Source organism: Stenotrophomonas sp. AG209 (assembly GCF_003550055.1).
Lineage (GTDB): Bacteria > Pseudomonadota > Gammaproteobacteria > Xanthomonadales > Xanthomonadaceae > Stenotrophomonas.
The window spans coordinates 110281-166470 of record NZ_QXDB01000003.1; the positions used below are offsets into that span (position 1 = coordinate 110281).

At 67.4% G+C, this 56190-nt stretch carries 50 protein-coding genes and 1 riboswitch (1 of these 51 only partly in view); of the genes, 22 read left to right on the forward strand and 28 right to left on the reverse strand.

Translation table 11 applies throughout. From position 1 onward, the window contains the following. The first annotated feature begins 324 nt into the window (after window positions 1-324). A complete protein-coding gene (locus tag DFO63_RS15635) occupies window positions 325-1278 on the forward strand; it encodes a DUF1028 domain-containing protein (RefSeq protein WP_119007320.1) in 954 nt (317 codons plus the stop codon). A gap of 97 nt (window positions 1279-1375) precedes the next feature. On the opposite strand, the gene DFO63_RS15640 is transcribed toward DFO63_RS15635, so the two are convergent. Beyond that, a complete protein-coding gene (locus tag DFO63_RS15640) occupies window positions 1376-3268 on the reverse strand; it encodes a patatin-like phospholipase family protein (protein ID WP_101764740.1) in 1893 nt (630 codons plus the stop codon). A 188-nt stretch (window positions 3269-3456) separates the two neighbouring features. Here DFO63_RS15640 and DFO63_RS15645 point away from each other — a divergent pair, with 188 nt between their 5' ends. From DFO63_RS15645 to pncA, 4 genes are all read left to right on the forward strand, one after another. Further along, entirely contained in the window at window positions 3457-4512 is a 1056-nt protein-coding gene (locus DFO63_RS15645) for a bifunctional nicotinamide-nucleotide adenylyltransferase/Nudix hydroxylase (protein WP_101764739.1), read from the forward strand. Between the two features lie 63 nt (window positions 4513-4575). After that, window positions 4576-5985, forward strand: a complete 1410-nt coding sequence (locus DFO63_RS15650) for a nicotinate phosphoribosyltransferase (protein ID WP_101764738.1) — start codon at window positions 4576-4578, stop codon at window positions 5983-5985. A 149-nt stretch (window positions 5986-6134) separates the two neighbouring features. Then, window positions 6135-6350: riboswitch (cobalamin riboswitch) on the forward strand. 175 nt (window positions 6351-6525) lie between these two features. Then, window positions 6526-7197: an epoxyqueuosine reductase QueH gene (locus DFO63_RS15655; protein ID WP_042358411.1), complete on the forward strand. Its 672-nt coding sequence runs from the start codon at window positions 6526-6528 to the stop codon at window positions 7195-7197. 55 nt (window positions 7198-7252) lie between these two features. After that, window positions 7253-7879 (forward strand): bifunctional nicotinamidase/pyrazinamidase, encoded by a 627-nt coding sequence (gene pncA / locus DFO63_RS15660; RefSeq protein ID WP_101764736.1) that lies wholly within the window; start codon window positions 7253-7255, stop codon window positions 7877-7879. Between the two features lie 286 nt (window positions 7880-8165). On the opposite strand, the gene purU is transcribed toward pncA, so the two are convergent. Continuing rightward, complete coding sequence (gene purU / locus DFO63_RS15665) at window positions 8166-9017, reverse strand: formyltetrahydrofolate deformylase (RefSeq protein ID WP_101764735.1); 852 nt, start codon at window positions 9015-9017, stop codon at window positions 8166-8168. Between the two features lie 114 nt (window positions 9018-9131). On the opposite strand from purU, the gene DFO63_RS15670 reads away from it, so the two are divergent. Further along, window positions 9132-10043: a LysR family transcriptional regulator gene (locus DFO63_RS15670; protein WP_101764734.1), complete on the forward strand. Its 912-nt coding sequence runs from the start codon at window positions 9132-9134 to the stop codon at window positions 10041-10043. A gap of 26 nt (window positions 10044-10069) precedes the next feature. Here DFO63_RS15670 and DFO63_RS22030 read toward each other — a convergent pair whose 3' ends face one another. The 5 genes from DFO63_RS22030 to DFO63_RS15690 all read right to left on the reverse strand — a co-directional run bounded on the left by DFO63_RS22030 (window position 10070) and on the right by DFO63_RS15690 (window position 14104). Further along, the gene (locus DFO63_RS22030; RefSeq protein WP_147416463.1) at window positions 10070-10825 is read right to left on the reverse strand and encodes a hypothetical protein; all 756 of its coding nucleotides are present in this window, start codon (window positions 10823-10825) and stop codon (window positions 10070-10072) included. A 100-nt stretch (window positions 10826-10925) separates the two neighbouring features. Then, entirely contained in the window at window positions 10926-11426 is a 501-nt protein-coding gene (locus tag DFO63_RS15675; protein ID WP_101764733.1) for a hypothetical protein, read from the reverse strand. A gap of 193 nt (window positions 11427-11619) precedes the next feature. Continuing rightward, entirely contained in the window at window positions 11620-12720 is a 1101-nt protein-coding gene (locus DFO63_RS15680) for an NADH:flavin oxidoreductase/NADH oxidase (RefSeq protein ID WP_101764732.1), read from the reverse strand. 119 nt (window positions 12721-12839) lie between these two features. After that, window positions 12840-13646: an NAD-dependent protein deacetylase gene (locus DFO63_RS15685; protein WP_101764731.1), complete on the reverse strand. Its 807-nt coding sequence runs from the start codon at window positions 13644-13646 to the stop codon at window positions 12840-12842. Between the two features lie 56 nt (window positions 13647-13702). After that, on the reverse strand, window positions 13703-14104 hold the full coding sequence (locus tag DFO63_RS15690; protein ID WP_004153688.1) for an acyl-CoA thioesterase: 402 nt from the start codon (window positions 14102-14104) through the stop codon (window positions 13703-13705). Between the two features lie 90 nt (window positions 14105-14194). Here DFO63_RS15690 and DFO63_RS15695 point away from each other — a divergent pair, with 90 nt between their 5' ends. Then, window positions 14195-14830, forward strand: coding sequence for a LysE family translocator (locus tag DFO63_RS15695; protein ID WP_119007321.1), 636 nt, complete (start codon window positions 14195-14197; stop codon window positions 14828-14830). 94 nt (window positions 14831-14924) lie between these two features. On the opposite strand, the gene DFO63_RS15700 is transcribed toward DFO63_RS15695, so the two are convergent. Beyond that, entirely contained in the window at window positions 14925-15944 is a 1020-nt protein-coding gene (locus tag DFO63_RS15700; RefSeq protein ID WP_008264781.1) for a ribonucleotide-diphosphate reductase subunit beta, read from the reverse strand. A gap of 118 nt (window positions 15945-16062) precedes the next feature. Beyond that, window positions 16063-18465 (reverse strand): ribonucleoside-diphosphate reductase subunit alpha, encoded by a 2403-nt coding sequence (locus DFO63_RS15705; protein WP_075675636.1) that lies wholly within the window; start codon window positions 18463-18465, stop codon window positions 16063-16065. 528 nt (window positions 18466-18993) lie between these two features. Here DFO63_RS15705 and DFO63_RS15710 point away from each other — a divergent pair. Further along, window positions 18994-19830, forward strand: a complete 837-nt coding sequence (locus DFO63_RS15710; RefSeq protein WP_119007322.1) for a DUF2884 family protein — start codon at window positions 18994-18996, stop codon at window positions 19828-19830. 58 nt (window positions 19831-19888) lie between these two features. On the opposite strand, the gene zapE is transcribed toward DFO63_RS15710, so the two are convergent. Then, window positions 19889-20989, reverse strand: coding sequence for a cell division protein ZapE (gene zapE, locus DFO63_RS15715; RefSeq protein WP_119007323.1), 1101 nt, complete (start codon window positions 20987-20989; stop codon window positions 19889-19891). Further along, the gene (locus tag DFO63_RS15720) at window positions 20986-21657 is read right to left on the reverse strand and encodes a CocE/NonD family hydrolase (protein WP_101764724.1); all 672 of its coding nucleotides are present in this window, start codon (window positions 21655-21657) and stop codon (window positions 20986-20988) included. The genes zapE and DFO63_RS15720 overlap by 4 nt, the downstream gene beginning before the upstream one ends. A 43-nt stretch (window positions 21658-21700) precedes the next feature. On the opposite strand from DFO63_RS15720, the gene DFO63_RS15725 reads away from it, so the two are divergent. Further along, window positions 21701-22558: an EamA family transporter gene (locus tag DFO63_RS15725; RefSeq protein WP_101764723.1), complete on the forward strand. Its 858-nt coding sequence runs from the start codon at window positions 21701-21703 to the stop codon at window positions 22556-22558. Window positions 22559-22859: 301 nt separating this feature from the next. Here the strand turns inward: DFO63_RS15725 and DFO63_RS15730 are convergent, their stop codons facing one another. The 3 genes from DFO63_RS15730 to DFO63_RS15740 form a co-directional block, all read right to left on the reverse strand. Next, window positions 22860-24305: an ExeM/NucH family extracellular endonuclease gene (locus tag DFO63_RS15730; protein WP_101764722.1), complete on the reverse strand. Its 1446-nt coding sequence runs from the start codon at window positions 24303-24305 to the stop codon at window positions 22860-22862. A gap of 185 nt (window positions 24306-24490) precedes the next feature. Continuing rightward, window positions 24491-25009 carry a c-type cytochrome gene (locus DFO63_RS15735; protein ID WP_014035592.1) on the reverse strand — a complete coding sequence of 173 codons (519 nt, stop codon included), beginning with the start codon at window positions 25007-25009 and terminating at the stop codon, window positions 24491-24493. A 163-nt stretch (window positions 25010-25172) separates the two neighbouring features. Next, the gene (locus DFO63_RS15740) at window positions 25173-25790 is read right to left on the reverse strand and encodes a TetR/AcrR family transcriptional regulator (RefSeq protein WP_014645572.1); all 618 of its coding nucleotides are present in this window, start codon (window positions 25788-25790) and stop codon (window positions 25173-25175) included. Between the two features lie 159 nt (window positions 25791-25949). On the opposite strand from DFO63_RS15740, the gene DFO63_RS15745 reads away from it, so the two are divergent. The 3 genes from DFO63_RS15745 to DFO63_RS15755 are packed head-to-tail and all read left to right on the forward strand — an operon-like array spanning window position 25950 to window position 30743. Beyond that, window positions 25950-27113 carry an isovaleryl-CoA dehydrogenase gene (locus DFO63_RS15745; protein WP_119007324.1) on the forward strand — a complete coding sequence of 388 codons (1164 nt, stop codon included), beginning with the start codon at window positions 25950-25952 and terminating at the stop codon, window positions 27111-27113. A gap of 10 nt (window positions 27114-27123) precedes the next feature. Beyond that, window positions 27124-28734 carry a carboxyl transferase domain-containing protein gene (locus DFO63_RS15750; protein WP_119007325.1) on the forward strand — a complete coding sequence of 537 codons (1611 nt, stop codon included), beginning with the start codon at window positions 27124-27126 and terminating at the stop codon, window positions 28732-28734. Between the two features lie 26 nt (window positions 28735-28760). Beyond that, the gene (locus DFO63_RS15755) at window positions 28761-30743 is read left to right on the forward strand and encodes an acetyl/propionyl/methylcrotonyl-CoA carboxylase subunit alpha (protein ID WP_101766366.1); all 1983 of its coding nucleotides are present in this window, start codon (window positions 28761-28763) and stop codon (window positions 30741-30743) included. A 19-nt stretch (window positions 30744-30762) separates the two neighbouring features. Here the strand turns inward: DFO63_RS15755 and DFO63_RS15760 are convergent, their stop codons facing one another. Next, a complete protein-coding gene (locus tag DFO63_RS15760) occupies window positions 30763-31929 on the reverse strand; it encodes a putative peptide maturation dehydrogenase (protein ID WP_119007326.1) in 1167 nt (388 codons plus the stop codon). A gap of 138 nt (window positions 31930-32067) precedes the next feature. Between DFO63_RS15760 and DFO63_RS15765 the strand changes: the two genes are divergently transcribed. Next, window positions 32068-32364, forward strand: coding sequence for an NHLP-related RiPP peptide (locus tag DFO63_RS15765; protein ID WP_075675645.1), 297 nt, complete (start codon window positions 32068-32070; stop codon window positions 32362-32364). A gap of 7 nt (window positions 32365-32371) precedes the next feature. On the opposite strand, the gene DFO63_RS15770 is transcribed toward DFO63_RS15765, so the two are convergent. The 4 genes from DFO63_RS15770 to aceB form a co-directional block, all read right to left on the reverse strand. Beyond that, a complete protein-coding gene (locus DFO63_RS15770; protein ID WP_259337439.1) occupies window positions 32372-34864 on the reverse strand; it encodes a putative peptide modification system cyclase in 2493 nt (830 codons plus the stop codon). Between the two features lie 13 nt (window positions 34865-34877). Next, a complete protein-coding gene (locus DFO63_RS15775) occupies window positions 34878-35918 on the reverse strand; it encodes a GGDEF domain-containing protein (protein WP_014035584.1) in 1041 nt (346 codons plus the stop codon). Between the two features lie 417 nt (window positions 35919-36335). After that, the gene (gene aceA / locus DFO63_RS15785) at window positions 36336-37637 is read right to left on the reverse strand and encodes an isocitrate lyase (RefSeq protein WP_069118153.1); all 1302 of its coding nucleotides are present in this window, start codon (window positions 37635-37637) and stop codon (window positions 36336-36338) included. 64 nt (window positions 37638-37701) lie between these two features. Further along, window positions 37702-39324 (reverse strand): malate synthase A, encoded by a 1623-nt coding sequence (gene aceB / locus DFO63_RS15790; RefSeq protein ID WP_119007329.1) that lies wholly within the window; start codon window positions 39322-39324, stop codon window positions 37702-37704. A gap of 110 nt (window positions 39325-39434) precedes the next feature. On the opposite strand from aceB, the gene DFO63_RS15795 reads away from it, so the two are divergent. Beyond that, complete coding sequence (locus tag DFO63_RS15795) at window positions 39435-40403, forward strand: LysR family transcriptional regulator (protein WP_119007330.1); 969 nt, start codon at window positions 39435-39437, stop codon at window positions 40401-40403. Window positions 40404-40747: 344 nt separating this feature from the next. After that, window positions 40748-41656 (forward strand): LysR family transcriptional regulator, encoded by a 909-nt coding sequence (locus DFO63_RS15800; RefSeq protein ID WP_075675649.1) that lies wholly within the window; start codon window positions 40748-40750, stop codon window positions 41654-41656. 93 nt (window positions 41657-41749) lie between these two features. On the opposite strand, the gene DFO63_RS15805 is transcribed toward DFO63_RS15800, so the two are convergent. Both DFO63_RS15805 and lepB read right to left on the reverse strand, forming a co-directional pair. Beyond that, a complete protein-coding gene (locus tag DFO63_RS15805) occupies window positions 41750-43006 on the reverse strand; it encodes an MFS transporter (RefSeq protein ID WP_119007331.1) in 1257 nt (418 codons plus the stop codon). Window positions 43007-43130: 124 nt separating this feature from the next. Continuing rightward, entirely contained in the window at window positions 43131-43757 is a 627-nt protein-coding gene (gene lepB / locus DFO63_RS15810; RefSeq protein ID WP_101764712.1) for a signal peptidase I, read from the reverse strand. A gap of 182 nt (window positions 43758-43939) precedes the next feature. Here lepB and DFO63_RS15815 point away from each other — a divergent pair, with 182 nt between their 5' ends. Both DFO63_RS15815 and DFO63_RS15820 read left to right on the forward strand, forming a co-directional pair. Further along, window positions 43940-44341, forward strand: coding sequence for a hypothetical protein (locus DFO63_RS15815; RefSeq protein WP_119007332.1), 402 nt, complete (start codon window positions 43940-43942; stop codon window positions 44339-44341). 3 nt (window positions 44342-44344) lie between these two features. Further along, the gene (locus DFO63_RS15820; RefSeq protein ID WP_119007333.1) at window positions 44345-44791 is read left to right on the forward strand and encodes a 3-dehydroquinate dehydratase; all 447 of its coding nucleotides are present in this window, start codon (window positions 44345-44347) and stop codon (window positions 44789-44791) included. 317 nt (window positions 44792-45108) lie between these two features. Here DFO63_RS15820 and dcp read toward each other — a convergent pair whose 3' ends face one another. The 3 genes from dcp to arfB all read right to left on the reverse strand — a co-directional run bounded on the left by dcp (window position 45109) and on the right by arfB (window position 48415). Beyond that, window positions 45109-47265, reverse strand: a complete 2157-nt coding sequence (dcp, locus tag DFO63_RS15830; RefSeq protein WP_119007334.1) for a peptidyl-dipeptidase Dcp — start codon at window positions 47263-47265, stop codon at window positions 45109-45111. 111 nt (window positions 47266-47376) lie between these two features. Further along, window positions 47377-47979 carry a lysophospholipid acyltransferase family protein gene (locus tag DFO63_RS15835; protein WP_014035575.1) on the reverse strand — a complete coding sequence of 201 codons (603 nt, stop codon included), beginning with the start codon at window positions 47977-47979 and terminating at the stop codon, window positions 47377-47379. Window positions 47980-47983: 4 nt separating this feature from the next. Beyond that, window positions 47984-48415, reverse strand: coding sequence for an alternative ribosome rescue aminoacyl-tRNA hydrolase ArfB (gene arfB, locus DFO63_RS15840; RefSeq protein WP_005420755.1), 432 nt, complete (start codon window positions 48413-48415; stop codon window positions 47984-47986). 113 nt (window positions 48416-48528) lie between these two features. On the opposite strand from arfB, the gene DFO63_RS15845 reads away from it, so the two are divergent. Then, a complete protein-coding gene (locus DFO63_RS15845) occupies window positions 48529-49077 on the forward strand; it encodes a DUF2059 domain-containing protein (protein ID WP_170871738.1) in 549 nt (182 codons plus the stop codon). Between the two features lie 63 nt (window positions 49078-49140). Here the strand turns inward: DFO63_RS15845 and DFO63_RS15850 are convergent, their stop codons facing one another. Both DFO63_RS15850 and DFO63_RS15855 read right to left on the reverse strand, forming a co-directional pair. Next, window positions 49141-49884 carry a pseudouridine synthase gene (locus tag DFO63_RS15850; RefSeq protein ID WP_101764709.1) on the reverse strand — a complete coding sequence of 248 codons (744 nt, stop codon included), beginning with the start codon at window positions 49882-49884 and terminating at the stop codon, window positions 49141-49143. Window positions 49885-49970: 86 nt separating this feature from the next. Next, on the reverse strand, window positions 49971-50558 hold the full coding sequence (locus DFO63_RS15855; protein WP_119007335.1) for an O-methyltransferase: 588 nt from the start codon (window positions 50556-50558) through the stop codon (window positions 49971-49973). A gap of 165 nt (window positions 50559-50723) precedes the next feature. Here DFO63_RS15855 and DFO63_RS15860 point away from each other — a divergent pair, with 165 nt between their 5' ends. Genes DFO63_RS15860 through DFO63_RS15875 form a run of 4 tightly spaced genes read left to right on the forward strand, consistent with a single transcriptional unit; the run spans window position 50724 to window position 53856 of the window. Continuing rightward, window positions 50724-51335 carry a PIG-L deacetylase family protein gene (locus tag DFO63_RS15860; RefSeq protein ID WP_119007336.1) on the forward strand — a complete coding sequence of 204 codons (612 nt, stop codon included), beginning with the start codon at window positions 50724-50726 and terminating at the stop codon, window positions 51333-51335. Beyond that, window positions 51335-52474, forward strand: coding sequence for a glycosyltransferase family 2 protein (locus DFO63_RS15865; RefSeq protein ID WP_119007337.1), 1140 nt, complete (start codon window positions 51335-51337; stop codon window positions 52472-52474). The genes DFO63_RS15860 and DFO63_RS15865 overlap by 1 nt, the downstream gene beginning before the upstream one ends. A gap of 10 nt (window positions 52475-52484) precedes the next feature. Beyond that, window positions 52485-53066, forward strand: coding sequence for an acetyltransferase (locus DFO63_RS15870; RefSeq protein ID WP_236251697.1), 582 nt, complete (start codon window positions 52485-52487; stop codon window positions 53064-53066). A 4-nt stretch (window positions 53067-53070) separates the two neighbouring features. After that, the gene (locus tag DFO63_RS15875; RefSeq protein WP_119007338.1) at window positions 53071-53856 is read left to right on the forward strand and encodes a YaiO family outer membrane beta-barrel protein; all 786 of its coding nucleotides are present in this window, start codon (window positions 53071-53073) and stop codon (window positions 53854-53856) included. Window positions 53857-53908: 52 nt separating this feature from the next. Here DFO63_RS15875 and ubiB read toward each other — a convergent pair whose 3' ends face one another. After that, window positions 53909-55564 (reverse strand): ubiquinone biosynthesis regulatory protein kinase UbiB, encoded by a 1656-nt coding sequence (gene ubiB / locus DFO63_RS15880; RefSeq protein WP_014035566.1) that lies wholly within the window; start codon window positions 55562-55564, stop codon window positions 53909-53911. Further along, a protein-coding gene (locus tag DFO63_RS15885; RefSeq protein WP_014035565.1) for an SCP2 sterol-binding domain-containing protein crosses the window boundary here: on the reverse strand, window positions 55561-56190 show its 3' portion. Its footprint extends 6 nt past the window's final position; the window shows 630 of its 636 coding nt (coding positions 7-636); its start codon lies off the right edge, out of view; it ends in the stop codon at window positions 55561-55563. The genes ubiB and DFO63_RS15885 overlap by 4 nt, the downstream gene beginning before the upstream one ends.

The following is a 56190-nucleotide window of genomic DNA, read 5'->3' on the forward strand; positions in this document are numbered from 1 at the left end:
GGATCCGGTTGCGGGGGACGCTGCAAGTACGTCCATGTAAGCTCGGTCGCCGCATCCATGCGGCTCACGCCCCCGCAACCGGACCCACCCCGCCTTCGACAGTTTCCCGCTGCTGTTGGTGGGTGCTGACCGTTGGTCGGCACGCTGCTGTTGGTGGGTGTCGACCTTGGTCGACACGGTAGATCCATGCCATGCGTGGATGTTCTTCGATGAAGGTTCGAAATATTCGATTTCGATGGGATTCCATCCACGCATGGCGTGGATCTACTAAACCTTTCGTGCGTAGGCTGCATCCCATTGCAATGCCTGCCCACGGAGTTGGCCATGTTCCTGCTGCGTTCCTGCCTGGTCCTGCTGCTCGCTGCCTGCGCTGCGCCGGCGTGGGCGACGTTCTCCATTGCCGCCTGCAACGAGGCCGGCGACTGCGGGGTGGCGGTGGGCACGCACAACCTGGCGGTCGGGGGCGTGGGTGTGCCGTGGGCACAGGCGAAGGTGGGCGCGGTCGCCAGCCAGTTCGAGACCAACCCGACCTATGGGTCGAAGGGTCTGGAGTTGATGGCCAAAGGCCGCACGCCTGCCCAGGTGCTGAAGCAGCTGCTCGATGAAGACGGCAACTTCGATGGCACCACGCTTGCCGAGCGCCAGGTGGGGCTGGTCAGCGCGCGCGGCGGCAATGCGCAGTACACCGGCGCTACCGCGCAGCAGGCGGATTGGGCAGGTGCGCAGGGCGAAGGCATGCTGAGCGTGCAGGGCAATGGCCTGGCTGGGCCGCAGGTGCTGGCCTCGATGCAGCGCGCCTTCGCCGCAACACACGGTGAATTGGCGGCGCGCCTGCTGGCGGCGCTGGAAGCTGGCCAAGACGCGGGAGGCCAGCGCAGCGGGCAGTGGTCGGCGGCGCTACTGGTGCGCACGCCAGGAGGCGACTGGCAGGACACCGACCTGCGCGTGGACGCCGACCCACGCGCGGTCGCGAGGCTGCGCGAGCTGTACGACATGCGCCTGTCCAACGAGGCGATCATCCAGGCCGAGCAGCGTTGGGAGAACGGCGATGTGGCAGGTGCGCGCACTGCGCTGGCGACCTCGTTGTCACTGGCCCATGGCTGGGACCGCACCTGGGCGCGCGCTGCGCGCCTGGCCATGCGGCAAGGTGATATCGCGCTGGCCCGCGAATACCTGGCCGGCCTGCGTGCGCTCAATCCGGGCTGGGTGAAGCAGGAGCTGGCATTGCCCTTGTATGCGCCATTGCAGGGTGATGCGGTGGTGGCGCCGTGGCGATGAGGCACCGCAGGGGGTCGCATCCGTTTTCCTGCGGAAAACGGATCTGACCCCCATTCGAGATGCATCCATGCATGGCGTGGATCTACCGAGGACCGGCTCAGTAGATCGGCGTCACCTTCATCTGCGGCAACGGGCGCGGTGCACCGTCGGTGAGGTCGGGGCCGAGGTCCTCCCAGGTGCGTCCCTGCTCGACCATCAAGCCCCACAGCTGCTGCGAGGCCAACCGCTTGTCTTCCGAACCCAGCTTGTATGACGGTGGCGTCGGTTCACCGCGGGCAACCATCGCGTATGCCGCGCGATAAGCCAGCACCTGCTGTGCCGGGTCATCGGTGCGCGCCACTTCCAGCGTGTAACGCTGGTAGGCCGAGGCCAGGTTGCGCCAGCGGATCCAGTAGTGGTTCTCGAACGAGAACGAACAGAAGCGCGCACCGGCCAGGCTGCCCTTGTCGGCGATGCGGGTCAGCACCTCCTGCGGCATGTCCAGGTTCATGCCGCCTTCGTCGCCCTGCAGGCTGACGTGCACGATACGGTCGCGGTAGCCCGGCGCACGCGCCTGCAGCAGGTCGCGCCAGTTCTGCATGGTCGCCACCACCGCGAACAGGAAGCGGCCCAGCTCCGCAGCGGCCAACGGCGTGGCGATCGACTGGTAGGTGCGCTGCCAGCCGTGGCGGTTTTCGGTGGGCAGGAACACGGCATGTTCCAGCGCCTGGCGGCCACTGCTGCCGTGGCTCACATCTTCGGCATGCTGCGGGTAGACCAGATTGATGGCGAACGTCGGCCAGCGCGGCAGGGCGGCGTCGAACAGGTGGATCGGGAAGTTGCTGCTGATGCCACCATCGGAGAACCAGCAGATGCGGAACGCGGTGATCACCGGGCCACAGGTCTGGCCGGCACTGGTCAGCCCTTCCATGCTGTCGGCCACGTTGTGCTCCTGGTCGGCCGCAGGCGCGGTCGGTTCACAGCGGCGTTCGCGGCGCGAGGGCTCATGCAGCGGCACCGCGCTGATCAGCAGCGGGAAGCTCAGGCTCATGCGCGTGGCCACCAGCACCGGCAGCTTCGGGCCCTGTGGCAGGTGGTAGTACTGCCGTCCTTCCACCTCCAGCGGCGGGCCGGCCTGCTTCACCAGCCACTGCACCACGCTGGCGGGGAACAGCTGCTCGAACTCCTCGCGCAGGAACCAGAACTGCGCGCCACCCAGCGGCAGCGTGCGCGGCTCGTTGTGCGACACGCAGGTGGTGATCATCTGCAGGCTGATCGCATGCGGGCTGTCCGGCTCACCGGCGTAGCGCGGCGCGTCGTGCAGGTCGGCGAAGGTGAGCGGTGCATCCAGCGGCTTGCCGGACAGCTGCTGCAGGCATTCATGCAGCCACTCGGTCAATGCCGGCGTGCGTGCATCGCGGCCGAGGCCGCTGCACAGGCCCAGCAGGTTGCGCCGCGCCACCCGTGCCACACGCAGCGCGGCACCGGCCACACCCGCACCGTACGCACACAGCAGTGAGGGCAGCAGCGTGGCGGCCACGCCGCTCCAGCCACCGCCCCACCAGCCGAGGCCGAGCAGCAGCGCCAGCGACACCAGCACTTCCAGCGGCGCGATCTCGAATACCGCGACGGCCAGGCACAGCAGTTTGTGCGGCAGGCCGGCATTGCCGGTCAGCACCACCAGCAGCCGGTAGGCCGCGCGCGCGCCCCGTGCCGGCTGGAACAGGCTGTAGATGAAGCCGCGCCGCGACAGCTGCGCCGACACCGCCGACAACCCGCCGTAGCCGGCATCGCCGGGCAGATGTTCGCCCGCCTGCTGGCGGCGATCACCGCATGCCGCCGCGGCCGCCACGGCTGCGGCGATGGCGCCCGCCGAAGTGCCGCCGATGCTCTTGAAGCGATACTCGCGCGCCAGCGCCAATACCGCATTGGGGTACACGATGCCGCTGGTGATGCCGCCTTTCATGACCAGATCGCAGTACTTGTCCGCCACTGTCTTGCCCCCGAGCATGCCGTCCGCCGCGTGGGTGCCAGTATGGCGCAGAGGCTTCTCAGGGCCTGAGAACAGCAGCGCAGTCCCGGCAGGAATCTTCGGTGTTCAGCGGAAGGCATGCCTGCAGGCTTGACCCGCCCCGCCATCGGCGTAGCATCTGCAGCAAGCCAAGGGACAGACCCGCGGCTGCCACAACGACATGAGGGATTCTCATGGAATTCGACTATCTCGTCTTCATCGGGCGATTCGAGCCCTTCCACAACGGCCACGCCGCCGTTGCCCGCCTGGCCCTGAGCCGGGCCCGCAAGCTGATCTTCCTGGTCGGCTCTGCCGATATCCCCCGCAGCCTCCGCAATCCCTGGACCGTGGCCGAACGCGCCGTGATGATCCAGGCTGCCCTCGATGGCCACACCGACCGCCTGCTGATCCGGCCCCTGCGCGACCACCTGTACAACGAAGCGCAGTGGATTGCCAACGTACAACGCCAGGTGGCCGAAGCCCTGCGCAACGATGGCGCCGCTGCCGATGCCAAGGTGGGCCTGATCGGCATGGACAAGGATGCCTCCAGCTACTATCTGCGGGAATTCCCACAATGGCCGCTGGTGGACGTGCAGCACACCGCCACCCTGTCGGCCACCGAGCTGCGGCGCTACCTGTTCGAGGCCGGCGACGTCGACTTCCACGGTGCGCTGCTGATGCTGCGTGGCAATGTGCCGGCGCCGGTGTACGACATGCTCGAAGCGTTCCGCAAAAGCGCGCCTGCCTATGGCCAGCTGGTGGCCGAGTACCGCTTCATCGAACAGTACAAGGCCGCCTGGAAGGATGCGCCGTACGCGCCCACCTTCGTCACCACCGATGCGGTGGTCGTGCATTCGGGCCACGTGCTGCTGGTGCGGCGCCGTTCGGAACCCGGCAAGGGGCTGTGGGCGCTGCCCGGCGGCTTCGTCGGCCAGGAGCAGAGCCTGCTCGACAGCTGCCTGCGCGAACTGCGCGAGGAAACCCGGCTGAAGATTCCGCTACCGGTGTTGAAGGGGTCGTTGAAGGGCCAGCAGGTGTTCGACCACCCCGACCGCAGCCAGCGTGGTCGCACCATCACCCACGGCTTCCACTTCGAGTTTCCGGCCGGTGACCTGCCGCCGGTGCGCGGCGGCGACGATGCCGACAAGGCGCGCTGGATACCGGTGAGTGAAGCACTGGACATGGGCCCGCAGCTGTTCGAAGACCACCTGCACATCCTGGAGTATTTCCTCGGCCGCGGCTGACCGGCCCGGCTTCCCACTGGCGGATAGACCGCCGGTGTCACTCGACGCGAAGGAGCTTCCGTCATGCACTACCTCGATAATCTTCTCCTCAACACCGACAGCTACAAGGCCAGCCATTGGCTGCAGTACCCGCCGGGTACCGATGCCACGTTCTTCTACGTGGAATCACGTGGCGGCCTGCACGATCGCACGGTGTTCTTCGGCCTGCAGGCGATCCTCAAGGACGCCCTGGCACGGCCGGTCACCCACGCCGACATCGACGACGCTGCTGCGGTATTCGCCGCCCATGGCGAACCGTTCAACGAGGCCGGCTGGCGCGATATCGTCGACCGGCTTGGCGGCCACCTGCCGGTGCGCATCCGCGCCGTGCCGGAGGGCAGCGTGGTGCCCACCCACCAGGCACTGATGACCATTGAATCGACCGATCCGGCCGCGTTCTGGGTGCCCTCGTACCTGGAAACGCTGCTGCTGCGCGTGTGGTACCCGGTCACCGTGGCCACCATCAGCTGGCATGCACGGCAGACCATTGCCGCGTTCCTGCAGCAGACCAGCGACGACCCGCAGGGGCAGCTGCCGTTCAAACTGCACGACTTCGGCGCGCGCGGCGTCTCGAGCCTGGAATCGGCCGCGCTGGGCGGTGCCGCGCACCTGGTCAACTTCCTCGGCACCGATACCGTCTCGGCCCTGTGCCTGGCGCGCGCGCACTATCACGCGCCGATGGCCGGCCATTCGATTCCCGCCGCCGAGCACAGCACCATCACCAGCTGGGGCCGCGAGCGCGAGGTGGACGCCTACCGCAACATGCTGCGCCAGTTCGGCAAGCCCGGTGCGATCGTAGCGGTGGTGTCGGACAGCTACGACATCTACCGCGCGATCAGCGAGCACTGGGGCACCACCCTGCGCGATGAAGTGATTGCCTCGGGCGCGACCCTGGTCATCCGCCCCGATTCGGGTGACCCGGTGGAGGTGGTGGCCGAAAGCCTGCGCCGGCTGGATGAAGCCTTCGGCCACACCCTCAACAGCAAGGGCTACCGCGTGCTCAACCACGTGCGGGTGATCCAGGGCGATGGCATCAACCCGGACACGATCCGAGCGATCCTGCAGCGCATCACCGACGACGGCTACGCCGCCGACAACGTGGCCTTCGGCATGGGCGGTGCGCTGCTGCAGCGGCTGGACCGCGATACCCAGAAGTTCGCGCTGAAGTGTTCGGCCGCACGGGTGGACGGCGAGTGGATCGATGTCTACAAGGACCCGATCACCGACGCCGGCAAGACCAGCAAGCGCGGCCGCATGCGCCTGCTGCGGCGCCTGGATGACGGCAGCCTGCACACGGTGGCATTGCCTTCCAGCGGTGACGACACGCTGCCAACCGGCTTCGAGGACGCGATGGTGACCGTGTGGGAGAACGGCCGGTTGCTGCACGACCAGCGGCTGGATGAGATCCGCGCGCGGGCGGCGGCGGGGCATTGAAGGTGCATCCCGACCGGGGTCAGAGCCCGCTGCGTGGCAGCGGGATCCGACCCCTTCCTTCCGCTGGGGTCGGATCCCGTTGCAGCGCAACGGGCTCTGACCCCGATGCCCCTTGACCCTGGCCAGCAACGCGTCCACCGTGGGCACGCCGAAGGTATCCCTGCCGTAGTTGTCATCGCGGCAGGGATTTAAACGGGAATCCGGTGAAGGCGCTTCGCGCGCCCATTCCGGAGCTGCCCCGCAGCGGTGAATGGAAACGAATCCTGCCAACAGCACTGGGCTCACGCCTGGGAAGCGGCGGGTAGTAGGTGGGCTGCGGCCCGTGTCCATCAGCCCGAATACCGGCCCCGGCCGGGGGACACGACCGTCCCCTGACTCGACCTGGAATCTCCGCGGGGAGGTTGCCGGGGCCGCCGTCGTCCTGCGCGTGCAGGCGGTGTGGCCGCGCGCGTCCTGTTCACGGTATCCAGCCAGACCCGTTCACCCACGCGCTGATGCATGGGCCACCGCCGTTGCCGGCGGTCCATGCGGTACCTGACGATGACCGAGCTCCAACGCCCCACCCTGACCCTGCCCGCCGACGGCAAGCGCCTGCTGCTGCATTCGTGCTGCGCGCCCTGTTCCGGCGAAGTGATGGAGGCGATCACCGCCTCCGGGATCGACTACGCGATCTTCTTCTACAACCCCAACATCCATCCGGTGAAGGAATACGAGCTGCGCAAGCAGGAGAACATCCGCTTCGCCGAACAGCACGACATCCCGTTCATCGACTGCGACTACGACACCGACAACTGGTTCAGCCGTGCGCGCGGCATGGAGAACGAGCCCGAGCGCGGCATCCGCTGCACGATGTGCTTCGACATGCGCTTCGAACGCACCGCGCTGTACGCGCACGAGCACGGTTACGACACCATCAGTTCGTCGCTGGGCATCTCGCGCTGGAAGAACATGGCGCAGATCAACGACTGCGGCATTCGCGCCGCGTCGCGCTATGAAGGCCTGCAGTACTGGGACTACAACTGGCGCAAGGGCGGCGGTGCCAGCCGCATGATCGAGATCAGCAAGCGCGAGCAGTTCTACCAGCAGGAATACTGCGGCTGCGTGTACTCGCTGCGCGATGCCAACCGCCACCGCCGCGAGAACGGGCGCGAACGGATCAAGATCGGCCTGCTGTACTACGGGCAGGACGCTGAGGCGCCGCAGGGCGATTGACGTGCAGGCATGGGGCGGCCACGCTGGTCGCCCCTTCTGTTGTACCGGACCTGCCATGACCGCCCTGCCCGCCGATGTCGCCCTGCTGGTGATCGACCTGCAGCCGGACTTCATGCCCGGCGGTGCGCTGGCCTGCGACCAGGGCGATGCGCTGGTGGCACCGATTGCCGACCTGCTGGCACAGCGTCGCTACCGCACCGTGGTGGCGACCCAGGACTGGCACCCGGCCGACCATGCCTCGTTTGCCAGCCAGCACCCTGGCCAGCGCCCGTTTGAGACCATCCTGCTGCATGCACAGCCACAGACCTTGTGGCCCGACCACTGCGTGCAGGGCAGCGCCGGTGCCGCGCTGCACCCGGGCGTGGACTGGACGGTGGCCGACGTGATCCTGCGCAAGGGCACGCGCCAACAGGTGGATTCGTACAGCGCCTTCCGCGAGAACCACGGCCCCGATGGCGAGCGCCCGGCCACCGGCCTGGCCGGCTGGCTGCACGAGCGGCGCATCCGCGAAGTGCACGTGTGCGGCCTGGCCCGTGACTACTGCGTGCTGTGGAGCGCGCAGGACGCGGTGAAGTCCGGCTTCCGGGTGAAGTTCCTGTGGGACCTGACCCGGCCGGTGACCGAAGCCAACGACGCGATGGTGCGCGAAGCGCTGGGCAAGGCGGGGATCGCGATCGCCTGAGGCGTGACCGCCGGGCATGGCCCGGCGCTACCGCGCACGTCGCTTATGCCGCTTGCGCGCTCCTGCCCACGACAACACAATCGATTCATCCAGCCCCCAAACTACGCCCCCTACAGATCGCGGGACGGCCGAACCGGGGGCTTTTCATTGGATGAAATCAGGATTCGGTAGTGCCGGCCACTGGCCGGCAACCTCGGGATCTCTGCAGTTGCCGGCCAGCGGCCGGCACTACCGGATAGCACCCGTGGTAGCGCCGGGCCATGCCCGGCGGACGCGGGATGGGCGATTACCGGAACACCACCGTTCGGTGCCCGTTGAGCAGGATGCGGTGCTCCACATGGCGGCGAACCGCGCGTGCCAGCACCAGCGATTCGGTATCGCTGCCCAGCCGCACCAGCTCGCGCGGTGCCATCGCGTGGTCCACGCGGGCCACGTCCTGTTCGATGATCGGGCCTTCGTCCAGATCCTCGGTAACGTAATGCGCGGTGGCGCCGATGATCTTGACCCCGCGCGCGTGCGCCTGGTGGTACGGCTGCGCGCCCTTGAAGCTGGGCAGGAAGCTGTGGTGGATGTTGATCGCACGGCCGGCCAGCGCGCGGCACAGCGTGGGTGACAGGATCTGCATGTAACGCGCCAGTACCACCAGATCGATGCGCTCGCGCTCGACCAGGTCGATGATCTGTTGTTCCTGCACCGCACGCGTATCGGCGGTCACCGGCAGGTGGTGGAACGGTACCTGGTAGGACGCGGCCAATGGCGCGAAGTCGGCGTGGTTGGACGCCACTGCCGCGATGTCGACCTTCAGCTGCCCGCTGTGGGCACGGAACAGCAGATCGTTGAGGCAGTGCCCCTGCTTGCTGACCAACACCAGAAGGCGTGCGCGACGGCGGCCATCATGCAGCTGCCAGTCCATGCCGAAGCCTTCGGCAAGCGTGGCCATGGCGGCATGCACAGTCTCCAGCGGCAGGCCGGCGTCACGGTCGAAATGCACGCGCAGGAAGAAGCGACCGCTTTCCTCGTCGCCGAACTGCTGGGCGTCGAGGATGTTGCAGCCGCGGTCGAACAGCAGGCCGGACACGCGATAGACGATGCCGGTACGGTCGGGGCAGGACAGGGTGAGGATGGAATCGGGGCGCATCGCCCGAGTGTAGGGCAGCGCCCTGCCCGATGGATCGATGGTCACCGATGCAACCGACCTGCTTGGTTCAGTCCCAAGCGATACTTGGGACTCCCCGTGGCAAGCTGGTCGGTCATGAACCTGTTGCAACTGATCCGCAGCTTCACCCGCACCGCAGAGACCGGCAGCATTGCCGCCGCGGCCCGCATCCTTGGCATCAGCGCCACCGCAGTCGGCCAGAACATCAACCGGCTGGAAGCGCATCTGGGCGTACGGCTGCTGAACCGAAGTACGCGCCAGCTGGCCCTCAGCGAGGCCGGCGCGCTGTACCTGGCGCAGGTGCGCCACATCGAAGCCGACCTGGCGCGTGCGCAGGCGATGGTCACTGCCGGTGACATCGAGCCGGCCGGGCCGCTGCGCATCGCCAGCAGCAGCGCCTTCGGTCGCCACGTGCTTGCCCCCTTGCTGCCTTCACTGCAGAAACGCTATCCGCAACTGCAGCTGGAGCTGCGCCTGACCGACCGCGCCGTGCAGCATGGCCCGGAAGCGGTGGATGCCAGCATCCGCATCGGGGCGCAGCTGGAGGATGGCGTGGTCGCGCGGCAGCTGGCGCGCGTGCCGTTCGTGTTCTGTGCCTCGCCAACCTACCTGAAGGCCCATGGCACGCCGCAGGAACCCTCGGAACTGGGCAGCCATCGCGGGCTGCTGCACCGCTTCCCCACCGATGGCCGGCCGCTGCGCTGGGGCCTGCTGAAGGAGGGCCAGCGCGTGGACGCCGCGCTGCCGCCGAGCATGGTCTGCGATGACATCGATGCGCTGGCGTCGCTGGCGGCGGCCGGTGCCGGCATCACCCGGCTGGCCGCGTTCGTGGCCGAGCCGTACCTGCGCGATGGCCGCCTGACGCCGGTGTTCGGCGCCGACACGGCGTGGCGCCCGGAGCCGATGGAGGTCTATTTCTGCGTCAGCGACCGCCGCGACTTCACCGCCAAGATCCGCGCGCTGTTCGAGCATCTGCAGGCTGGCATCGCGCCGGCCTGGCGGGTGTGACGGGGAAGAGCGGAGGGCCTTCGCGGTCAGAAACTCTCCTTCAGGCTCATCAGGTGAGCACTGGCCTCTGCCCATCCTGTCAGGGTGCGCAGGCGCTGCCCATTCCTGAAAACATGGAATACCGGAGTTTCATGGACATCCAGTTCTTTCCAGCCCGCGGGCCCCGCTTGGAGCAACATGGGATGAGAGGGATTGCTTCTGTTCCACTCGCTGACACCCGGCTGCGGCCATGCAGGAGATCGACGCACGACAAAGCGCACGCTGGATCGAATCCATGTCCATTCTGGTTCGTTCATGATCACGTGCATCGCGCGTCGCGAGGGAGCGCATGCCGGACTGACATAGGCGACCACCTCCAATCCCTCCCTGTACGTCCACCCCCGCCATTCCAGCTTTCCACTCGCAAGAGGGTGGAGAACGCCCTGCTGGCCAGGCGCGTTCCGCTCTATCTCGGGAAGTTCATCTACACGCAATGACGCCATCTCACGCAGCGCATTGGCCTCAGCAAAATGTCGAACCTGCACCAGAACCGCGTGCATTTTCCGGTGCGTTGTCTCTGTGGCAATACCTCTCCGCCCCAGTTCTGCATGAATGCATCGGACCTTGCCAAGCCATTTCTCGTCTCCAACGTACATTGAGATGTAGAAGCTGGCGCGGAACGCGGCCTCAAGATCCAGATTGCTCAAACTGCCGCAACCATCCCCTGATGATCTGGAAGACTCCCATGACGAATAGCCATCCACCAGCTTCTCGACTCGGTCTGAAGCGCCAGCGGCCAACATCTCCCGGTCCATTTCACGCAGTTGAGCGTCTACTGGAGTTGCTGCCCACGTACTTGTGGGCAGCAGCAAACACCAAAGCAGCATGCGACCAATCATGCGATCAGCAACTCGACATGCAGATGCTGCTCATGGAGGTTGAACAGGTCGCACGCCCTGAACAGGCGTAGCCCGGATAATCTTCGAATACCGGGTTTGGATTGGCCGACTGCACGACCACATGATCCGCTTCCGACTCCTGCCGCAATCCCGGGATGTGCACAATTGCGCGCTGTGCCCCGAAGAGTGACAGGAGCCGATAGGCTTCACCTGCACTCAGTTCGGAGACGATGGGCTCGTAGCTGAAGCTGGCCAGTCCCCGATCTCCAAACACCAGCGAATCGACAAACTGCTTGCGCGCAAGGGGTGAAAGCAACATCAGTGGGGATTCGGGAGAGAGCTCGATCATGTGAAGATCAAGCCGCCCCCGCGAGTTCACAGGGGCGTGCATGAGCGAGACATTCTCCGCCCCGGTGACACTCGCCACGTCATCACCTGCGACGGCAGGCATTGATAGAGGCAGTGAGAAAGCCGAGAGCAGAACAACCAGCATCATGGGTTTCATTGCGTTTCTCCATTGGCTGCACAACCGTGTGTGCAGCTCAACGTTGCAATGTCCGCACCCAGCGCAATGAGGTGTCATTCACATAAAGTGGTATCCGCAATCATTCCTAGTTCGTTGCGACAGGCTATGCCGCAACTCGCCGCCGCGTAGATCCCCTGCATCCTGAAGCGTCACAATGCGCTCGCAGATTGCGTCAGCGCGCCTTGAACACGCCGCGCGCATCGCGTGGCTCACAGCGCAGGTACTGGGGCGCAGCGTCCACGCTGTCGCGCAATGCTGCGGCAGCGTGCCACGGCCAACGCGGGTCGTAGAGGATGCCGCGCGCCAGGGCCACGGCATCGGCGTGGCGGTGGCGCAGAATCGACTCGGCCTGTTCCGGTTCGGTGATCATGCCCACCGCGATCACCGGCATGCGCACCTTGGCCTTGATCGCCGCGGCGAACGGCACCTGGTAACCGGGGCCGACGGTGATCTTCTGGCGCTCGTCCAGGCCGCCGCTGGAGACATGCAGGAAATTGCAGCCGCGCGCGTCCAGCACCTGTGCCAGCGCCTCGCTCTGCACCAGGTCCCAGCCACCCTCGACCCAGTCGCTGGCGGAAATGCGCACGCCCACGGCGACCTTGTCGGACACCGCCGCACGCACCGCATCGAACACCTCCACCAGCAGGCGCAAGCGGTTCGGCAGCGAGCCACCGTAGCCGTCGGTGCGGCGGTTGCTCAGCGGCGACAGGAACTGGTGCAGCAGGTAACCGTGCGCGGCATGCAGCTCGATCAGCTCGAAGCCCAGGCGCTCGGCACGCACCGCACTGGCGGCGAAGGCGGCGATGACCTCGGCAATGCCGGCCTCGTCCAGTTCCTGCGGTGCCGGGTCTGCCGCATGGAACGGCAGCGGCGACGGCGCCACGGTGGCCCAGCCACGCGCATCGTCGGCCGGCAGCTGGCCACCGCCGTCCCACGGACGGTTCACCGAGGCCTTGCGGCCGGCATGGCCCAGCTGGATGCCCAGCGGCATCGGCGACCAGCGGCGGACGCTGGTCAGCACCTGCGCCAGCGCGGCCTCGGTACCGTCGTCCCACAGGCCCAGGTCGGCCCAGCTGATGCGGCCGCGCGGTTCGACCGCGGTGGCTTCCAGGATCAGCAGGCCGGCGCCGGACTGCGCCAGGTTGCCCAGGTGCATGGCGTGCCAGTCGCTGGCGCGGCCGTCTTCGGCGGAGTACTGGCACATCGGCGCGATCACGATGCGGTTGGACAGGGTCAGGGGGCCGAACGAGATCGGCGAAAACAGCTGGGTCACGGCGATGCGGGGGACAGGCGGATGGAGGGTGCGTATTGCACCGCTGCGCGGCTCCCGGATCAACCGCCTGGATGGATCGCTGTTTCGTGCGATCTACTTCAGCCGGGCGTGGGCTCGGCTCAACACGAAGCCCATCCAGCCAGCGCTTCAGCGCAATCCCGCTCGTCCTTGAACTGCAGCAGGTCGTCGGCGCGGGTGCGGCCACGGTTCAATGCCGCCACCGGCAACCCTGCCCTGGCCGCGGCCTGCACGAAGCGGAAGCCGGAATAGACCATCAGCGACGAGCCCACCACCAGCACGGCGTCGGCCTGCTGCAGGTGATCGTGCACCGCGGCCACGCGTTCGCGCGGCACGTTTTCGCCGAAGAACACCACATCCGGCTTCAACAGGCCGCCGCAGCAGGCGCAATCGGGCACCACGAACGTGGAGAAATCGGTCTCCAGGTCGGCATCGCCATCGGGGGCGATACCGGCCTCCAGCGCATCCCAGCCGGGATTGGCGTCCAGCAGCCGCTGCTGGAACTCCTCGCGGCCGCTGCGGCGCTCGCAGCCCATGCAGCGCACCCGATCCAGGCGGCCATGCAGGTCGATCACATTGTGGCTGCCGGCACGCTGGTGCAGGCCGTCCACGTTCTGGGTCAGCAGGACCTGCAGCGTGCCGCGGCGTTCCAGCGCGGCCAGCGCCTGGTGGGTGCCGTTGGGCCGGGCCAGGCCGAAGCGTGGCCAGCCGAGCAGGCTGCGCGCCCAGTAGCGCTGGCGGGTGGCCGCCTCGCCCATGAAGGCCTGGTAGGTCACCGGCGGCGTGCGTTTCCACTGGCCGTCGGTATCCCGGTAATCGGGAATGCCCGAGGCGGTGCTGCAACCGGCGCCGGTCAGCACGAACAGGCGCTGGGCGCGGTCGATGAAGTCGGTCAGCAGCGGGGTCATGGCTGCCACATGGGGGCGCGCAAGCGCCCCTGCAAGCGCCGGTTCAGCCGACGGGCTCAGGCCGCCGGCAGCGGCGGCACCGCGATCGGGTGGCCTTCCTCGTCCAGCGCGATCATCACGAAGTGGCCGCGGGTGCACAGCTTGCGCTCGCCGCTGTGCAGGTCTTCGGCGACCAGTTCGACCTCGACCTTCATCGAGCTGCGGCCGACTTCGACGATGCGGCCGATGGTTTCCACCATCTGGCCGATGCGGATCGGCAGCTTGAAGTCGACCTGGTCGCTGCGCGCGGTCACCACGGTGCGGCGCGAATAGCGGGCGGCGGCCAGGAAGGCGGCCTTGTCCATCCATGCCAGCGCCTGGCCACCGAACAGGGTGCCCAGGTGGTTGGTGTGGTTGGGGAAGACGATTTCGGCCATGCGCACTTCGGTGGGCGGCACGGTCTCGGGGATCGGGGTCATGGGGGTGCTTCGGTGTGGGGTCCGGCAATTTTAAGCCAGGCCCCGTGCAGGCGGCGCTACACTGCGCCACGCCCACAGCCTGGACCGCCCATGCCCGCACCTTCCGACCTTCTGGCCTTTGCGCTGGTTTCGCTGGCGATGGTGCTCACGCCCGGGCCGAACATGATCTACGTCATCTCGCGCTCGATCTGCCAAGGGCCGGTCGCGGGGCTGATCTCGCTGGGCGGGGTGGCGCTGGGCTTCGTGTTCTACATGCTGTGTGCGGCGCTGGGCATCACCGCCCTGCTGATGACCGTACCGTTTGCCTACGACGCGCTGCGCATCGGTGGCGCGCTGTACCTGCTGTACCTGGCCTGGCAGGCACTGAAGCCCGGCGGCCGTTCGCCGTTCGCGGTGCGTGACCTGCCGCAGGACAGCCCGCGCAAACTGTTCACGATGGGCTTCCTGACCAATCTGCTGAACCCGAAAGTGGCGGTGATGTACCTGTCACTGCTGCCGCAGTTCCTGCATCCGGACGGCGAAGGCAGCGTGCTGATGCAGTCGATCGTACTGGGTTCCACCCAGATCGCGGTGAGTGTGACCGTGAACGGCATCATCGCGCTGACCGCTGGCAGCATCGCCGGCTTCCTGGCCGCGCGCCCGACCTGGCAGGTGGTGCAGCGCTGGCTGATGGGCACGGTACTGGCCGGGCTGGCGGTGCGCATGGCGGTGGAAGGGCGGCGCTGACACTTTGTAGAGTCGAGCATGGCTCGACGCTACAGAAACGAAAAACCCCGGCGTTGGCCGGGGTTGTTCGTTGCGACAGAGCTGACCGGTTCGATCAGAAGTTCATGTCGAAGGCGACTTCGCCCTGCACGCCGACCTGGTAGGCCGAGACGCGGCGTTCGAAGAAGTTGGTCAGCTCCTGCACGTCCTGCAGTTCCATGAACGGCAGCGGGTTGCGCACGTTGTACTTCTTTTCCATGCCCAGCTTGGCGAAATGCTGGTCGGCGCAGTGCTGCAGGTACTGGCGCATGTCGCGGGTCGAGATGCCGGCCACGCCGCCGGACAGCACGTCCTCGGCGAACTGCACTTCGCATTCAATGGCTTCGGCCAGCATGTCGTAGACCTGCTGCTTCATCTCGTCGTCGAACAGGTCCGGCTCTTCCTCACGCACCACGCGCACCGACTCGAACGCGAACTCCATGTGCGCGCTCTCGTCGCGGAACACCCAGTTGGTGCCCGAAGCCAGGCCCGGCAGCAGGCCGCGCGAACGGAAGTAGTACACGTAGGCGAAGGCGGCGAAGAAGAACAGGCCTTCGATGCATGCAGCGAAGCAGATCTGGTTGAGCAGGAACTGGCGACGCTCGGCGCGGGTCTCGATGCGCTTCAGGTCCTGGATCGAGTCGATCCACTTGAAGCAGAAATCGGCCTTCTTCTTGATCGAGTCGATGTTCTCCACCGCGGCGAACGCTTTGACGCGCTCTTCCGGATCCGGCAGGTAGTTGTCGAGCAAAGTCAGGTAGAACTGCACGTGCAGCGCTTCTTCATACAGCTGGCGCGACAGGTACATGCGCGCTTCCGGCGCGTTCAAGTGCTGGTACAGGTTCAGCACCAGGTTGTTGGACACGATCGAGTCGCCGGTGGCGAAGAACGCGACCAGGCGGTGAATCAGGTGGCGCTCACCCGGCGACATCTTGCTGTGCAGGTCGGTGATGTCGATCTGGAAGTTGATCTCTTCCACCGTCCAGGTGTTCTTGATCGCATTCCGGTACATGTCATAGAACTGCGGGTAGCGCATCGGGCGCAGGGTCAGTTCAAAACCGGGATCGAGCAGCATCTGCTTGGGCTTGTCGGCCATGGGTGTTTCCTTGAATTCCTGGGTGAGACGCCGGGCATGGCCCGGCGCTACCGTGGGTGATGATCGTTGGCCGGGGTTGCCGGCCAGCGGCCGGCACTACCGCGCGGCGGTGCCGCTCTTACTGGCAGGCCTCACAGGCTTCCGGATTTTCCAGCGAGCAGGCGATGGCTTCGTCCGGGCTGAACACCTTGGCCGGGGCCGCAGCGCTGACCGTGGTCTTGGCGATCTTGGTGGCCGGGCGCGAACGCAGGTAGTAGGTGGTCTTGATGCCCTGCTTCCAGGCGTACATGTACATGGAGGACATCGCACCGATGTTCGGGCTTTCCATGAACAGGTTGAGCGAGGCCGACTGGTCGATGAAGGCGCCACGCTCGGCGGCCATGTCGATCAGCGAACGCATCGGCAGTTCCCACGCAGTGCGGTAGACCTCGCGCAGCGTTTCCGGAATCTGTGCCACGCCGGCGATGGAGCCTTCGGCCAGCTTGATGGCATCGCGCATTTCCGGCGTCCACAGGCCCAGCTTCTTCAGCTCGTTGACCAGGTAGCGGTTGACCTGCAGGAAGTCACCGGACAGGGTCTCGCGCTTGAACAGGTTGGACACCTGCGGCTCGACGCACTCGTAGCAGCCGGCGATCGAAGCGATGGTCGCGGTCGGGGCAATCGCGATCATCAGCGAGTTGCGCAGGCCGTGTTCCTTGATGCGGGCACGCAGGGCATCCCAGCGCTCGGCGTCTTCCGGCACCACGTTCCAGGCGTCGAACTGCAGTTCGCCACCGGCGGCGCGGGTGTCGTTGAACGACGGGTGCTTGCCACGTTCCTGGGCCAGCTCGCAGGAGGTTTCCAGCGCGTGGAAGTAGATCGCTTCGGCGATCTTCTTCGACAGGGCGCGGGCTTCGGCGCTGTCGAACGGCAGGCGCTTGCGGAAGAACACGTCCTGCAGGCCCATGCAGCCCAGGCCGACCGGACGCCAGCGCAGGTTGGCACGGCGGGCGGTTTCGATCGGGTAGAAGTTCAGGTCGATGACGCGGTCGAGCTGGCGCACGGCCAGGCGCACGGTCTCGGCCAGCTTCTCGAAGTCGAACTCGTTGTGCTCGTCGAAGTGGTTGCCCAGGTTGATCGAACCCAGGTTGCACACCGCGGTTTCATCGTTGGACGTGACTTCCAGGATTTCCGTGCACAGGTTCGACAGGTGGATCACGTTGCCGGCGCGCAGGGTCTGGTTGCTGGCGCGGTTGCACTTGTCCTTGAAGGTCATCCAGCCGTTGCCGGTCTCGGCCAGCGTACGCATCATGCGGGCATACAGCTTGCGCGCGGAGATGGTGCGGTTGGCCTTGCCCTGGGCTTCGGCCTGCAGGTAGGCCTGCTCGAAGGCTTCGCCGAACAGGTCGGTGAACTCCGGCACGACGCGCGGATCGAACAGCGACCATTCCTGGTCGGCCTCGACGCGCTTCATGAACAGGTCCGGCACCCAGTTGGCCAGGTTCAGGTTGTGCGCACGGCGGGCTTCGTCACCGGTGTTGTCGCGCAGTTCGAGGAAGTCCTCGATGTCGGCGTGCCAGGTTTCCAGGTACACACAGGCCGCGCCCTTGCGCTTGCCGCCCTGGTTCACCGCGGCCACCGACGAATCCATGGTCTTCAGCCACGGCACGATGCCGTTGGAGTGGCCGTTGGTCGACTTGATCAGCGAACCACGCGAACGCACGCGGGTGTAGCTGACGCCGATGCCGCCGGAGAACTTCGACAGCTGGGCAATGTCGCCGTACTTGGAATAGATCGACTCCAGCGAGTCCTGCGGCGAGTCCAGCAGGAAGCACGAGGACAGCTGCTCGTGGGTGGTGCCGGAATTGAACAGGGTCGGGCTGGACGGCAGGTAGTCCAGGTTGCCCATGCGCTTGTACAGCGCCAGGGTCTCGGACACGTCCTCGCTCAGCGCGCTGGCGATGCGCAGGAAGAACTGCTGCGGGGTCTCGATCACCTTGCGGGTGTGCGGGTGGCGCAGCAGGTAACGGTCGTACAGGGTGCGCAGGCCGAAGTAATCGAAGTTCAGGTCCAGCGCGCCGTCGATGGCGTCGTTGAGCTTGCGTGCATTGGTCTGCACGAAGTTCAGCAGGCGGTCGTTGATCAGGCCGACTTCATGGCCACGGCTGACCGACTGCGAGAAGGCGTAGATTTCCTGGCCCGAGACTTCCTTGGCGATGTAGTTGGCCAGCAGGCGCGCAGCCAGGCGGCCGTACTCGGGCTCTTCACCGATCAGCAGGGCGGCGGTGCGGATGGACAGTTCGTCCAGCTCGCGGGTGGTGGCACCGTTGTACAGGCCGGAAATGGTACGGGTGGCCACGCGCATCGGATCGACGGCGTGCAGGCCTTCGGAGGAACGCTGCACCGCACGCACGATCTTGTTCAGGTCCACCAGCTCGGTGGTCCCATTGCGCTTGGTCACACTCATCGCGTTGGCCGTCGGCGGCGACGTCAACAGGAATTCGCTTTCCTTCTCGATGGTGGCGCTGGATTCGGTGCTCACGGCGTGTGTCCTCTTGGCGTGATTGGGGGTGCTCGATGCATCGGGTGACGCAGCCCGGGACATGACAGCCCAGGATGGCAGGACGGCGTCGCAGGGGATGAGACCCTGCGCCTGCCACTGCCGTTGACGATCGCGGATGGGTACCCCGGGCACCCCCTGGAATTGGGGTTGCTGCGACCGACGGCCACAAGATAGTGGGGGTAATGGGGTCCGTCAACGCCAAATGTAGTGAAATTCGGCAATCCCTTGCGCCGCAAGGATCGTGCCATCGGCGCCCGGATCAGACGCTTCAGACCTGCCGGAACGGGCTGCGCAGTCAAGCCCGAAAGCGTCATTGCGGTGGTACAACGCACCGCGGAAACGGAACAATGACAGCTTCACATGACAGTGATGAAACTGGCTAGGGACAACCCTGTGGATAGGTGGTGGGCAGCCGGTGGGAATCCGGTGGACGGGTGACTTCCGGCCGGTGACGCCCGCGCGCTGGCGGCGGATGCTGGCCGCTCGCTCCCGGAAAAGGATGCTCCGATGCACCTGCGGTTGCCCGCGCTGGCCCTGCTGCCTGCCCTGTTCATTGCCCCGGCGCTGGCCGCCGAGGGGCCGGACCTGCGTTCGGACCAGTGCGGCATCCATACCGACTACGACGTGCTGGTGGACAGCGGCGGCATCTGGCTGCGGCATGGTCCACAGGCTCCGCATGAAGTGGTGTTCCACGACGGCGAGCTGAGCCTGGACGGCGCGATGGTGACGGTCAGTGCCGCCGACGCCGCACGCCTGCGGCAGATGGAGGCCGGTGCGCGCCAGCTGATGCCAGCGGTCACCGCACTGGCCCATGAAGTCTCCGGGGTCACCTTCGATGCGCTGGACGCCGCCTTCGAGGCCATCACCGGCAAGTCCCGCAACCGCCAAATGCGTGCGATGCGCGGCGAGATGCAGACCTGGATCGACGCCAGCCTGGGCCGAGGCTACTGGGAACAGGAGAACTTCGGCGATGGCTTCGACGCGCATATCGACCAGATGGCCGAGACGATGGCGGCGTCAATGACCCGCAGCGTGCTGTGGCAGGTGTTCACCGGCCGCGCCGGCGCCATGGAACGCCGTGCCGACCGCCTCGATGCCGAAGTCGACCGCCGCATGGAAGCGCGCAGCCAGCAGCTGGAAGCCAAGGCGATGGCGCTGTGCCCGCTGGTGCAGTCATTGGCAGCGGCCCACGACGCGCTGGAAGTGCGCTACCGGGGCCAGCCATTGCGGCTGCTGGAGCGCGGCGAGAGCATACGGGTGGAACACGGCAACGGCTCTGGCCTGCATGTATCGGCCGGGCCGGATGAGCGGCCGCGTGGCAACACCGTGGCGCCGACACCGTAGACGCCTGCCCTGGTAGTGCCGGCCGCTGGCCGGCAACGCATTCACCTGGAAACCACCCTCACGCCCGGTGCGGGGTACCCAGGTATTCGGCGCTCTGCATCTCGATCAGGCGCGAGGCGGTGCGCTCGAACGCGCCCTGCAGGCGGGTGCCGGTGTACAGCTCGATCGGGGAGGTACTGGCGGTGCAGACCAGGTTGACGTGGCGGTCGTACAGTTCGTCGATCAGGTTGACGAAGCGGCGCGCGGCATCTTCGTTCAGGCGATCGAACGCAGGGATACCGCCCATCAGCACGGTGTTGAACTCGTGCGCGATCTCGATGTAATCCGACGGGCCACGCGGGCCTTCGCACAACGCGGCGAAATCGAACCAGGCAATGCTCTTGCCACGGCCGCGCACCGGGATCTTGCGGCCCTCGATCTCGATGTTGCCGGGCTTGGCCGGCTGGCCGCCGCTCAGTTCGTTCCAGCGCGTGGCCAGCCACTCATCGCTGTCGGCCGCCAGCGGTGCGCGGTACACCGGCGAGCGGGTCAGCGCGCGCATCCGGTAATCCTCGGTGCCCTCGGCGTACAGCTCGACGCAGAAGCGCTGCAGCAGGCCGATGGCCGGCAGGAAGCTCTCGCGCTGCAGGCCGTTGAGGTACAGGTTCTCCACCGCGGTGTTGGAGGTGGTGACCAGGGTCACGCCTTCAGCGAACAGACGTTCGAGCAGCCGTGCCAGCAGCATCGCATCGCCGATGTCGGTGACGAAGAACTCGTCCAGCACCAGCACGCGCAGGTTGCTGCGCCACTCCTGGGCGATCTTCGCCAGCGGGTCGCTCTGCCCCTGGTGCTCGCGCAGGCGCTCGTGGACGCTGCGCATGAAGCGGTGGAAATGCGTGCGGTACTTCTGCTTGATCGGCAGGCCGTCGTAGAACAGGTCGACCAGGAAGGTCTTGCCACGGCCGACGCCACCCCAGAAGTACAGGCCCTTCACCGGCTCGGGCTTCTTCCAGAACGAGGACAGGCGGTCCAGCCAGCCGTCCTCGGCGCTGTCCAGCAGGCCCAGATGGATCCGGTCCAGCTCGGCCAGCGCCGCGTGCTGGGCCGGGTCGTTCTGCCAGTCGCCACGGGCAACCCCTTCAGCGTACCGCTGCGACGGGGTCAGCTCGGTTGCACTCATGCCGCCGCGCCCAGCCAGTGCTTGACGCCGTGGGTCAGCGCGCCACGCAGGTCGATCAGCTTGCGGTGGAAGAAGTGGCTGGTCTCGGGCATGCGCACCAGCTCATGCGGGACGTCCAGCGTGTCAAGCCACTGGTAGACGGCCTGCGGGTCGACGATCTCGTCCTGCTCGCCCTGGATCACCAGCCAGCGGGCCGGCGGCGCGATGCCATCGAAATCCCAGCGACCGGCCGGCGGCGCGATCGAGATCAGCGCTTCCGGCTGCAGCGCGGCAGCCGCCTTCAACGAAACGAACGCGCCGAAGCTGAAACCGGCCAGCCACAGGCGGTCGTCGGGGCGTTGGCTCTGCACCCAGGCGGCGACGGCCTTCAGGTCATCCTGCTCGCCCACGCCGCCATCGAAGGTGCCGGCCGAACCGCCAACGCTGCGGAAGTTGAAGCGCACCGTGGTGATGCCCAGCTCGCGCAGGGTGGTGGCGGTCATGGTGACCACCTTGTTGTGCAGGGTGCCACCCTCGGTGGACAACGGATGGCAGACGATGGCCACGATCGGCTGCACCGGCACATCGGCCTTGGGCAGGTCGACGACCACTTCCAGCGGGCCGGCCGGGCCGTCCAGTTCAAGGCAGGCGGTTTCGCCGGGGGCGACGGGGAACGAGGGCTTGTGCATGGCACCATGATACCGTCCCCCGCCCCTGCCCTGTGCCCGCCCCATGCTCTACCTGTCCTTGGCCGTGATCTGCAGCGTGCTGGTTTCGGTGTTGTTGAAGGTCGCTGGACGCCGCCAGCTGGATGTTGCGCAGATGGTCACCTGGAACTATCTGGTGGCGGCAACGCTCACCGCCGTGGTGCTGCAGCCGCCGCTAGATGCGCTGCGCGCGCCGCATGCCCCGTGGCTGTCGCTGCTGGCACTGGCGGTGGTGCTGCCATCAATCTTCCTGGTGCTGGGCCGCGCGGTGGCGGTGGCCGGCATCGTCCGCAGCGACGTGGCACAGCGCTTGTCGCTGCTGCTGTCATTGGCCGCCGCGTTCCTGTTCTTCGGCCAGACCGCCACGCCATGGAAGCTGGCCGGGCTCGGCCTGGGCCTGCTGGCGATGGTGGCAATCAGCCTGCGTCCACGCGGCCCGGCGGTGGCGTCTTCGCCCGGTGGCTGGGGATGGTTGCTGGGCGTATGGGCCGGGTTCGCGGTGGTGGACGTGCTGCTCAAGCAGGTCGCGCTGTCCGGCACGCCCTCGATGGCGGCGGTGCTGGCCAGCTTCAGCGTCGCCTTCGTGCTGATGCTGGCATTGCAGCTGTGGCGGCACGCCAGTGGCCGCAGCCGGTTGGCCTGGCGCAACCTGGGCGCGGGCGCGCTGCTGGGCCTGCTCAACGGCGGCAACATTCTTTTCTATGTGCACGCGCACCAGGCGATGCCGGAGAGCCCGGCCACCGTGTTCGCCGGCATGAACATCGGCGTGGTGGTGCTGGGCGCGCTGGTGGGCGTGTTCGCCTTCGGCGAGGCCACCACGAAGTGGAACCGCGCCGGACTGGCGCTGGCGGTGCTGGCGATCGGGTTGATCGCCTGGGGGTGAGCGCTGGTTGCGGCGGACCATTTCCGCGCCCGCGGTGGGATGTCACTTTTCTTTTCGCGCGAAAAGAAAAGTAACCAAAAGAAACGCGCCGCCAGCCGCGAGCCGGTGCTGTGCACCGGTACCCTGCGCTTCTCGGTGAATCAGGGGACGGCGCCGAACTCGCTGCGCTCAGACATCGGCGCCTCTTCGCCCCTGATTCACCTGCGATGCTCGGCTCGCTTGAAGGCGGACTGGTAGATCAAAAGCAACGGCAGCATCCGTGCCGATCAAGGTCGCTACCAGAGCAGATCCTCGGCGAACCTTATCTGTCAAAACCCAGCAGCAGCGGGTCGTGGTCGGAGCTGCGCCACGGGCCCTGCACGTTGCGGCCCTGGTAGCCGCTGGCGTCCTGTTCGTCGGCATTGCTGTGCCATTCGGCGGCGCCGCGCAGGCGCTTGGCCATGCCCGGGTTCAGCAGCGCGTGGTCGAGGCGGCCGGTGTAGCCGTTGTAGACATAGCTGTAGGGGTGCTCGACCTTGGCGACCTTGAACGCGTCCTGCCAGCCCAGGTCATGCAGGGTGCGGATCGGGTCTTCCATCGCGTAGGCGTTGAAGTCACCCAGCAGCACCGCGTCCTTGGCGCCGGTACCGGTCGGATCGGTCTGCAGCCAGGCGTGCAGCTGCTGCGCCGAAGTCACCCGGGTGGCGTTCCAGCAGCCCTGGTTGTCGTTGCGGTCGGCGTCGGCACCGGCCGCGTCACGGCAGCCCTTCGACTTGAAGTGGTTGGCAACCACCACGAACGGCGCGCCGTGCTTGCCCTGGAAGGCCTGCGCCAGCGGTACGCGGCTGTGCTCGACGAACGGGCCGCCGGTCAGCGTGGCCGGCTTGCCGACCGGCTGCAGGCGCGTGCTGCGGTAGATGATGCCGACCCGGATCGGGTTGTCGCCGGGGCCGGTGCCCGCGTCGACGAAGCGCCAGTCACCCTGCGCGCCGCGGTCTCGGTTGAGCGCATCGACCAGTTCGGCGATGGCCGACTGCGGGCCGTAGCCATCGTTCTCCAGCTCCATCAGTGCGGCGACATCGGCGCCCAACGCATTGACCGTGGTGACCAGCTTGACCACCTGCGCTTTGTGCTCGTCCAGCGTGCGCGCACCGCGCAGGGTCGGGAAGCCACCGCCCTGGCCATCACCGTTGAAGAAGTTCTCCAGGTTGAAGGCCGCCACGTGCAGGCTGCCCGGTACCGTCGGCACCGCCGGGCGCTTGAGTTCCGGCAGTTTCAGCGCCCCCTCGACCTGCAGGCGCGGGTGGCCCTGCGCGTCCACGCGCACGATGCCCTCCACGTTGCGCAGCTGCATGCCGGTGCGCAGCACCGGGTTGCCCGGCAGGTAGGCCACGCTGGCCGGGTCGCGGGCATCGCTGCCATCGTCAAGCACCAGGCGGCGACGCTGGTTGTCGGCCATCACCTGCTCGTAGCCGGCAGTACCCGGCGCGGCCACTTCGGTCGGCTGCCAGAGGCGGCCATCGAAGGCCACGGTGAGCTGGCCGAAGCGTTCCAGGCCATCGGTACCGGCCAGGGTCAGCGGTGCGGCGATGCGCACGCGCTGGCCATCCAGCGCGCGCCAGTCGGCCGGCGCGGCGGTCAGCACCACGGTGGCGCTGCTACCCGCGGCAGGGGTGGTCGCGGCCGGTGCGGCCTGTGGCAGGGCCTGGGCGAAGGCGCCGGCCGGCAGCAGCAGGGACAGGGCAAGGGCGAGGGAGCGGCGGCGCATCGACGGACGATTCCTTGGAAGAGGGCGCACAGACTAACCCTGAAATGCGAAACCCCGCCTGCGCAGCGGGGGCATAGGGGCGATCAGGCCTCGGCGGGCAAAGCCGGGGTCGTGCCGGCCGGTGGCCGGCAGCCCCAAGACCTTCGTGCGATGCGCGGTTGCCGGCCAGCGACCGGCACCACCGGTTATTTCAGGTTGCCCAGCATCCAGTCCACGGTGGCGTGGATCTGTTCTTCGGTCAGGGCCGGGTTGCCGCCCTTGGGCGGCATGATGCCGCCGTCGGGGCCGGTATAGCCCTCGATGGCGTGCTTGTAGAGGGTGTCCTTGCCCTGCGCGATGCGCTTGTCCCAGTGCGAATGGTCCAGCGTCGGCGCCATGCCCACGCCATTGGTGTGGCAGGCGGTGCACAGGTTGTCGAAGATCACCTTGCCATCCTTGGTGCCGCCGTAAGCCACCTGCGACGCGGCCTTGGCCAGCGCGGCAGCCTTGGCGGCGGCCTGCGCGGCGGCGCCGGTGCTGCCGGCATAGACCGCGCCGGTGGGCGAGATGCGCTGTTCGGTGCGTTTGGCCGCGGTCGGCGACACCTCGGGCGGAATCCGGGTGTGGATGTAGGCGGCAAGGAGGATGAGGCCGAGGGTGATGGTCGCCAGCAGCGCGATCACCATGGAGAAGCGTTTCAGGAACTCCAGATCGTAATTCCGCACTCTTCGTTACCCCTGGCTGATAGTCGTTGGACCACGGCTGAGCGACTGCGTGATGGACCGAGTATAGAACGCGCTTTGCGTGCGACAACAGGCGTCACTGCTGGTGCGGCGCAGCATGCCGGGGGATCTGACCCCGGCAACAGAAGCCGGCCAGCGGTCGGCGCTACCGAATCACCGGGGCACCGATCGCGCGCAGGCAGAAGCTGCAGATCGCATCCACCAGCGCGTCTTCGTCGCGGTGCGCTTCGCGGCTGGGTGCGGTCGGGCCGACCATCGCTTCGGTGAAGGCGCCGACCAGGCAGGCGGCGGCCACATGCGCGTCCTGCGCCGGCAGCTCACCGGCCGCCACGCCCTCCTCCACCAGCCGCAGGAACACGTCGCCGAACGCGCGACGACCGCGCATGCGCTCGGCTTCCACATCCGGATCGACCGGTTCAACGATGAAAGCGTGCGCCAGCCCCGGCCCGGCCAGGGCGCGGCGGACGAAGGCGGTAATCGCCAGCCGCAGGCGCTCGCTGGCCACCTCCGGACCACTGGCGATGCGCTCCATGATCGCGACCTCGTGGGCCACCGCGGCGTTGAGCACCTCCACGAACAGCTCGGCCTTGGACGGGAAATGGCGATAGATCAGGCCGGTGGACACCCCCGCCTGGGTCGCCACGGCGGTCACCGGGGCGTTGCGCCAGCCGCCGGTGGCGACCAGCTCGCGGGTGGCCAGCAGGATCCGTTCACGGGCGCCCGCCAGGCGTTCTTCCATCAATGCAGAGCGTTTATAGGCCATGTTCTGATTCTAGTTTCAATTTTTGAATTCGTATTCACTTCTTGCCCGAACCCCGCTACGCTGGGGCCATCGCCCGTGCGGGTGGCGGTCCTGTACACCGCCGCCCGCTCCCCCGCCGGGTGCGTCCATTTCCTGCCATCCCGCCGTGGAGCCACCACAATGCACGTGCCATCCCTGAACTTCGATCTTGGCGAAGACATCGACCTGCTGCGCCAGAGCGTGGCCCATTTTGCCGCCGCCGAGGTCGCGCCGCTGGCCGCCGAGGCCGATGCCAGCAACCAGTTCCCGCTGGCCCTGTGGCCGAGGCTGGGCGAGCAGGGCCTGCTCGGCCTGACCGTAGAAGAAGAATACGGTGGTACCGGCATGGGCTACCTGGCCCACGTGGTGGCGATGGAAGAAATCTCGCGTGCCTCTGGCGGCATCGGCCTGTCCTATGGCGCGCACTCCAACCTGTGCGTGAACCAGCTGCGCAAGAACGGCAACGAAGAACAGAAGCAGCGCTTCCTGCCCGGCCTGTGCAATGGCAGCCTGGTCGGCGCGCTGGCGATGAGCGAACCGGGTGCCGGTTCGGACGTGGTGTCGATGAAGCTGCGCGCCGACAAGCGCGGCGACCGCTACGTGCTCAACGGCAACAAGATGTGGATCACCAATGGCCCGGACGCCGACGTGCTGGTGGTCTACGCCAAGACCGACATGGAAGCGGGTGCCAAGGGCATCACCGCGTTCCTGGTCGAGAAGGGCATGAAGGGCTTCTCCACCGCGCAGAAGCTGGACAAACTGGGCATGCGCTCTTCGCCCACCTGCGAGCTGGTGTTCCAGGACTGCGAGATTCCCGAAGAGAACGTGCTGGGCCAGGTCGGCGGTGGCGTGCGCGTGCTGATGTCCGGCCTGGACTACGAGCGCGTGGTGCTGTCCGGTGGCCCGCTGGGCCTGATGGCCGCGGCCATGGACGTAGTGATGCCCTATGTGCACGAGCGCCACCAGTTCGGTGAAGCGATCGGCAGCTTCCAGCTGATCCAGGCCAAGATCGCCGACATGTACGTGGGCCTGGGTGCCTGCCGCGCCTATGTCTATGCCGTCGCGCGCGCCTGCGACCAGGGCCGCACCACCCGCCAGGACGCCGCCGGTGCCATCCTGTACGCCGCCGAGAAGGCCACCTGGCTGACCGGCCAGGCGATCCAGATCCTCGGTGGCAACGGCTACATCAACGAATACCCGACCGGCCGCTTGTGGCGCGACGCCAAGCTGTATGAAATCGGCGCCGGCACCTCGGAGATCCGCCGCATGCTGATCGGCCGCGAACTGTTCCAGCGCACCCTGTAAGGCCACCGCGATGACCGTCCTGAACAGCCAGCTGCAACCGGGCAGCGAAACGTTTGAAAGCAACCGCGCGGCCATGCAGGCCGTGGTCGATGACCTGCATGCCACCCTCGCCCGCACCGCGCTGGGCGGCAGCGACGCCGCGCGTGCCAAGCACACCGCACGCGGCAAGCTGCTGGTGCGTGACCGCATCGACGCCCTGCTCGACCCCGGCAGCGCCTTCCTGGAAATCGCGCCGCTGGCCGCGCATGGCATGTATGAAGACGCCGTGCCCGCCGCCGGCGTGGTGGCCGGCATCGGTCGGGTGAGCGGGGTGGAATGCGTGATCGTGGCCAACGACGCCACGGTCAAGGGCGGCACCTACTACCCGATGACGGTGAAGAAGCACCTGCGCGCGCAGGAAATCGCCGAGCAGAACCACCTGCCGTGCATCTACCTGGTCGATTCCGGTGGCGCGTTCCTGCCGCTACAGGACGAAGTCTTCCCCGACCGCGACCATTTCGGCCGCATCTTCTACAACCAGGCCAACCTGTCGGCGCAGGGCATTCCGCAGATCGCCTGCGTGATGGGCAGCTGCACCGCCGGTGGCGCCTATGTGCCGGCGATGAGCGACGAGACCGTGATCGTGCGCGAGCAGGGCACCATCTTCCTCGGCGGCCCACCGCTGGTGAAGGCGGCCACCGGTGAAGTGGTCACGGCCGAGGAACTGGGCGGTGCCGATGTGCACACGCGCATTTCCGGCGTTGCCGACCACATGGCCGACAACGATCTGCAGGCCTTGGCACGGGTGCGCGCGATCATCGCGCAATTGAACTGGCGCAAGCCGGAACCGGCGATGGCGGTGCAGGCCAGCGAGGAGCCACTGCTGCCGGCACACGAGCTGTATGGCGTGATCCCGGCCGACACGCGCAAGCCCTACGACGTGCGCGAGGTCATCGCGCGCCTGGTCGATGGCTCGCGCTTCGATGAGTTCAAGCCGCGCTACGGCGCAACGCTGGTGACCGGCTTCGCGCATCTGAACGGCTACCCGATCGGCATCATCGCCAACAACGGCATCCTGTTCTCCGAGTCGGCACTGAAGGGGGCGCACTTCATCGAGCTGTGCACCCAGCGCAACATCCCGCTGGTGTTCCTGCAGAACATCACCGGCTTCATGGTCGGCCGCAAGTACGAGCAGGGCGGCATCGCCAAGGACGGGGCCAAGCTGGTGATGGCGGTGGCCTGCGCCAAGGTGCCGAAGTTCACCGTGGTGATTGGTGGCTCGTTCGGTGCCGGCAACTACGGCATGTGCGGCCGCGCGTACTCGCCGAACTTCCTGTGGATGTGGCCGAACGCACGCATCGGCGTGATGGGCGGCGAACAGGCCGCCAGCGTGCTGGCCACGGTCAAGCGCGATGGCATCGAAGCCAAGGGCGGCCAGTGGCCGGCGGCGGAAGAGGATGCGTTCAAGGCACCGATCCGCGAGCAGTTCGAACAGCAGGGCCATCCGTACTACGCCAGCGCGCGCCTGTGGGATGACGGCGTGATCGATCCGGCCGACACCCGCCGGGTGCTGGCCCTGGCGCTGTCGGCCAGCCTCAACGCCGCCCCGCAGCAGACGCGCTTCGGCGTGTTCCGCATGTAACCCGTGCCATGACCGAGCCTGTTGCCATGTTCACCAAAGTCCTGATCGCCAACCGCGGCGAGATCGCCTGCCGCGTCATCGCCACCTGCCGCCGTCTCGGCATCGCCACCGTGGCGGTGTATTCCGATGCCGACCGCACCGCACGCCACGTGCGCCTGGCCGACGAAGCCATCCACATCGGTCCGGCGGCCGCGCGTGAGAGCTACCTGCGCAGCGATGCCCTGCTCGACGCCGCACGCCTGACCGGCGCGCAGGCGATCCACCCCGGCTACGGCTTCCTGTCCGAGAACGCCGACTTCGCCGATGCCTGCGCCGCCGCCGGCATCACCTTCATCGGGCCGCCGGCCAGCGCCATCCGCGCGATGGGCGACAAGAGCGCGGCCAAGGCGCTGATGGCCAAGGCCGGTGTACCGCTGACGCCGGGCTACCACGGCGACCAGCAGGCGCCGGACTTCCTGCGCGCGCAGGCCGATGGCATCGGCTACCCGGTGCTGATCAAGGCCAGCGCCGGTGGCGGTGGCAAGGGCATGCGCAAGGTCGAACGCAGCGAGGACTTCGTCGATGCGCTGGCCAGCTGCCAGCGCGAGGCGGCCTCGGCGTTCGGCAACGACCATGTGCTGGTCGAGAAGTATGTCGAGCGCCCGCGCCATATCGAGATCCAGGTGTTCGGCGACAGCCACGGTGAGGCGGTCTACCTGTTCGAGCGCGACTGCTCGGTTCAGCGCCGCCACCAGAAGGTACTGGAAGAAGCACCCGCGCCGGGCATGAGTCCCGAACGTCGTGCTGCGATGGGCAAGGCCGCGGTCGATGCCGCGCGCGCGGTGGGCTACGTCGGTGCCGGCACGGTGGAATTCATCGCCGGCCCGGACGGCGATTTCTACTTCATGGAAATGAATACCCGCCTGCAGGTCGAGCACCCGGTCACCGAATACATCACCGGCACCGACCTGGTGGAGTGGCAGCTGCGCGTGGCCTCGGGCCTGCCGCTGCCGTTGCGCCAGGACCAGCTGGCCATCCACGGCCACGCCATCGAAGCGCGCCTGTACGCCGAAGATGCCGACCGTGGCTTCCTGCCCTCCACCGGCACCCTGCGCCGCCTGCGCCTGCCGACCCCGTCGGCCCATGTGCGCGTGGATACCGGCGTCGAGGAAGGCGACAGCATCACGCCGTACTACGATCCGATGATCGCCAAGCTGATCGTCTGGGACGTGGACCGCGACGCCGCGCTGCGCCGCATGAGCCAGGCCCTGGCCGACTGCCAGGTGGTGGGCGTGACCACCAATGCCGGCTTCCTGCGCCGGCTGGTGAACACCGATTCGTTCACGCACGCCAGGCTGGATACCGCGTTGATCGAACGCGAGCAGGCCGCGTTGAGTGCGGTGGGCGACAGCGACGACGCGCTGTGGCTGCTGGCAGCGGTTGCCGCTGTGGCCAGCACCGCGCACGCCGGCAGCGATGCGCGCGACCCGCATTCGCCGTGGCGAGCACAGGATGGCTGGCGCCTCGGCGCGTCCGCGCCGCGCGTGTTGCCGCTGCAGCAGGGCGAACGCAGGCACACGCTGAAGGTGTGGGCGCAGGCCGATGGCTGGCGGGTGCAGTGCGATGACGCAGCATCGGTACAGGTGATCGGCACGGCCGATGTGCACGGCCTGGCGGTGCAGCTGGGCGAGCGCCGCTGGTCACTGCAGCTGCTGCGCGACGGTGACCAGCTGTACCTGTTCGGCGCCGACGGCCAGCACCGCTTCACCCTGCATGATCCGGTGGGTGAATCGGACCACGCCGTGGCCGACGCCGGCAGCCTGCTGGCGCCGATGCCGGGCAGGATTGTGGCCACGCTGGTCGCGGCCGGCACCGAGGTCAAGCGCGGTACGCCGCTGGTGGTGCTGGAAGCGATGAAGATGGAGCACACCCTGCAGGCACCGGCCGATGGCACGGTGAAAGGCTACCGCGCCAAGGCCGGCGACCAGGTCGGCGACGGTGCCGTGCTGGTGGACTTCGAAGCGGCGTGAACGCCGGGGCGACGGCCGCTCAGCGGTCGTCGCCCGCCGTCACCCGACCAGCGGGATCGAATTCGGCCGTGTCCAGCGTGGCACTGCGCCAGCCCAGGCCGCAGATGGCCATCGCGCTCTGGCCGATGCCATCGAACCCGAAGGCACGATCGACATCGGCATCGTTGATGGCTGCGGTGACGAACGCCGCCAGCCCACGCTCGGTCGCGCACAGGTACAGCAGCTGCGAGATGTGGCCGACATCCAGCGTCACCGCACGGTGCGCCTTGGCGTGGTTGCGGTACTTCCAGAAGCAGCGGTCATAGCGCGGCGCCAGCACCAGCAGCGCCGGTGCATCGGCGAACCACTCCTGCCCGGACAGCATCCGCCGCGCCAGCGCAGCCAGTGCCTGCGGCGGTGGCGAGGGCAGCGGCAGCACCGCGTGCTGCACCGGGTGGTAGTGATACAGGCCCGGTAACAGCCCGTCCACGTTCTGCACCAGCAAGAAGCCCTCGGTGGGATGCAGGCCGCCACCGGAAGGCACGTTCTTCTTCAGGAACTCGGTATCGCGCTCGACCTTCTGCACCGCGTGGGCCATCAGCGTGCGCTGAAGCACCTGGGCCAGCAGCGGCAGCGGCAGCGCGCGCTCCCGGTCGAAATTGCGGCAGGTGGTGCGGCGCGCCAGCAGCGCGTCGAACGCGGCCTCTTCGCTGCGCGGCAGCGGCTGATAGTCGCCCCGCATGGGCTGTACCACCGGCGGTGGCGGCCCCAGCCGCTGGCGCAGGCCGGCAGCGGTGTCCAGCCCCTGCCGACGCATGTCCTCCACGCTGTCCACGGCCTGCCAGCGCGCATGGCGGTGGGCCAACGCGGCCAGCGGCCACCACTGGCTGCGGCGTAGCGCCTCGTCGCGCATCTGGTGCCCCACCTCGCTGGGCGGGTCGGTCAGCAGCAGGCCCTGCTCGACCAGGCGGGCCAGCATGGCCGGGGAGGCATCGGCGGGCGGTTCGCTCCAGCGGTGCGCGCTGAGCTCGCCCAGCAGCTGGCGCTCCTCGGCGTCCACCGGCAGCGGCTGGTCCAGATGGGCGGCCAGCGCCACCCAGCTGATCTGGCTGTCCATCTCGGCATGGCCGGCCAGCATCGCGCGCAGGTCCAGGGTGACCGCCTCGCGGGGTTCGAACATCAGGCTGGCGCAGCGGCGCAGGCGCATGGGTTTCCTTCCTTCTGCCGCACAACCGGCATAGCAGCAACGACCGCAGCGCGGCCAACTTTAGCGACGTGCAACGCGCGGCCCTCAATGGCAGGCTGTCGCGGCCGATACGAGAAACTCCACCTACGGACGATCCCCATGAGCACCCATCCCCGCCTTTCCGCCGCAGACGCCAGCACCCTGCTGGACCACCTGATCGGCAGCGACGACTTCCGCAGCCACTTCACCGCTTCGCCGGCCAAGGCCCTGGCCTCGATCGGTCTGGACGGTGCCGTTGGCGAAAACGACTGCATGAAGATCGGCACCCTGGCCTCGGTCGAGGAGCTGAGCCAGGTGCGTGACGGGCTGCAGGCCCACCTGTCCGGGTCGGTGGCGGCCATGACCGTGGTGTTCTGCTTCGAAGCCGGCAAGGTCGGCGAGCGCATCGACGGCTGACCCGCCATCAGGGCGCGCCGGCCGTGGCCGGCGTAGCCCACGTGGAGACGTCATACACGTTCAGCGGTTGCCACACCTGCAGGGCAGTGACCTCGGCAATGGCCTGGCCGCGATGCTGGGCCAGCCACGCCTGCTGACGACGCACGGCGGCTTCATCGCCCTGTGCGCGCAGTGCGAGCAGCAGTACCACGCGCGCCTGCACCGGCTCGTTGCCATCCAGCATCGGTTCGATCAGGGTGCGGGCGGCCTCGGGGCGCTGCATCTGCAGCTCATCCATGGCGCTGACGATGCGTAGCCAGCGGTCCGCGACCGGGCTGCGCAGACTGCGCAGCAGGGGCCGCTGATCGTCCAGCCAGCGCTTGGCCAGCTCGAACTGGCCCTGGCGCTGCGCCAGATGGACCAGCGCCAGCCACTGCAGGCCACGGGCATGCAGCATGGGATCATCGCGCTCCTGCAGCATCGGCTGCAGCAGCGCTGCGATGGCCTGCAGCTCGGCGCGGTCGGCGCCCGAACACAACGCCGCCACGCTGGCGTGCTGCAGGCGCTGCTGTACCTGAAGATCGACCAGCGTCGGCGCCGGTGCATCATCGCGTATCGCCTGCTGCATCGCCGGGCAGTCGCGCTGCGCGGCCGCCAGCAGCAGCTGCGCACGCAGCTTCATGCGCTGCTGCAGGGCATCGCTGGCATGGATCTGCGGCAACAGCTTCGCTGCCTTGGCGTACTGCCCCTGCGCCACCAGCACATCCACGCCGGTCTCATCGGCGTCATCACGGCCGCGCAGGATCTGCGCCTGGGCCAGTGTTTCGGCGGCACGCTGCGGTTGGTTGGCAGCAATCTGTATCCGCACCAGATGGACCAGCGGATACAGCCGCAAGGGGTCCTGCGGCACCGCGGCCGCTCGCGCATAGGGCTCAGCCTCGCTGAACTGGTTGGCCTGCAGCAGGTACCAGGACGTGTTGGACAGCCCCGCGAACGAATCCGGGTAGACCTTGGCCAGCGTGCGCCATTGCTCCAGCGCCCAGCCGCCCGGCTCCAGCTCGGCCATCCAGGCCTTCAGGTACAGCCGCTCGCGTGGTGGCAGGCGATCCTGCAGGTCCAGCGCATGCTGCATGGCTTCGCGCGCGCGCCGCCCTTCCTCGACGCGCGCATGCAGCTTGGCCACGCCCATGTAGGCCAGGGCAAAACCAGGATCGATATCGATCGCAGCCTGGTAGAGGTTGCGTGCCTCCTCGAAGCGACGCTGGCCCAGTGCACTCTCGGCCAGGGCGAATGCACGCAGTGCGCGCAGGTCCTGGGTCGATGCCCGCGGCAACGGCAACGACTGTTCCAGGCTTGCCACCGACTCGCCCAGTCCACGCCGCAGGCGCCCGACCACGTCGTCCACCGCGAACACCATCTGATCGGATCGATCCGCGGTGGCGGTGAACGTCTGGATCACCTGCCCGCTGCCCGGTGCAGCGACGTCGATGGCCAGCTCATAGCCACCGATCTTCTGCCGCACGGTCGGCAACAGCACCGCGCGCGCGCCTTCCCGCACCGCCACGTCGACGGCGGTATCGCGGTTCAACCGGGTATCGCCCGAGAGCCGCGCCATTTCCAGGCTTTCGCGGATCTTGCCCTCCGACAGCACGTTCACGTAGCGCGACTGCTCCAGCGCGATCCGGATCGCGTGGCGCATCGAGTCATCGAAGATCGGATCGCCGGTGAGGTTGTCGACATCACCGAGCACCACCCAGTCGCGCTCAGCGAACGCGATCGCCGGTTCCGGCCGCAGCAGCAGCCAGCCGCCGAGCACCGCCACCGCCAGCACCAGGCCTTCGGCGGCCAGCACCAGCGGCTGCCGCCACAGCGGCAGGTCGCGGCGCGCCTTGGCATTGGCGCGCGGCATGCGCAGCGGCGCCGAACCGATCTCGCCCACTTCGATCACTTCCTGCACTACCGGCACGCCCTTGAAGCGCCAGCGCCCGTGCGATTTCCACAGCAGGCGCGTACCACGCTCGCCCAGTGCATCGGTGGCACGGCGGGTCAGTGATTCGGCCACTGCCGACAGCAGGATCTGGCCGGGGCGGGCCAGCATCATCAGGCGCGCCGCCATCGGCTTGGCCAGGCCTTCCACCTCCATCGACTTGGCACCGGCACGGACTGCCTCGGCACTGTTCTCCCAGGTCAGCACGTCACCCACGTGCAGGCCGGCACGCGCGCGCAGTTCAATCGCGCGCTGCTGGCCCAGCGCGTGCAGCTCACGCTGGTAGTCCAGGGCGAAGCCCAGTGCATCGATGGCGCGCTCGAACAGCATGAACAGGCCGTCGGAGCGATCGATCAGCTGGCCATTCCAGCGGTGCTGCAGCACCAGCACCAGGCGGTCGTGTTCCTGGAACAGGCTCGCCGCTGCCACATCGCCGATGCGCTCGACCAGCTGCAGCGAATCACACAGATCGGTGAACAGCAGGGCGCGTAGCTGTGGGCTATGCGGGGCTGACGTTCCGTTGTCGCCATTCATCGCCTGCATCTCCCTATTGGTCGTCCGGATCATCCACCCAGCGCAGGCAGTTGCCGCCGTCACGCTTGGCCCGGTACAGCGCCCGGTCGGCGCTGGCATACCACTCGCTCCAGTCCGCGTCGGCGGCCAGCAGGCTGGCTCCGATGCTGACCAGGCTTACATGCGGCGTGCCATGGCTGCGCTCGAGCAGGCCATGCACCGCGCTGAGGATGAACTCGGCCGCATGCTGCACGATCTCGTGGTTGCCACGGCGCAGGATCAGGCAGAACTCATCGCCGCCGAGCCGGCAGGCCAGGTCCTGTTCGCCGGCCATCGAGCGCAGGATGTTGCCCATGCTCTGCAGCACGCGGTCGCCGGCCTGGTGGCCGTGGCGGTCGTTGATCTGCTTGAAGCGGTCGCAGTCGATCAGCAGCAGCGCCTGCGGCGGCCCCTCGGCATGCTCGCGGCACTCCTGCAGGTACAGGGTGAGGCCGCGGCGGTTGTGCAGCCCGGTCAGTTCATCGGTACGCACCAGCTCACGGGTGTGGGTCAACTGGTGGGTGGTGATGTACAGGTTGTCCAGCGCGGTTTCCAGATCGTGGTTGCGCCGGCGCAGCTGGCTGATCAGAGCCTGTTCGTTGGTCAGCACGCGCATGATCGTGCGGCGCAGGAAGTAGGCCACCAGGCCGGGATCGGATTCGACCAGCCGGTGGAAATCAGCCGGCCCCAGTTCCAGCACATCGCAGTCGACCAGCGCGCGCGCGCTGGCGCTGCGCAGGTGGTCGCCGACCAGCAGGCCCAGTTCTCCGAAGAACTCGTGCTGCCCGAGCGTCTTGATCACCAGGTCCTCGCCGAAGTCCAGTTCGATCTGGCCTTCGAGGATCACATACATGCGCTCGCCGCGGTGGCCGCGCTGGAACAGCCACTGTCCGGCACGGAGCTTGCATGCGCGGGCGAATCTGGCGAACAATGCCACCTCGGCATCTGACAACAGAGCGTGCACGATCTCGGCCATCGCCACCCGGGCGATACCTGTCGTCACATCACTGTTCTCGGCCGCACCCCTGCCGGTCATTCCCTGCACCCGCCGCCAGCGTCCCCTGGTGAGCCGCGGAGCATAGCACCGCTTTAAACTGTGCGCCCTATCTCATTTTGACCCTTCTGCCGATCTTGATTGATGTGAAGATCGGTGGTGGCCCGTTCTGGTCACGGGTGTCCGGGCAAAACTCCTGCCGGATCAATCCGATGCCGGGTTTCACAGGGTTTCGGCCAAGTTGCCGGCCCAGGGGGTGCGCCTGATTGACGCTCCCCGCGCGCTGCACCCTGGCATCGATACAACAACGCCGGCAGGTCCCCCGACCGGCCGGCGTTGTCTGGCCCTTCCCTGGCCACCCTGATCGCTCTGAGGCCCGGTAGTGCCGGCCGCTGGCCGGCAACCATGTGGACTCCTGGAACATCGACGGGTTGCCGGCCAGCGGCCGGCGCTACCGCATCACGCCGCGCGTTCGCTGCGCCCGCCGTGGAACTGCTCCTCCTCGGTCGAGCCGGTCAGCGCGGTGGTCGACGACTGGCCCTGCTGGATCGCCTGGGTCACCGCATCGAAGTAGCCGGTACCGACCTCGCGCTGGTGCTTGACCGCAGTGAAGCCGCGCTCGGCCGCTTCGAACTCGGCTTCCTGCAGTTCCACGAACGCGCTCATCTGCCGGCGTGCGTAGCCGTGGGCCAGGTTGAACATGCCGTAGTTCAGCGCGTGGAAGCCGGCCAGGGTGATGAACTGGAACTTGTAGCCGTAGCTGCCCAGTTCGCGCTGGAACCTGGCAATGGTGGCGTCGTCCAGGTTCTTCTTCCAGTTGAAGCTGGGCGAGCAGTTGTAGGCCAGCAGCTTGCCCGGGAACTTCGCATGGATCGCCTCGGCGAATTTCCGTGCGAACTCCAGGTCCGGCTTGCCGGTCTCGCACCACACCAGGTCGGCGTAGGGCGCGTAGGCCAGGCCACGGCTGATCGCCTGGTCCAGGCCGTTGCGGGTCTTGTAGAAGCCTTCCACCGTGCGCTCGCCGGTGGCAAACGGCTTGTCATTGCCATCGATGTCGCTGGTCAGCAGATCCGCGGCTTCGGCATCGGTACGTGCCACCAGCAGGGTCGGCACGCCCAGCACGTCGGCGGCCAGGCGCGCGGCGTTGAGCTTCTCGATCGCCTCACGGGTCGGCACCAGCACCTTGCCGCCCATGTGGCCGCACTTCTTCACCGAGGCCAGCTGGTCTTCGAAATGCACGCCGGCGGCACCGGCCTCGATCATCGCCTTCATCAGTTCGAACGCATTGAGCACGCCGCCGAAACCGGCTTCCGCATCGGCCACGATCGGCTGCAGGAAATCGATGTCGTCCTTGCCTTCGGCGTGGTGCAGCTGATCGGCGCGCAGCAGCGTGTTGTTGATGCGCTTGACCACCGCCGGCACCGAATCGGCCGGGTACAGCGACTGGTCCGGGTACATCTGCCCGGCCAGGTTGGCATCGGCCGCCACCTGCCAACCGGACAGGTAGATCGCCTTCAGGCCGGCCTTGACCTGCTGCATGGCCTGGTTGCCGGTCAATGCACCCAGCGCGTTGACGAACTCGCGCTCATGCAGCGACGCCCACAGCTTCTCCGCACCCAGGCGGGCCAGCGAATGCTCGATGTGGACGGTGCCGCGCAGGCGCACCACGTCAGCGGCGCTGTAGTTGCGCTGGATGCCTTCCCAACGCGGGTTGGTATCCCAGTCGTGCTGGATCTGTTCGGCAGTGGGCAGCTTGCTCATGTCTTTCTCCAGTTCGGTTCGTGCGTGCAGCGGGGAGGGAAACGGCGGGAAACGCGGGCGGCGATCAGTCGATGCGCGCGTAGGCCGGCAGGGTCAGGAAATCGGTCAGTTCGTCGCTGCGGCTCAGTTCGCCGAGCAGGGCGATGGCCTCGCCGATGCGTGCGCCACCGGGCAGCGCGGTGGTGTCACCCAGCCGTGCCGGCAGCTGCGCCAGCGTGGCATCCAGCAGGGCCAGGTCGATGGCGGTGCCGTCGTCCAGCTGCTGGCCCGGCGTATGCAGCCACTGCCACAGCTGGCTGCGGCTGATCTCGGCGGTGGCCGCGTCCTCCATCAGGTGGTGGATCGGCACGCAGCCGTTGCCATCCAGCCATGCCGCCAGGTAGCGCACGCAGACTTCCACATTGCCTTCGAAGCCGGCGCGGGTGATGGTGCCGGGCGGCCGTGCGATCAGTTCGTCGCGGCCGACGCGCACATCCTGGCGCAGCACGCTGTGCTGGTTCGCACCGGGCATGTGTTCGTCGAAGATCGCCATCGCCACCGGAATCAGCGCCGGATGCGCGACCCAGGTGCCATCGTGGCCAGCGGTCACTTCGCGCAGCTTGTCGGCGCGCACGCGGGCCATCGCCTGTTCGTTGGCAGCGGCATCGTTGTTGATCGGGATCTGCGCGGCCATGCCGCCCATCGCATGCGCACCGCGGCGATGGCAGGTCTGGATCAGCAGCTCCGAATACGCCTTCAGGAACGGCTGGGTCATGGTCACCTGGCCGCGCTCGGGCAGCACGCGGTCGGCGTGGCGGCGGAAGGTCTTCAGGTACGAGAAGATGTAGTCCCAGCGCCCGCAGTTCAGGCCGACGATGCGGTCGCGCAGCGCGTGCAGGATCTCATCCATCTCGAACACCGCCGGCAGCGTTTCGATCAGCACGGTCACCTTGATCTGCCCGTGCGGCAGGCCGAGCATGCCTTCGATGTGCGACAGCGCGGTTTCCCACAGCGCCGCTTCCTCCATGCTCTGCAGCTTGGGCAGGTAGAAGTACGGGCCACGGTCCTTCGCCTGCAGGGTGCGGGCGTTGTGGAAGGCGAACACCGCCGCGTCGAACAGGCCACCAGCGATGAACTGGCCATCGATGCGCACGTGCTTCTCGTCCAGGTGCCAGCCACGCGGGCGCACGATCAGCACCGCCTGCTCGTCGTACGGGCGCAGGCGGTAGTGCTTTCCATTGGGTGCGGTGTATTCGAGATCACCACGCACCGCGGCGGCCAGCGACTGCTGGCCGGCCAGCAGGTTGCGCCAGGTCGGCGAGGTCGAATCCTCGAAGTCGGCCATGAACACCTTGGCGCCGGAGTTCAGCGCGTTGATGACCATCTTCGGGTCGGTCGGGCCGGTGATCTCGACGCGGCGGTCCTGCAATGCCTCCGGCAGCGGCGCGACGGTCCAGTCGCCGCTGCGGATGGCGGCGGTGTCTTCGCGGAAATCCGGCAGGCCGCCCTGGTCGAAGAACGCCTGGCGTTCGCGGCGTGCCTGCAGCCGTGCCTGCCGGCCCGGTTCCACCGCGCGGTGCAGCGACACCAGCAGGGCCAGCAACGGCGCCGGCAGCACGGTGTCCTGGCCGGCCACACGGGTCGCCAGGGCGATGCCGGGGGTGGCCTTGCTGGCGGGGGTGGGAACAGCGGAAGCGACGGCGGACATGGGGCGACTCCAGCGGTGGGGGAACGTCTCCACGGTGCCGCTGGTGCCGAGTATTTGGCAAAACAGTTTTTGCAATGTTCTACATAAATTGTGCTAATACTTGTGACGCGATGACCACACGCACCCCGCCAAGTCCGCGTTTTTCCTACAAATCCGACCGGCTGAAGCCACTGCGCGCGTTCTGCCAGACGGTGCGCCTGGGCTCGGTCTCACGGGCGGCTGAGGCACTTTTCGTCAGCCAGCCGGCGATCAGCCTGCAGTTGCAGGCGCTGGAACGGGAGCTGGGGGTGCCGTTGTTCGAGCGCAGCGGGCGCCGCCTGGTGCCCAGCCGCGAGGGCCAGCTGCTGTACGAAATGGCACAGCCGCTGGTGGAGAACCTGGACGGGCTGGAGGCGCGTTTCCGCGACAAGGTGCGTGGCCTGGACGCGGGCGAGCTGAACATCGCCGCCAACAGCTCGACCATCCTGTACCTGCTGCCGAAGATCGTCGAACGCTTCCGCCTGCATCATCCGGACGTGCGCCTGACCCTGCACAACGCGATCAGCGCTGATGGCACCGACCTGCTGCGCGAGGACGCCGCCGACCTGGCGATCGGCTCGATGACCGATGTGCCGGCCGACCTCAGCTACGCGCCGGCCTACCGCTTCGAGCAGGTGCTGATCGCACCGCACGACCATCCGCTGGCCAGCGGCGGCGAACTGGAACTGGCCGACATCGCCCGCTATCCACTGGTGCTGCCACCGAAGCGGCAGATCACCTACCGCCTGGTGGACCAGGTGTTCCAGCGCCACCGCATCGCCTACACCGTGGCGCTGGAGGTGGGCGGCTGGGAGGTGATCAAGCAGTACGTGGCGATGGGCATGGGTATTTCCATCGTGCCGGCGCTGTGCCTGAACGAGGCCGATCGCGAGCGGCTGGCGGCGCGGTCGATGAAGCGCTGGTTCCCGGAACGCAGTTACGGGGTGATCGTGCGCCGGGGCAAGGCGTTGTCGGCGCAGGCGCGGGCGTTCATCGAGCTGATCCAGCCGGAGTTGTTCAGCCCGCGCGATTATGACCAGAGCGGGCATTCGGAGCGGTGAGGGTGTGCGGCAGGGCTGCGCCCTGCACCTGCCGAAGCCGAAGCAACGTCAACGTCAACGTCAAAAGCTGGCATTCGGTGGGATGGCGGGGCAGTGTGGGTGGGCAGGACACGCCGTAAACCCATCCATGGGGGCTCGATGGCGCCATCCATGGCGCCAACGGTCCTGCCCACCCACACCGCCCCGCCTCTGACAGTTGGTCGCTGCTGTTGGTGGGTGCCGACCGTTGGTCGGCACGATAGATCCACGCCATGCGTGGATGACGGGTGACCGGGGTCAGATCCGTTTTCCGCAGGAAAACGGATCTGACCCCATTTCCCACCGGCGATGAATAGACTGCACCCATGTCCATCGAACTCCGCCATCTTCGCTACTTCCTTGCCGTCGCCGACACGCTGCACTTCGGCCAGGCGGCGGAGCGGCTGGGTATGTCGCAGCCGCCGCTCAGCCAGCAGATCCGCCAGCTGGAAGACCTGATCGGTGCGCGCCTGTTCGTGCGCAGCCATCGTCGTGTGCAGCTGACGCCGGCGGGCGAGCTGCTGCAGGAACGTGCGCGGGCCATCGTGCAGCAGGTGGAAACGGCGGTGGACGAAGTCCAGCGCGCGCAGCGCGGTGAGCAGGGTGAGCTGCGCATCGGGCTGACCCGCGCGACGCCACTGTCGCCGCAGATTCCGCGCTCGATCCTGCAGTACCGCCAACGCTATCCGCAGGTGCGGCTGCAGCTGAGCGAGATGAACACCCTGCAGCAGATTGATGCGCTGCTCGACGGTTCACTGGACGTGGGCATCATCCGCAAGCGCGCGCTGCCACCAGAGCTGGTGGCGCACAGCCTGTTCGTCGATCCACTGGCGTTGATCGTGCATGCCGACCACCCTGCCCTGCGCAGGCTCTCGGCGCAGGGCACGCTGTCGCTGCGCGACTTCGCGCAGGAACCGTTCGTGGCGTTCCGCCGCAGCGCCGGTGCGGGCATCCATGACCACATGATCGCGTTGTGCGCGGCCGCCGGGTTCACCCCGCGCATCGTGCAGGAGGCCGGTGAGGCCTCGACCCTGATCAGTCTGGCCGCCGCCGGCCTGGGTGCGGCGATCCTGCCGTCGTCCTGCGATCACATCCGCGTGGAGGGCGCGCGCTTCGTCGCGCTGGCCGATGCTGGTGCGCATTCGGAAGTGCAGCTGGCGTGGCACCGCGAGGGTGTGACGCCGTTGATCCGCAATTTCGCCGGGCTGCTGCGTGAAGCGTTCGCCGAAGGGTAAGCGTGCAATCCACCCGGTAGTGCCGGCCGCTGGCCGGCATGCGGACCCAGGTGGGGTAGCCGGCCAGCGGCCGGCACTACCGTACGCGGTGATTCACGCCGTCACCGGCTGCGGGGCGCGCTGCTGCAGCGCCCAGACAATGCCACCGCCGATCAGGGTCAGCACGGCGGCGAACAGGCACACACCCAGCCAATCCCACGCCGCATAAGCCAGGCCGCCCACACCACCGAGCACGCTCGAACCCAGGTAATAGGCGAACAGGTACAGCGCCGAGGCTTCGGCGCGCATCGCACCGGCGCGGCTGCCGACCCAGCTGCTGGCCACCGAGTGGCCACCGAAGAAGCCAAAGGTCACCAGTGCGATACCCAGCGCCATCGTGCTCAACCACGACAGTGCCAATAGCGCGATGCCGGCGCCGATCAACGCAAACGAGATCGACAGGATGCGGCCGCGGCCGTAGCGCGTGGCCTGCTGGCCCATCCACGCCGAGCTGAAGGTGCCCACCAGATAGACGCTGAAGATCAGGCCGACCACGGTCTGGCTGAGATGGTACGGCGGCGCCAGCAGGTGGTAGCCCAGGTAGTTGTAGAGGGTGACGAACACGCCCATCAGCACGAACGAGGTAGCGAACAGCCACGGCAGGCCCGGGTCGGCGAACAGCGTGCGCCAGCGCGACGGCAATTGGCGCAGGCCGCCGCGACGTGCATGGAAATGCCGCGACGGTGGCAGCTGCAGCCACAGCAGCACGGTACTGGCGATGGCGATGATCGAGACCACGCCGATGCCCCAGCGCCAGCCCCAATGGTCGGCGATGATGCCGGCCAGCAGGCGCCCGCTCATGCCACCGATGGCGTTGCCGCCGATGTACAGGCCCATCGCCAGGCCCAGCGCGCGGCTGTCCATTTCCTCCACCAGGTAGGTCATCGCCACCGCCGGCACGCCGCTCAGCGCCAGGCCAAGCAGGGTGCGCAGCACCAGCAGCGTGGTCCAGTCATCCACCAGCGCCGTGCTCAGCGACAGCATGGCCGAGGCCAGCAGCGCAGCGATCATCAACGGGCGGCGACCGACCGCATCGGACAGCAGGCCGGCCAGCAGCATCGCCACCGCCAGCGTGCCGGTGGTCAGCGACAACGACATCGCGCTGCCAGCTGCGGACACGCCGAAGTGACGGCTGAACTCGGGCAGCAGCGGCTGCACGGTGTACAGCAGGCCGAAGGTGGAAAAGCCGGCCAGGAACAGCGCCAGCGCGGTGCGGCGGAAGGCCGGCGTGCCCTGCTGGATGCGGGTCTCGGCGCTGGAATCAACAGTGTGGGGGCGGCGTTCGACGGCCGCCGCGGTTTCGCCAGTCATGGGATCGAGGGGCCGGTGGGGACGGCCGGGCATGGGAGGGAACGGGCCTCAGACTAGGCCCGTCGATCCAGTCGATCCATAACCTGATAGATCATGATTGATACACGAGAAGTATCAATTCAGCTTACAGCCGCTGCCACTCGAAGCCGTCGCCACGACGGTAGTACACCGCCACGGCGCGGCCGTAGAGCTTGTCGGCGTCGACGAAACCGAAGAAGCGGCCGTCGAAGCTGTTGCCACGGTGGTCACCCAGCACCAGCACCTTGCCGGCCGGCACCACCAGGTCGGCGATGTCCGGACCGCCGCCCATGTCCAGGTCGAGGCGGGCACGGCGCTCGCCGAAGGCTTCCACGTCCTGCAGGTCGGCGATCTGCAGCGGCTGGCCGTTGATGCTCAGATGGCCCTCGCGCATCTGCACATGGTCACCGGCCACCGCCGCCACGCGCTTGATCAGGCGGGTGCCGTCGGCCGGTGAATCGAACACCGCCACTTCACCGCGCTGCGGAACGCCGGTGGACATCAGTTCCTTGCCGGTGAACGGCAGGCGCAGGCCATAGGCGCGCATGTCCACCACTACCCGGTCGCCGGGCTGCAGGGTCGGCTGCATCGAGCCGCTGGGCACCACGTAGTGGTTGGCCAGGGTATCGCGGGCGGCGGCGAGCAGGCCGAGCATCACCAGCAGCGGCAATGCTTCCTTCTTCAGCCAGACCAGCGCGCGTTCGGAAAAGGGAGGGCGGGCAACAGCATCCATGACAGGCTCCGGGTAGGTGGTAGCGGTATCAGACCACATGCAGGCGCCGCAGGTTCCCGGTAGCGCCGGACACGGGTTACGCAGGTTTTACGCCCCGGCCCGGCCGCGGGCATCGCACCTTTACGGGCAGCACGCGCATCGTGTGCCCACCGCGCCACAGGGCGCATTCCGCAAGGTGTTGTATGACCCTCCTGGTGATCCGCCACGCATCTTCGTCGGCGCCGCGCCCGCAGCTGCCGGCGCAGCTGGCCGGCCATCGCGTGCTGTGCAGCGACTGCGCCAACCTGTCCGAGGTACGCCAGTGCCTTTGCCAGCCGCAGGCGCGGTCGGCCGACTGGGTACTGCTGGATGTCGGTACCGCCGACGAAGCGCAATGGCAGGCCGAAGGTGGCGCGCTGCAGGCAGCACTGGAACGGCTGCCGGCGCAGTACATCGAGCTGCAATCGCCTAGCGAGCCGGGTCTGGATGTTCGCCTGCGCCTGCAGCACGGCCCCGCCGCCGTGGTGGTCGACCAGCGCAGCCAGCAGGCCGGTTACCCGTTGTCGCTGGCCATCGTTGGCCGCCGCCTGGCGCAGGAGGGCTGAGCCATGTCGATCTTCATCATCCGCGGCCCGGAAGCCGCCGGCGCACTGATCCGCACCGCGATGCCCCTGCCGGCGCCGGTACTGAAGTCGCTGGTGCATCGGGCGATCGACGCAGGGACCAGCGTGGCGATCCGTGCCTGTGGTTCGGAGCAGGAACTGCTCGATGCGCTACGCGTGGCCGACCACAGCCGCGGCGACGTGACCCTGCTTGACCCGGGTGCATGTGCCAACAGCCTGCGCCTGCAGCGCCTGCTGCCCTACCTGCACAACGCCTATGTGGAAGTGCATGACGACGGTGCAGTGGCCGAGCCGTGCCTGCCGGCCGGCGTCGGCCAGCGCTTGGGCATCGCCGCGGGGTATGGCGCGCAGAGCTATGTACTGGCGCTGGATATCGCGCTGGATCACCTGGGACTGGCCGAGCAGGCGAACCGCGTGCACGTAGGCACGTGATGGCCGGGCTGCGCCCGGCACCCGGTAGGTAGTGCCGGCCGCTGGCCGGCAACCTCAACAGCGACAGCAAAGGCTGGATTTCCGTGGGATGGCGGGGTGGGCCCACTTGCGGGGGACGCCGTGAATCCGTCCATGGAGGCTTAGCCGCGCCATCCATGGCGCGGATACCCCCGCAACCGGACCCACCCCACCTTCGACAGATTCCTGCGATCTGCAGTAGATCCACGCCATGCGTGGATGAGCGGTAACTGCAGAATTCATCGATGGCATCGACGCAAAAGGAAAACGGCGGGGTTGCCCCCGCCGTTTTCGCTTTCTTACTTCAGGCCGCGGAACTTCAGCAGCGGTTCCACCGACGGATCCTTGCCGCGGAAATCGCGGTACAGGGTCGACAGCTCCACGCTGTTGCCGCGCGAGAGGATCTTGTCGCGGAATTCCTGGCCGTTGGCCGCGGTCAGGCCACCGTGTTCGGTGAACCACTGGTAGGCGTCATGGTCCAGCACTTCGGCCCAGAAGTAGGCGTAGTAACCGGCCGAGTAACCGCCACCCCAGATGTGGTCGAAGTAGGTGGTGCGGTAGCGCGGCGGCACCTGCGGCAGGTCGACCTTGAACTTCTTCAGCGCGCTGGCTTCAAAGGCGCCGACATCCTGCAGCGGCGCATCGGCCTTCTGCGTGTGCCAGGCCAGGTCCAGCAGTGCGGCCGACAGGTACTCGGTGGTCGCGTAGCCCTGGTTGAAGCTGCGCGCCTTGAGGATCTTGTCGACCAGCTCCTGCGGCATCGCCTCGCCGGTCTTGTAGTGCTTGGCGTAGTGCGCGAACACCTTCGGGTCCAGCGCCCAGTGCTCGTTGAACTGCGACGGGAACTCGACGAAGTCGCGCGAGGTGGCGGTGCCGGCGATCGACGGGTACTTCACGTTCGAGAACATGCCGTGCAGCGCATGGCCGAACTCATGGAACATGGTGGTGACGTCGTCGAAGCTGATCAGCGCAGGCTGGCCGGCGGCCGGCTTGGTGAAGTTGCAGACGTTGTAGACCACCGGCTTGGCACCGGTCAGGCCATCCTGTTCGACGAACACGTCCATCCAGGCGCCGCCGGACTTGCTGTCACGCTTGAAGTAGTCGGTGTAGAACAGGGCCAGCGAGGTGCCGTCCTTGTCGAACACTTCGTACACCTTCATGTCCGGGTTGTAGGTTGGAATGTCGGTACGCGGCTTGAAGGTGATGCCGTACAGCTGGGTGGCGGCGTAGAAGACGCCGTTCTGCAGCACGTTGTCCAGTTCGAAGTACGGCTTGATCTGCGACTCGTCCAGATCGTACTTGGCCTTGCGCACCTGCTCGGCGTAGAAGTCCCAGTCCGAAGCGGCGACCTGGAATCCACCCTTCTGCGCGTCGATCACCTTCTGGATCTCGCCGGCTTCGGCACGGGCCTTGGCGGTGGCGGCCGGCACGGTGTCGGTCAGCAGCTTCAGCGCGGCGGCCGGGGTCTTGGCCATCTGGTCGCCCAGCTGGTAATCGGCAAAGGTGTCGAAGCCGAGCAGCTTGGCCTTCTGCGCACGCAGCTGGGCCAGGCGCTGCACGGTCTGCCGGGTGTCATTGGCATCGCCGCGCTCGGCGCGGGTTTCCGAGGCCTTCAGCACGGCGGCACGCTGGTCACGGTCGCTCAGCGAGCCGAGTACCGGCTGCTGGGTGGTGTTCTGCAGCGGCAGCAGGAACTTGCCATCCAGCTTGCGCTCCTTGGCAGCCGCCGCAGCGTTGTTGATCGCGTCCTCGTCCAGGCCGGCCAGCTTGGCCTTGTCGTCGACGACGACGGCAGCAGCAGCGGTGGCGGCCACCAGGCGGGTGTGGAACTGGGTGGAGAGGGTGGTCTCTTCCACGTTGAGCTTGCGCAGGGTCGCCTTGTCGGCGTCGGACAGCTGCGCACCGGCGCGCACCAGGCCGTCGTAGTAGTGCTCGACCAGGCGCTTCTGCACCGGGTCCAGCTCCAGCGTGTCACGCTGGTCGTACAGCGACTTCACGCGCGCGAACAGCTTCGGATCGAGGTTGATCTCGTCCTGGTGCGCGGCCAGCTTCGGCGCCACTTCTTCCTGGATCTTCTGGCGCGCATCGTTGGTATCGGCCTGGACCAGGCCGAAGAAGATGCGCGACACGCGGGTCAGGGTCTCGCCGCTGCGCTCCATCGCCACGATGGTGTTGTCGAAGGTGGCCGGCTCACTGCTGTCGGCGATCTTGCGCACGTCGGCCAGGTGCTGGCGCATGCCTTCTTCGAACGCCGGCAGGTAGTCGCTGTCCTTGATCTTGTCGAACTGCGGAGCCTGGAACGGCAGCGTGCTCGCACTCAGCAGCGGATTGGTGGAGGCTTCGGCCGGCTGCTGGGCCGGGGTCTTCTGGGCTTCGGACACGGGGGTGGACTCCTTGCCGGAACAGGCCGCCAGCGCCAGGCTGATGGCGGCGGCCAGGACTACGGTACGCGACATGTGAAACGCTCCTTGGGCAGACGGTACGGGATACCAGCCCTCCACCCTACTCCTGTCGCGCTCGCCCGGCATGTGCCGGACGTGGCGTCTACGCGGCGGCCTACGGCCGGCTCAGACCGTGCCGCGGGTCTTGCCGATCCACGGCCGGTAGAACTCGCGGATGGCGGCCATGTCGGCCACGTCGTCGCCGGTCGGCGTGAACAGCGGGCCGATGCCGATGGTCTTTTCCGGGTAGTGGAAATACGCGGCCAGGATCGGCACGTCGGCCATCCGGGCGATCTTCAGGAAACCGGCCTTCCAGTCCTTCACGGCCTTGCGGGTGCCCTCGGGGGTGATGGCGAACCACATCTTCTCGTTGTTGCGCAGCAGGTCCACGGCCTGGCCGACGGTGCCCTGCGGCGAGCTGCGGTCCAGCGGGATCACGCCCAGCTTGTGCAGCAGCGGGCCCAGCGGCCACCAGAACAGCGAGGCCTTGCCCAGCACCTTCACCTTCATGCCCAGCGCGATCTTCGCCGCCATGCCCCACAGGCCGTCCCAGTTGGACGAGTGCGGAGCGATGATGAAGACCAGCCGGGGGATGTCAGGCAGGGTGCCGGTCACCTTCCAGCCACCCATGCGCAGGGTGCAGCGCGCCAGCCAGCGCAGGAAGGCGTTGGGTTTGACCTGCGGCATCTGCGGCGGCACGGCCGGCAGCAACGAAGTCGGGTTGTTCAAGCAATCACTCCCAGTCACGTGATGAGCGCCCGCGCTTGATCTGCGCGCGCCCGCGTTTGGCGTCCAGACGACGCAGTTTCGACCCGAGGGTCGGCTTGGTGGCCTTGCGCGGTTTGGGCACGCTCAGCCCGGCCTGGATGAAGGCCGCCAGCCGCTCGCGCGCATCCTCGCGATTGCGATCCTGGGTGCGGAAACGCTGCGCGTCGATGACCAGCACGCCTTCGCCGGTCATGCGCCGGTCACGCCGCGCCAGCAGGCGCGCGCGCAACGGTTCGGGCAACGAGGGCGAGTTGGCGACGTCGAAACGCAGTTCCACCGCGGTGGAGACCTTGTTGACGTTCTGGCCACCGGCGCCACTGGCACGCACGAACCGCTCGACGATCTCGCCGTCGGGGATTTCAAGCTGCGCGCTGATGGTGACCGGTCCACTGCCCATCCGCGCATTGTAGCGGCAGGCACGCGGCGGAGTGCGGCATCGCGCCCCGTATGCCGCCGATCAGGTACCGAACACGCCGCCTTCGCCTTGGCTGCGGGTATGCTGGCCGTCCCATGTACCGCAGGAAGCCCCGCATGACCCGCTTCGCACCCGCCCTGCCGTCCCTGCTGCGCCGCGCCGCCCTGCTGCTGGCGCTGGCCGTGGCCAGCGTTCCGGCCCTGGCCGCCCCGCCGACCGACGGCGACATCAACCGCCTGCTGTCGGCCTCGCGAGCGCAGAGCATGATCGACACCATGGTGCCGCAGATCGAAGCCATGCAGCAGCAGCAGTTCCAGCAGGTGGCCGCGCAGCGCCAGCTCAATGCCCAGCAGCAGGAACAGCTGAAGCGGATCCAGGCCCGGACCAGCCAGACCCTGCGCCAGGCGATGTCCTGGCAGCAGCTGCGGCCGATGTACGTGGACCTGTACAAGAAGACCTTCAGCAAGGAAGACGTGCTGGCGATGGCCGAGTTCTACGAGAGCCCGGCCGGCCAGAGCCTGCTGGACAAGACCCCGGCACTGATGCAGAACGTGGTGGTGGCGATCCAGGCGCGCATGCAGCCGCTGTTCGCGGACCTGCAGAAAGACCTGGAAGCGATCGTCAACGAGCCGGAAAAGAAGTGACCTCGGCGGGGTCGGATCCCTTTCCCGGCGGGAAAGGGCTCTGACCCCTCGACCGCGTGGGCGTCAAACGGCGTCCACCTGCCAGCCGAACAGGTCCAGCGCCTTCTGGAATTCGCGATCCAGCGGCGCACTGACATCCACGCTGTCACCGTCCGGATGCGGAAAGCGCAGGCGCTCGGCGTGCAGCAGCATGCGGTGCACGCCCTGCATGCGGAAGATCCGGTTGTGGCGGCCATCACCGTGGCTGGTGTCGCCGATCATGTGATGCGAGAGATGCTTGAGGTGCCGGCGGATCTGCCGGAAGCGCCCGGTCTGCGGCTGGCAGCGCAGCAATGCGTAGCGTGAGCTGGTGAATTCACCCACCGGCACCGACAGCTCGCCGGTGGCCAGCCGCTGGAAATCGGTGATCGCCGGCTTCTTCACCGGCTTGCCCGGCCCACCGTCCAGATCATGGTCCACTCGCCAGGACAGCTCGGCCGGCCAGCCACGGCAGACCGTCAGGTAGTCCTTGGCCACTTCACCCCCCATCAGCGCCTTGCCCAGCGCACTGGCGGTCTCGCGGTCGAAGGCCAGCAGCAGGCAGCCACTGGTGGCCCGGTCCAGGCGATGCACGAGGAAGATCGGCCGCCCCAGCTGCTCGCGCAGGCGGTCGGCCAGGAAATCATCTTCGCCACGGGCCAGCTTGCTGTCGTGGACCATCAGCCCGGCCGGCTTGTTGACCACGGCCAGGCGCTCATCCAGGTGCAGCAGCTGCAGGGGCGCGGTTTCGGTCTCGACCGCGGCGAGGGTGTCAGGTTCGGTGCTCACCGCGGGATTATACGGGTGCCCTGATCGGGGTCAGATCCCTTTTCCTGTGGAAAAGGGATCTGACCCCAGGTAGGCAGGCGCGGCGGTCAGGCGTTGCGCACGGCCAGCAGCTCGCCATTGCCCACCGGGACCAGGCTGGTGCTGAAGTCCGGATCAGCGTCCAGCAGCATCCGCAACGGCTCCATCTGCGTGGCGTGCGAGGTGGCGTTGTCCACCACCAGCAGGCCACCCGGACGCAGCACGCGGCGCAGCTGCGGCCACCAGCCGGCGTATTGTTCGCGGTCCGAATCGAGGAACAGCAGATCGATGCTGGCATCGGCGGCCTGCGTCAACCACTGCCCGGCATCGCCCTGCACCAGCGTGATGTACCCGGCCAGGCCACTGCGCGCGAAGGTGGCACGCGCCATCGCCACCTTGTCCTCGGCGTATTCCAGCGTGGTCACGTGGCCATCGATGGCGGCTGCGGCTTCGGCCAGCCACAGCGTGGAATAGCCGTTGGAGGTGCCGATCTCCAGCACCCGACGCGCATTGCCGAAGCGCACCAGCACCGACAGGAATTCACCGGTGTCCGGCGTGATGTTGAGCATGCGCCGACCGCGCTCGGTTTCATGCGCGTCGTTTTCGGCGCCGAACCGTGCCAGCTCGTCCTTCAGTTCCGAAAGTTGCATCGTCATCGCTGCTTTCATTTGCCCCGGCATGGGTAAGCATTGTGGCCTGTCCGGCCACATTTCGTATTCCTCCTAGCGCTGCGCTGCGCTCACGTTGCGATAGTGCCCGCCTTCTTCACGCGGGACGCTCCACCTGCCCGCTGCCCTCTTGGTTTCCGCAAGGACACGGCCATGGTTCTCGACATTCTGGCAATCGGTGCCCACCCCGACGACATCGAGCTCGGTTGCGGTGGCAGCCTGGCCAAGCTCGCCCGCGCCGGCTCGCGCATCCATGCATTGGTGCTCAGCCGTGGCGGCCGTGGCTGCCATGCCGGCATCGACCGCAGTGACGAATCGCACCGCGCGTTGCGCCGTCTGGGTGTGACCGAGGTGATCCAGCAGGATTTCCCGGATACGCGCTTTCCCGCCTGCCGCAACGACATCGTCGCGGCGATCGAGCAGGCCTGCGCGCAGATCGCACCGCATCGCATCTACACGATGTGCGGCGAGGATCATCACCAGGACCACCGCACCGTCCACGAAGCGTCGATCATCGCCTGCCGCCATATCCCGCAGATCCTCTGCTACGAGAGTCCCAGCACCCTGCCGCAGTTCGCACCGCAGGTGTTCGAGGACATCAGCGCACAGCTGGAGCTTAAGATCCGCGCACTGCGCGAGCACGCCAGCCAGGGCGATCGCCACTACATGCAGGAAAGCCACCTGCGCTGCCATGCGCAGTTCCGCGGCCAGCAGATCGGCATCGGCCCCAGCGAGGGCTTCCAGCCCTACCGGTTGGTGCTGTGATGAAGACGCTGCTGTTCCTGGTCATGTGTGCCTTCATCCTGGTGCGCGTGTGCATGCAGGTCTCGCGTCGCCCCAGCACGCGGCTGTACAGCATCGATGCGATCGTGCCGGCCTACAACGAAGCCCCCTGCCTGGAGCGTTCGTTGACCAGCCTGCTGCAGAACCCCTACGTGGCGCGGGTGATCTGCGTGAACGATGGTTCCACCGACAACACGGCCCAGGTACTCGATGCACTACAGGCGCGCTGGCCCGAGCGCCTGGTGGCGGTACACCAGGCCAACACCGGCAAGGGCGGCGCGCTGATGCATGGCCTGCAGCACGCCACCGCCGATCAGGTGTTCCTGACCGACGCCGACACCCATATCGATCCGCGCGGCCATGGCCTGGGCCACCTGCTGGACGAGATCGAACGCGGTGCCGATGCGGTCGGTGGCGTGCCCTCGTCCAGCCTGCAGGGTGCCGGCTTCCTGCCGCATGTACGCGCCAGCCTGAAGCTGCCGATGATCGTCATCAAGCGCAGCTTCCAGCAGTGGCTCGGCGGCGCACCGTTCATCGTTTCCGGTTCGTGTGGCCTGTTCCGCACCTCGGTGCTGCGCAAGGTCGGCTTCTCCGACCGCACCCGCGTGGAAGACCTGGACATGTCCTGGTCGCTGGTCGCGCAGGGCTACCGTGTCCGCCAGAGCGTGCGCTGCGTGGTCTACCCGCAGGAATGCAACACGCTGGTGGAAGAATGGCGGCGCTGGCGGCGCTGGATCGTCGGCTACGCGGTGTGCATGCGCCTGCATCGCAGCCTGCTGCTGACCCGTTTCGGCCTGTTCAGCATCCTGCCGATGATGCTGCTCGCGCTGGCCGGCATCGTGCTGTCGCTGCAGGTCTGGTTTGGTACGGCCCTGCTGCACGGGCCTGGCGGCCTGGCCCTCTCGGTGATGCCAGTGTTCTGGATCGGCATCGTCATGCTGCTGGCGGTGATCAGTGCGATCCATCACCGCCGCGCGTGGCTGGTGCCGGCTGCCGCGTTCTCGATGCTGTACGTGCTGCTCGCCTACGCGATCTGGCTGATGCACGGCCTGGCCGGCCTGTTCACCGGCCGCGAACCTGTGCGCGACAAACCGACGAGGTATCCGCATGTGGTGGAATGATCTCGCCGCCATGGCCGATGCGCTTTCGGTCACGGCACCCCACATCGATTCCAGTGCACAGGTTTCGCCGCGCGCGACAGTGCATGGCCACGTGCAGATCGGTGCCGGCAGCCGCATCTGCGACGGTGCCCAGCTGCAGGGACTGGTATCGATCGGCCGCGACTGCCTGATCGGCAACAACGCGCTGCTGCGCGGCCCGCTGCACATTGGCGATGGCGTCCGCATCGGCTTTGCCAGTGAGCTGAAGAACGCGCTGATCGGCGACGGCGTCTGCATCGGTCCGCAGTGCTTCATTGCCGACAGCCGTATCGACGCCCGTGCCTACCTGGGTGCGCTGGTGCGCACCAGCAACCATCGCCTGGATGGCGCGACGGTCGCCGTCCACATCGGCGACACCGTCATCGACAGCCAGCGCGACAAGCTCGGCGCCTGGATCGGTGAAGGCGCCGCGCTGGGTGTCGGCGTGATCATCCTGCCGGGTCGCATCGTCGCGCCGGGCAGCCAGTTCGGTCCGCGCATCACCGTGGAACTAAACCTGCCACCCGGTCGCTATCGGCTGCTGCAGTCACTGCAATCCCAACCCCTGGAGTAACCCCATGCGATTGATCATCCGTGGCGCACTGCCGTGCGCCCTGCTGCTGGCCGTGTCCAGCGCCCATGCCGGCATCGACCGGGTCTCGGTGCAGCTGGACCATGCCGACTACACCGATGGCTTCGGCAAGCGCGACGTACAGACCGTGGACGTGGCCGGCCGCAGCGGTGACAGCCGCTGGCACCTGGGCCTGGCCCATGGCGAACGCGACTATGGCAGCAAGCGCTTCAGCGGCAACCGGGTGCAGGGCTCCCTGCACCAGCGCTGGGGCCGACGCTTCTCGACCCGCACCGCCTTCACTGCATCCAACGATGACCCGGTGTTCGTCAACCGCCAGGTCAACCAGGACATGCAGTGGAAGGTGGCACCGCAGACCGTGCTGAGCGTGGGCGGCAAGTACGCCCAGTACCATGCCGGCGCGTACGTGAGCGGCTGGTCGGTGGGCGCAGCGCATTACTTCCCGCGCGTGACCGCCTCTCTGCGCCACGAGCGGCATCGCCAGTCCAATGGCCCCGATGGCCATGGCACCACGCTGTCACTGCGCCTGAAGGACGGGCAAGGCCGTGGTTCGACCCAGCTGTGGCTGGGCAGCGGTACCTCCGGCTATACCGCCGATGCCGATCCGCTGCTGCTGCGCGAACACGATGCACGTCGAGCCTTCGTGCGCCGCAGCCAGCCGCTGGGCGAGCATCTGGTGCTGGACATGGGCATCGGCAAGACCTGGCACAGGACGCGCCTGGACCGCTTCCAGAGCGTGCAGTCGCACCTGGGCCTGGGCTACCACTGGTAGACCCCCAGTCAGTCGGCGGCGTGCATCGCCGCCGACCTTCGACCAACAGGGATCAGCGCCACCACGCGCGCGCCAGCGCCAGCGCGCCGACGGCACCGGACACCCAGCTCCACATCGGCACGTCGCCCCAGTACCAGCCCGGCGGCTGCAGCACATACATCAGTGCGGCGATGGCCAGCAGGCCGACACCAGTGATCGCACCCACTGCGTGCTTCTGCAGGCGCTGCACGCTGGCATCGAGTGCAACCAGATCGCGCGAGCGCATCGCCAGTTCATGGCGGCCTTCCACCTGCTGGGTCAGCCAGGCGTGCACCAGGCGCGGCATGTCCGGAGCGTGGGTCATGATCTCCGGCAGGCGCTTGCCGATCTCGCGCACCACCCGCCGCGGGCTGTAGCGCTCGCGCAGGATCTTCGCCAGCACCGGCTTGGCCACCGCCCAGATGTCGATCTGCGGATCCAGCTGGCGGCCGACACCTTCGATGTTCAGCAGGGTCTTCTGCAGCAGGATCAGCTGCGGCTGCAGGGTCAGCTGGTAGCGCTGCGCCACGCGGAACAGCTTCATCAGCACTTCGGCCAGCGAGATCTGCGACAGCGGACGGGTGAAGTACGGCTCGCACACCGAACGCACGGCTGCTTCCAGATCATCGATGCGCACGTTGTCCGGCATCCAGCGCGCCTGCACGTGCAGTTCGGCGATGCGGCGGTAATCGCGGTTGAAGATGGCCATGAAGTTCTCGGCCAGGTAGTACTGATCTTCCTGCGAGAGCTGGCCCATGATGCCGAAGTCCAGCGCGATGAAACGCGGATTGGCACGGCGCGACGGATCGGTGTCGACCCAGATGTTGCCAGCGTGGGCATCGGCATGGAAGAAGTTGTCGCGGAACACCTGGGTGTAGAACACCCGCACACCCTTGGCGGCCAGCGCCTTGCGGTCGATGCCGGCCTTGTCCAGCGCGGCGATGTCGTCGGACGGAATGCCCCATACGCGCTCCAGGGTCAGCGCGCGCTCGGCGGTGTGGCTCCAGATCACTTCCGGCACGTACAGGTCGTCGCTGTTTTCCCAGAAGCGGCGCAGCACGCTGGCATTGGCGCCTTCGCGCTGCAGGTCCAGCTCAGCGGCCAGGGTGTTCTCGACTTCGGCCACCACTTCGCGCGGGCGGATCTTGTCGGCACGCGGGTGGGTGCGCTCGACCAGGGCGGCCAGCGAGTTGAGCAACGCGATGTCGGCGTCGATCTGCTTCTCGATGCCCGGGCGCAGCACCTTGACCACCACCTGGCGGCCATCGGCCAGCGTGGCCGCATGCACCTGCGCGATCGAGGCCGAGGCCAGCGGTTCGGTGTCGAAGCTGGCAAACGCCTCGCTGACCGGCAGGCCGAGTGCTTCCTCGACGATGCGGCGCGCGGTATCGCCGTCGAACGGCTTGACCCGGTCCTGCAGCAGGGTCAGTTCGTTGGCCACGTCCGGCGGCACCAGGTCGCGGCGGGTGGACAGGATCTGGCCGAACTTGACGAAGATCGGGCCGAGATCCTGCAGCGCCAGGCGCAGGCGCGCACCGCGCGACTGTGCGGCGATGTCGGCCGAAGCACGCGGTACGAACGGTTTGGCCAGGCGCAGCCAGCGCTCGGCCGGCGTGCCCTGCAGCAGGTCGTCGAGGCGGTAGCGCAGGATCACCCGGCCGATGCGGCTTGCCCGCAGCACGGCCTTCATGCGGCACCCCGCAGGCGCTGCACGCGCGCGCCGAGACGTTCGACGTCGTCACGCAGCACGTCCACGTCATCGTGGAAGGCATCCAGTTCGGCGCGCGGCACCACGTCGCGCGATTCCTCTGTGATGAATTCGGCGGCGCTGTGGGCGAGGTCGATCGCGCCCTGGCGCGCGTGCTGCAGGGCGCTGCGCAGGGTGTTGGCCACCTGCACGCCCAGCACGTCGCCGAACACGCTGACGAACGGCTGCTGCCAGTCCGGGTCGAAGCCCTTGGCCAGCTGCTGCAGGCGACGCGCCAGTTCGGCGTCGCCGGCCACGCGTACGCGGCCCTTGCCGTTGTTGTCGCCGCGCCGAGCGTTGGCCAGCAGTGGCAGCTGCGCCAGCACCCCGGCCAGGCTGCTGCGCACGGCCAGGTCGGCTTCCTGCGCATCCACCGGGCCGACCCGCAGCTGGTCACCGTCGACACTGATGCGCATCGCCAGCGACGGCGCTTCCAGGGTCAGGTCGATGTGCCGGCCATCGAGGCTGGCCAGTGCATGGCGGGTATCCGGATCCAGCGCCAGCGCGCGGTTCAGGGCGATCTGCAGGGCGCGGCCAGCGACCGGCTTGAGGGACTTGAGCAGGGAAAG

What these genes read in the sequence shown, in the direction of transcription:
- DFO63_RS15635 (WP_119007320.1), top strand. Translation starts at nt 325, where the DNA reads ATGTTCCTGCTGCGTTCCTGCCTGGTCCTGCTGCTCGCTGCCTGCGCT.
- DFO63_RS15640 (WP_101764740.1), bottom strand. Translation starts at nt 3,268, where the DNA reads ATGCTCGGGGGCAAGACAGTGGCGGACAAGTACTGCGATCTGGTCATG.
- DFO63_RS15650 (WP_101764738.1), top strand. Translation starts at nt 4,576, where the DNA reads ATGCACTACCTCGATAATCTTCTCCTCAACACCGACAGCTACAAGGCC.
- DFO63_RS15655 (WP_042358411.1), top strand. Translation starts at nt 6,526, where the DNA reads ATGACCGAGCTCCAACGCCCCACCCTGACCCTGCCCGCCGACGGCAAG.
- pncA (WP_101764736.1), top strand. Translation starts at nt 7,253, where the DNA reads ATGACCGCCCTGCCCGCCGATGTCGCCCTGCTGGTGATCGACCTGCAG.
- purU (WP_101764735.1), bottom strand. Translation starts at nt 9,017, where the DNA reads ATGCGCCCCGATTCCATCCTCACCCTGTCCTGCCCCGACCGTACCGGC.
- DFO63_RS15670 (WP_101764734.1), top strand. Translation starts at nt 9,132, where the DNA reads ATGAACCTGTTGCAACTGATCCGCAGCTTCACCCGCACCGCAGAGACC.
- DFO63_RS22030 (WP_147416463.1), bottom strand. Translation starts at nt 10,825, where the DNA reads ATGTTGGCCGCTGGCGCTTCAGACCGAGTCGAGAAGCTGGTGGATGGC.
- DFO63_RS15675 (WP_101764733.1), bottom strand. Translation starts at nt 11,426, where the DNA reads ATGAAACCCATGATGCTGGTTGTTCTGCTCTCGGCTTTCTCACTGCCT.
- DFO63_RS15685 (WP_101764731.1), bottom strand. Translation starts at nt 13,646, where the DNA reads ATGACCCCGCTGCTGACCGACTTCATCGACCGCGCCCAGCGCCTGTTC.
- DFO63_RS15690 (WP_004153688.1), bottom strand. Translation starts at nt 14,104, where the DNA reads ATGACCCCGATCCCCGAGACCGTGCCGCCCACCGAAGTGCGCATGGCC.
- DFO63_RS15695 (WP_119007321.1), top strand. Translation starts at nt 14,195, where the DNA reads ATGCCCGCACCTTCCGACCTTCTGGCCTTTGCGCTGGTTTCGCTGGCG.
- DFO63_RS15700 (WP_008264781.1), bottom strand. Translation starts at nt 15,944, where the DNA reads ATGGCCGACAAGCCCAAGCAGATGCTGCTCGATCCCGGTTTTGAACTG.
- DFO63_RS15710 (WP_119007322.1), top strand. Translation starts at nt 18,994, where the DNA reads ATGCACCTGCGGTTGCCCGCGCTGGCCCTGCTGCCTGCCCTGTTCATT.
- zapE (WP_119007323.1), bottom strand. Translation starts at nt 20,989, where the DNA reads ATGAGTGCAACCGAGCTGACCCCGTCGCAGCGGTACGCTGAAGGGGTT.
- DFO63_RS15720 (WP_101764724.1), bottom strand. Translation starts at nt 21,657, where the DNA reads ATGCACAAGCCCTCGTTCCCCGTCGCCCCCGGCGAAACCGCCTGCCTT.
- DFO63_RS15725 (WP_101764723.1), top strand. Translation starts at nt 21,701, where the DNA reads ATGCTCTACCTGTCCTTGGCCGTGATCTGCAGCGTGCTGGTTTCGGTG.
- DFO63_RS15730 (WP_101764722.1), bottom strand. Translation starts at nt 24,305, where the DNA reads ATGCGCCGCCGCTCCCTCGCCCTTGCCCTGTCCCTGCTGCTGCCGGCC.
- DFO63_RS15740 (WP_014645572.1), bottom strand. Translation starts at nt 25,790, where the DNA reads ATGGCCTATAAACGCTCTGCATTGATGGAAGAACGCCTGGCGGGCGCC.
- DFO63_RS15745 (WP_119007324.1), top strand. Translation starts at nt 25,950, where the DNA reads ATGCACGTGCCATCCCTGAACTTCGATCTTGGCGAAGACATCGACCTG.
- DFO63_RS15750 (WP_119007325.1), top strand. Translation starts at nt 27,124, where the DNA reads ATGACCGTCCTGAACAGCCAGCTGCAACCGGGCAGCGAAACGTTTGAA.
- DFO63_RS15755 (WP_101766366.1), top strand. Translation starts at nt 28,761, where the DNA reads ATGTTCACCAAAGTCCTGATCGCCAACCGCGGCGAGATCGCCTGCCGC.
- DFO63_RS15760 (WP_119007326.1), bottom strand. Translation starts at nt 31,929, where the DNA reads ATGCGCCTGCGCCGCTGCGCCAGCCTGATGTTCGAACCCCGCGAGGCG.
- DFO63_RS15765 (WP_075675645.1), top strand. Translation starts at nt 32,068, where the DNA reads ATGAGCACCCATCCCCGCCTTTCCGCCGCAGACGCCAGCACCCTGCTG.
- DFO63_RS15770 (WP_259337439.1), bottom strand. Translation starts at nt 34,864, where the DNA reads ATGAATGGCGACAACGGAACGTCAGCCCCGCATAGCCCACAGCTACGC.
- DFO63_RS15775 (WP_014035584.1), bottom strand. Translation starts at nt 35,918, where the DNA reads ATGACCGGCAGGGGTGCGGCCGAGAACAGTGATGTGACGACAGGTATC.
- aceA (WP_069118153.1), bottom strand. Translation starts at nt 37,637, where the DNA reads ATGAGCAAGCTGCCCACTGCCGAACAGATCCAGCACGACTGGGATACC.
- aceB (WP_119007329.1), bottom strand. Translation starts at nt 39,324, where the DNA reads ATGTCCGCCGTCGCTTCCGCTGTTCCCACCCCCGCCAGCAAGGCCACC.
- DFO63_RS15795 (WP_119007330.1), top strand. Translation starts at nt 39,435, where the DNA reads ATGACCACACGCACCCCGCCAAGTCCGCGTTTTTCCTACAAATCCGAC.
- DFO63_RS15800 (WP_075675649.1), top strand. Translation starts at nt 40,748, where the DNA reads ATGTCCATCGAACTCCGCCATCTTCGCTACTTCCTTGCCGTCGCCGAC.
- DFO63_RS15805 (WP_119007331.1), bottom strand. Translation starts at nt 43,006, where the DNA reads ATGACTGGCGAAACCGCGGCGGCCGTCGAACGCCGCCCCCACACTGTT.
- lepB (WP_101764712.1), bottom strand. Translation starts at nt 43,757, where the DNA reads ATGGATGCTGTTGCCCGCCCTCCCTTTTCCGAACGCGCGCTGGTCTGG.
- DFO63_RS15815 (WP_119007332.1), top strand. Translation starts at nt 43,940, where the DNA reads ATGACCCTCCTGGTGATCCGCCACGCATCTTCGTCGGCGCCGCGCCCG.
- DFO63_RS15820 (WP_119007333.1), top strand. Translation starts at nt 44,345, where the DNA reads ATGTCGATCTTCATCATCCGCGGCCCGGAAGCCGCCGGCGCACTGATC.
- dcp (WP_119007334.1), bottom strand. Translation starts at nt 47,265, where the DNA reads ATGTCGCGTACCGTAGTCCTGGCCGCCGCCATCAGCCTGGCGCTGGCG.
- arfB (WP_005420755.1), bottom strand. Translation starts at nt 48,415, where the DNA reads ATGGGCAGTGGACCGGTCACCATCAGCGCGCAGCTTGAAATCCCCGAC.
- DFO63_RS15845 (WP_170871738.1), top strand. Translation starts at nt 48,529, where the DNA reads ATGTACCGCAGGAAGCCCCGCATGACCCGCTTCGCACCCGCCCTGCCG.
- DFO63_RS15855 (WP_119007335.1), bottom strand. Translation starts at nt 50,558, where the DNA reads ATGACGATGCAACTTTCGGAACTGAAGGACGAGCTGGCACGGTTCGGC.
- DFO63_RS15860 (WP_119007336.1), top strand. Translation starts at nt 50,724, where the DNA reads ATGGTTCTCGACATTCTGGCAATCGGTGCCCACCCCGACGACATCGAG.
- DFO63_RS15865 (WP_119007337.1), top strand. Translation starts at nt 51,335, where the DNA reads ATGAAGACGCTGCTGTTCCTGGTCATGTGTGCCTTCATCCTGGTGCGC.
- DFO63_RS15870 (WP_236251697.1), top strand. Translation starts at nt 52,485, where the DNA reads ATGGCCGATGCGCTTTCGGTCACGGCACCCCACATCGATTCCAGTGCA.
- DFO63_RS15875 (WP_119007338.1), top strand. Translation starts at nt 53,071, where the DNA reads ATGCGATTGATCATCCGTGGCGCACTGCCGTGCGCCCTGCTGCTGGCC.
- ubiB (WP_014035566.1), bottom strand. Translation starts at nt 55,564, where the DNA reads ATGAAGGCCGTGCTGCGGGCAAGCCGCATCGGCCGGGTGATCCTGCGC.